55 protein-coding genes and 2 pseudogenes are annotated in these 55,904 nt (G+C 55.5%); 37 read left to right on the top strand and 20 right to left on the bottom strand.

Annotated elements, in window-relative coordinates:
* A partial coding sequence (gene tnpA, locus B5D39_RS14505; RefSeq protein WP_139366791.1) for an IS200/IS605 family transposase occupies positions 1-268 on the top strand: 268 nt, incomplete at its 5' end.
* 218 nt (positions 269-486) lie between these two features.
* Here the strand turns inward: tnpA and B5D39_RS14495 are convergent.
* Together B5D39_RS14495 and B5D39_RS14490 are read right to left on the bottom strand one after the other, a co-directional pair.
* The gene (locus tag B5D39_RS14495; protein ID WP_078791163.1) at positions 487-786 is read right to left on the bottom strand and encodes a carboxymuconolactone decarboxylase family protein; all 300 of its coding nucleotides are present in this window, start codon (positions 784-786) and stop codon (positions 487-489) included.
* A gap of 319 nt (positions 787-1,105) precedes the next feature.
* Positions 1,106-1,582, bottom strand: a complete 477-nt coding sequence (locus B5D39_RS14490; protein WP_078791162.1) for a helix-turn-helix domain-containing protein — start codon at positions 1,580-1,582, stop codon at positions 1,106-1,108.
* On the opposite strand from B5D39_RS14490, the gene B5D39_RS14485 reads away from it, so the two are divergent.
* From B5D39_RS14485 to B5D39_RS14430, 12 genes are all read left to right on the top strand, one after another.
* Complete coding sequence (locus B5D39_RS14485) at positions 1,534-2,070, top strand: magnesium chelatase subunit ChlI family protein (RefSeq protein WP_078791161.1); 537 nt, start codon at positions 1,534-1,536, stop codon at positions 2,068-2,070. The two genes, B5D39_RS14490 and B5D39_RS14485, sit on opposite strands and share 49 nt — an antisense overlap.
* Positions 2,071-2,074: 4 nt before the next feature.
* The gene (gene yaaA, locus B5D39_RS14480) at positions 2,075-2,281 is read left to right on the top strand and encodes a S4 domain-containing protein YaaA (RefSeq protein WP_078791170.1); all 207 of its coding nucleotides are present in this window, start codon (positions 2,075-2,077) and stop codon (positions 2,279-2,281) included.
* A 30-nt stretch (positions 2,282-2,311) separates the two neighbouring features.
* Entirely contained in the window at positions 2,312-2,755 is a 444-nt protein-coding gene (gene mscL / locus B5D39_RS14475; protein WP_078791160.1) for a large conductance mechanosensitive channel protein MscL, read from the top strand.
* 11 nt (positions 2,756-2,766) lie between these two features.
* Positions 2,767-3,570, top strand: coding sequence for a metal-dependent hydrolase (locus tag B5D39_RS14470; RefSeq protein WP_078791159.1), 804 nt, complete (start codon positions 2,767-2,769; stop codon positions 3,568-3,570).
* Between the two features lie 149 nt (positions 3,571-3,719).
* Complete coding sequence (locus B5D39_RS14465) at positions 3,720-4,313, top strand: TetR/AcrR family transcriptional regulator (RefSeq protein WP_078791158.1); 594 nt, start codon at positions 3,720-3,722, stop codon at positions 4,311-4,313.
* Positions 4,314-4,336: 23 nt separating this feature from the next.
* A complete protein-coding gene (locus tag B5D39_RS14460) occupies positions 4,337-5,446 on the top strand; it encodes an efflux RND transporter periplasmic adaptor subunit (protein ID WP_244161425.1) in 1,110 nt (369 codons plus the stop codon).
* Positions 5,443-8,559, top strand: a complete 3,117-nt coding sequence (locus tag B5D39_RS14455) for an efflux RND transporter permease subunit (RefSeq protein WP_078791156.1) — start codon at positions 5,443-5,445, stop codon at positions 8,557-8,559. Before B5D39_RS14460 ends, B5D39_RS14455 begins: the two co-directional genes overlap by 4 nt.
* Positions 8,560-8,717: 158 nt before the next feature.
* Positions 8,718-10,466, top strand: a complete 1,749-nt coding sequence (gene pabB / locus B5D39_RS14450) for an aminodeoxychorismate synthase component I (RefSeq protein ID WP_078791155.1) — start codon at positions 8,718-8,720, stop codon at positions 10,464-10,466.
* A gap of 233 nt (positions 10,467-10,699) precedes the next feature.
* Positions 10,700-11,998, top strand: coding sequence for a TolC family protein (locus tag B5D39_RS14445; RefSeq protein WP_139366789.1), 1,299 nt, complete (start codon positions 10,700-10,702; stop codon positions 11,996-11,998).
* A gap of 141 nt (positions 11,999-12,139) precedes the next feature.
* Positions 12,140-12,994: an Hsp33 family molecular chaperone HslO gene (gene hslO, locus B5D39_RS14440; RefSeq protein ID WP_078791153.1), complete on the top strand. Its 855-nt coding sequence runs from the start codon at positions 12,140-12,142 to the stop codon at positions 12,992-12,994.
* Positions 12,969-15,416, top strand: coding sequence for a U32 family peptidase (locus B5D39_RS14435; RefSeq protein ID WP_139366788.1), 2,448 nt, complete (start codon positions 12,969-12,971; stop codon positions 15,414-15,416). Before hslO ends, B5D39_RS14435 begins: the two co-directional genes overlap by 26 nt.
* A complete protein-coding gene (locus B5D39_RS14430; RefSeq protein WP_078791152.1) occupies positions 15,413-15,928 on the top strand; it encodes a thermonuclease family protein in 516 nt (171 codons plus the stop codon). Before B5D39_RS14435 ends, B5D39_RS14430 begins: the two co-directional genes overlap by 4 nt.
* On the opposite strand, the gene B5D39_RS14425 is transcribed toward B5D39_RS14430, so the two are convergent.
* The 14 genes from B5D39_RS14425 to B5D39_RS14360 all read right to left on the bottom strand — a co-directional run bounded on the left by B5D39_RS14425 (position 15,925) and on the right by B5D39_RS14360 (position 24,401).
* Complete coding sequence (locus B5D39_RS14425) at positions 15,925-16,947, bottom strand: cyclic di-GMP-binding domain-containing protein, MshE-related (protein WP_139366787.1); 1,023 nt, start codon at positions 16,945-16,947, stop codon at positions 15,925-15,927. The genes B5D39_RS14430 and B5D39_RS14425 overlap by 4 nt on opposite strands.
* Before the next feature lie 33 nt (positions 16,948-16,980).
* Positions 16,981-17,625, bottom strand: a complete 645-nt coding sequence (fsa, locus tag B5D39_RS14420) for a fructose-6-phosphate aldolase (RefSeq protein ID WP_078791151.1) — start codon at positions 17,623-17,625, stop codon at positions 16,981-16,983.
* A gap of 17 nt (positions 17,626-17,642) precedes the next feature.
* Positions 17,643-17,903: a YHS domain-containing protein gene (locus B5D39_RS14415; protein WP_078791150.1), complete on the bottom strand. Its 261-nt coding sequence runs from the start codon at positions 17,901-17,903 to the stop codon at positions 17,643-17,645.
* Positions 17,904-17,910: 7 nt separating this feature from the next.
* Positions 17,911-18,405, bottom strand: a complete 495-nt coding sequence (gene folK / locus B5D39_RS14410; protein WP_078791167.1) for a 2-amino-4-hydroxy-6-hydroxymethyldihydropteridine diphosphokinase — start codon at positions 18,403-18,405, stop codon at positions 17,911-17,913.
* Between the two features lie 179 nt (positions 18,406-18,584).
* Positions 18,585-19,250: an endonuclease III domain-containing protein gene (locus tag B5D39_RS14405; RefSeq protein WP_078791149.1), complete on the bottom strand. Its 666-nt coding sequence runs from the start codon at positions 19,248-19,250 to the stop codon at positions 18,585-18,587.
* Positions 19,240-19,827: a hypothetical protein gene (locus tag B5D39_RS14400; protein WP_078791148.1), complete on the bottom strand. Its 588-nt coding sequence runs from the start codon at positions 19,825-19,827 to the stop codon at positions 19,240-19,242. Before B5D39_RS14400 ends, B5D39_RS14405 begins: the two co-directional genes overlap by 11 nt.
* A gap of 81 nt (positions 19,828-19,908) precedes the next feature.
* Positions 19,909-20,808 (bottom strand): NAD-dependent epimerase/dehydratase family protein, encoded by a 900-nt coding sequence (locus B5D39_RS14395; protein WP_244161424.1) that lies wholly within the window; start codon positions 20,806-20,808, stop codon positions 19,909-19,911.
* The gene (locus B5D39_RS14390) at positions 20,780-21,250 is read right to left on the bottom strand and encodes a septal ring lytic transglycosylase RlpA family protein (RefSeq protein WP_078791147.1); all 471 of its coding nucleotides are present in this window, start codon (positions 21,248-21,250) and stop codon (positions 20,780-20,782) included. The genes B5D39_RS14395 and B5D39_RS14390 overlap by 29 nt, the downstream gene beginning before the upstream one ends.
* Positions 21,247-22,131 (bottom strand): complex I NDUFA9 subunit family protein, encoded by an 885-nt coding sequence (locus B5D39_RS14385; protein WP_078791146.1) that lies wholly within the window; start codon positions 22,129-22,131, stop codon positions 21,247-21,249. Before B5D39_RS14385 ends, B5D39_RS14390 begins: the two co-directional genes overlap by 4 nt.
* The gene (locus tag B5D39_RS14380) at positions 22,128-22,973 is read right to left on the bottom strand and encodes a BRO family protein (protein ID WP_078791145.1); all 846 of its coding nucleotides are present in this window, start codon (positions 22,971-22,973) and stop codon (positions 22,128-22,130) included. The genes B5D39_RS14385 and B5D39_RS14380 overlap by 4 nt, the downstream gene beginning before the upstream one ends.
* Before the next feature lie 45 nt (positions 22,974-23,018).
* Positions 23,019-23,261 carry a hypothetical protein gene (locus tag B5D39_RS14375; protein ID WP_208610599.1) on the bottom strand — a complete coding sequence of 81 codons (243 nt, stop codon included), beginning with the start codon at positions 23,259-23,261 and terminating at the stop codon, positions 23,019-23,021.
* Between the two features lie 19 nt (positions 23,262-23,280).
* On the bottom strand, positions 23,281-23,607 hold the full coding sequence (locus tag B5D39_RS14370; RefSeq protein WP_078791144.1) for a type II toxin-antitoxin system PemK/MazF family toxin: 327 nt from the start codon (positions 23,605-23,607) through the stop codon (positions 23,281-23,283).
* The gene (locus tag B5D39_RS14365; RefSeq protein ID WP_078791143.1) at positions 23,594-23,824 is read right to left on the bottom strand and encodes an addiction module antitoxin; all 231 of its coding nucleotides are present in this window, start codon (positions 23,822-23,824) and stop codon (positions 23,594-23,596) included. The genes B5D39_RS14370 and B5D39_RS14365 overlap by 14 nt, the downstream gene beginning before the upstream one ends.
* An 88-nt stretch (positions 23,825-23,912) precedes the next feature.
* On the bottom strand, positions 23,913-24,401 hold the full coding sequence (locus B5D39_RS14360) for a YqaA family protein (RefSeq protein WP_139366786.1): 489 nt from the start codon (positions 24,399-24,401) through the stop codon (positions 23,913-23,915).
* Between the two features lie 68 nt (positions 24,402-24,469).
* On the opposite strand from B5D39_RS14360, the gene B5D39_RS14355 reads away from it, so the two are divergent.
* The 7 genes from B5D39_RS14355 to B5D39_RS14325 all read left to right on the top strand — a co-directional run bounded on the left by B5D39_RS14355 (position 24,470) and on the right by B5D39_RS14325 (position 33,600).
* Positions 24,470-25,468 carry a helix-turn-helix transcriptional regulator gene (locus B5D39_RS14355; protein ID WP_078791142.1) on the top strand — a complete coding sequence of 333 codons (999 nt, stop codon included), beginning with the start codon at positions 24,470-24,472 and terminating at the stop codon, positions 25,466-25,468.
* 57 nt (positions 25,469-25,525) lie between these two features.
* Positions 25,526-26,662, top strand: coding sequence for a class I SAM-dependent methyltransferase (locus B5D39_RS14350; RefSeq protein ID WP_078791141.1), 1,137 nt, complete (start codon positions 25,526-25,528; stop codon positions 26,660-26,662).
* Positions 26,659-27,294, top strand: a complete 636-nt coding sequence (locus B5D39_RS14345; protein WP_161947517.1) for an HAD family hydrolase — start codon at positions 26,659-26,661, stop codon at positions 27,292-27,294. Before B5D39_RS14350 ends, B5D39_RS14345 begins: the two co-directional genes overlap by 4 nt.
* 120 nt (positions 27,295-27,414) lie before the next feature.
* Complete coding sequence (locus B5D39_RS14340; protein WP_078791139.1) at positions 27,415-29,511, top strand: methyl-accepting chemotaxis protein; 2,097 nt, start codon at positions 27,415-27,417, stop codon at positions 29,509-29,511.
* Between the two features lie 216 nt (positions 29,512-29,727).
* Positions 29,728-30,123: an Hpt domain-containing protein gene (locus B5D39_RS14335; protein ID WP_161947516.1), complete on the top strand. Its 396-nt coding sequence runs from the start codon at positions 29,728-29,730 to the stop codon at positions 30,121-30,123.
* A complete protein-coding gene (locus B5D39_RS14330; protein WP_078791137.1) occupies positions 30,120-31,643 on the top strand; it encodes a glycogen synthase in 1,524 nt (507 codons plus the stop codon). The genes B5D39_RS14335 and B5D39_RS14330 overlap by 4 nt, the downstream gene beginning before the upstream one ends.
* Complete coding sequence (locus B5D39_RS14325; protein ID WP_078791136.1) at positions 31,633-33,600, top strand: penicillin-binding protein 1A; 1,968 nt, start codon at positions 31,633-31,635, stop codon at positions 33,598-33,600. Before B5D39_RS14330 ends, B5D39_RS14325 begins: the two co-directional genes overlap by 11 nt.
* Before the next feature lie 70 nt (positions 33,601-33,670).
* Here B5D39_RS14325 and B5D39_RS14320 read toward each other — a convergent pair whose 3' ends face one another.
* Positions 33,671-34,429, bottom strand: a complete 759-nt coding sequence (locus tag B5D39_RS14320) for a substrate-binding domain-containing protein (RefSeq protein ID WP_078791135.1) — start codon at positions 34,427-34,429, stop codon at positions 33,671-33,673.
* 28 nt (positions 34,430-34,457) lie between these two features.
* Complete coding sequence (locus tag B5D39_RS14315) at positions 34,458-34,829, bottom strand: hypothetical protein (RefSeq protein ID WP_078791134.1); 372 nt, start codon at positions 34,827-34,829, stop codon at positions 34,458-34,460.
* Between the two features lie 411 nt (positions 34,830-35,240).
* On the opposite strand from B5D39_RS14315, the gene B5D39_RS14310 reads away from it, so the two are divergent.
* From B5D39_RS14310 to B5D39_RS14270, 9 genes are all read left to right on the top strand, one after another.
* On the top strand, positions 35,241-35,537 hold the full coding sequence (locus B5D39_RS14310; RefSeq protein ID WP_078791133.1) for a hypothetical protein: 297 nt from the start codon (positions 35,241-35,243) through the stop codon (positions 35,535-35,537).
* A 40-nt stretch (positions 35,538-35,577) separates the two neighbouring features.
* Positions 35,578-36,759 carry a macrolide transporter subunit MacA gene (macA, locus tag B5D39_RS14305; protein WP_078791132.1) on the top strand — a complete coding sequence of 394 codons (1,182 nt, stop codon included), beginning with the start codon at positions 35,578-35,580 and terminating at the stop codon, positions 36,757-36,759.
* 2 nt (positions 36,760-36,761) lie between these two features.
* Positions 36,762-38,720 carry a MacB family efflux pump subunit gene (locus B5D39_RS14300; RefSeq protein ID WP_078791131.1) on the top strand — a complete coding sequence of 653 codons (1,959 nt, stop codon included), beginning with the start codon at positions 36,762-36,764 and terminating at the stop codon, positions 38,718-38,720.
* Between the two features lie 5 nt (positions 38,721-38,725).
* Positions 38,726-40,141, top strand: a complete 1,416-nt coding sequence (locus tag B5D39_RS14295) for an efflux transporter outer membrane subunit (RefSeq protein ID WP_078791130.1) — start codon at positions 38,726-38,728, stop codon at positions 40,139-40,141.
* A 61-nt stretch (positions 40,142-40,202) separates the two neighbouring features.
* Positions 40,203-41,594: a UbiD family decarboxylase gene (locus B5D39_RS14290; protein WP_078791129.1), complete on the top strand. Its 1,392-nt coding sequence runs from the start codon at positions 40,203-40,205 to the stop codon at positions 41,592-41,594.
* Positions 41,591-42,457, top strand: coding sequence for a 4-hydroxybenzoate octaprenyltransferase (locus B5D39_RS14285; protein WP_078791128.1), 867 nt, complete (start codon positions 41,591-41,593; stop codon positions 42,455-42,457). Before B5D39_RS14290 ends, B5D39_RS14285 begins: the two co-directional genes overlap by 4 nt.
* A gap of 3 nt (positions 42,458-42,460) precedes the next feature.
* On the top strand, positions 42,461-43,048 hold the full coding sequence (locus B5D39_RS14280) for a UbiX family flavin prenyltransferase (protein ID WP_078791127.1): 588 nt from the start codon (positions 42,461-42,463) through the stop codon (positions 43,046-43,048).
* 188 nt (positions 43,049-43,236) lie between these two features.
* Positions 43,237-45,180 carry a tail fiber domain-containing protein gene (locus B5D39_RS14275; RefSeq protein WP_161947515.1) on the top strand — a complete coding sequence of 648 codons (1,944 nt, stop codon included), beginning with the start codon at positions 43,237-43,239 and terminating at the stop codon, positions 45,178-45,180.
* Between the two features lie 29 nt (positions 45,181-45,209).
* Entirely contained in the window at positions 45,210-46,310 is a 1,101-nt protein-coding gene (locus B5D39_RS14270) for a BACON domain-containing protein (RefSeq protein WP_078791125.1), read from the top strand.
* 82 nt (positions 46,311-46,392) lie between these two features.
* On the opposite strand, the gene B5D39_RS14265 is transcribed toward B5D39_RS14270, so the two are convergent.
* A complete protein-coding gene (locus tag B5D39_RS14265; protein ID WP_078791124.1) occupies positions 46,393-47,586 on the bottom strand; it encodes an FprA family A-type flavoprotein in 1,194 nt (397 codons plus the stop codon).
* A gap of 187 nt (positions 47,587-47,773) precedes the next feature.
* On the opposite strand from B5D39_RS14265, the gene radA reads away from it, so the two are divergent.
* From radA to B5D39_RS14250, 3 genes are all read left to right on the top strand, one after another.
* On the top strand, positions 47,774-49,126 hold the full coding sequence (gene radA, locus B5D39_RS14260) for a DNA repair protein RadA (protein WP_078791123.1): 1,353 nt from the start codon (positions 47,774-47,776) through the stop codon (positions 49,124-49,126).
* A gap of 75 nt (positions 49,127-49,201) precedes the next feature.
* Positions 49,202-49,558 (top strand): RNA polymerase-binding protein DksA, encoded by a 357-nt coding sequence (dksA, locus tag B5D39_RS14255; RefSeq protein ID WP_078791122.1) that lies wholly within the window; start codon positions 49,202-49,204, stop codon positions 49,556-49,558.
* A gap of 36 nt (positions 49,559-49,594) precedes the next feature.
* Positions 49,595-51,004: a sensor histidine kinase gene (locus B5D39_RS14250; protein ID WP_078791121.1), complete on the top strand. Its 1,410-nt coding sequence runs from the start codon at positions 49,595-49,597 to the stop codon at positions 51,002-51,004.
* Positions 51,005-51,011: 7 nt separating this feature from the next.
* Here the strand turns inward: B5D39_RS14250 and B5D39_RS14245 are convergent, their stop codons facing one another.
* A complete protein-coding gene (locus B5D39_RS14245; protein ID WP_078791120.1) occupies positions 51,012-51,716 on the bottom strand; it encodes a PilZ domain-containing protein in 705 nt (234 codons plus the stop codon).
* A 118-nt stretch (positions 51,717-51,834) separates the two neighbouring features.
* Between B5D39_RS14245 and cysS the strand changes: the two genes are divergently transcribed.
* The 5 genes and pseudogenes from cysS to B5D39_RS17240 all read left to right on the top strand — a co-directional run.
* Positions 51,835-53,298 (top strand): cysteine--tRNA ligase, encoded by a 1,464-nt coding sequence (gene cysS / locus B5D39_RS14240; RefSeq protein ID WP_078791119.1) that lies wholly within the window; start codon positions 51,835-51,837, stop codon positions 53,296-53,298.
* Between the two features lie 82 nt (positions 53,299-53,380).
* Positions 53,381-55,042: a sensor histidine kinase gene (locus tag B5D39_RS14235; RefSeq protein WP_078791118.1), complete on the top strand. Its 1,662-nt coding sequence runs from the start codon at positions 53,381-53,383 to the stop codon at positions 55,040-55,042.
* Positions 55,020-55,400 carry a response regulator gene (locus B5D39_RS14230; RefSeq protein ID WP_078791117.1) on the top strand — a complete coding sequence of 127 codons (381 nt, stop codon included), beginning with the start codon at positions 55,020-55,022 and terminating at the stop codon, positions 55,398-55,400. The genes B5D39_RS14235 and B5D39_RS14230 overlap by 23 nt, the downstream gene beginning before the upstream one ends.
* A 21-nt stretch (positions 55,401-55,421) precedes the next feature.
* Positions 55,422-55,559 (top strand): annotated as a pseudogene (locus B5D39_RS14225) (nucleotidyltransferase family protein); the annotation flags it as partial.
* A 138-nt stretch (positions 55,560-55,697) separates the two neighbouring features.
* Positions 55,698-55,904, top strand: a pseudogene (locus B5D39_RS17240) (ISL3 family transposase); the annotation flags it as partial.

The raw sequence follows: 55,904 nt of genomic DNA, 5'->3' as shown, positions 1-55,904 counted from the left end.
TGCCATGCCTGACCACATCCATCTGGTGTTGAGTATTCCACCGAAGTACAGTGTTTCGATGGTGATAGGGTATTTGAAAGGCAAGTCGGCAATTCATATTCACCGTAAGGCCGAAGGGGTCAAGAAAGGTTTTATCGGTCGGCACTTTTGGTCACGTGGTTACTGTGCCAGCACTATCGGCCTGGATGAAGAAATGATCCGGGCGTATGTAAGAGATCAAGAACATCTGGACAAACAAGAGGAGTTGGACTTCACCCAAAACCCTTAGCCCCTTTTAGGGGCTTTCCTCAAGCCACCGGCTCTGCCGGTGGTCATGACTTCAAGCAACCCATTCGACGTGATAGGGGCGTTATCAGCTGGGATGCGGGCAGCGTGGGTCAAGCGCTCACCAGAGGCGTTATTCGATCCATGGGGAATTGAGCCGACCTTGACCGTGAGCACTCTTCTGACCATAGGTGAACAGATTGACCAAGGATGCAGAATAACCTAAATCGTGCAGGCTCCACTGGTACATGCCAAGTTAAGCCCTTCTTTCTCAATACCTTGCAAAGCTATGGAAGTCGTTACTCCGGCATTCACCGCAGATGCGACATCAACTGCTTGAATAATCGTTTCCTGCGGGATGCCACTTTCAAGAGCACGACGGATACGCCCACCACTACAGGCTATGCAACCGCGAGTCACGGTTACTGCAAGACCGATCAGCTGCTTTTCCCGATCAGTCAAGTTATCTGGCCCATGGGTTGATTCAAGCATTTTCTTAGCAGCAAAATCTTCGAATTTCATAGCAGTTTCTCCTTGCCCATATTATACCCTATATCCTTTCCCACATCAGCAGACCATTTGCGAATCAGCAGAACTTCTTTTTCCGATATTCCCAAGGGTAAGAGAAATGAATGATGTGCTGCCGGTTCCTTTCGTTCAAATTCGGCATGCAGTGATCACATGGCACTTTGGTTGAAGTTATCCTGGAAGAAGAAAGGGCCGCCATAATAGCGGCCCTTTATCTATTGAATCAGCAGTAACAGCAATTACGAGCGGCACCAATCATCCACTAAAGTGAATTGTGATTATTTCCTTCTACGGAAGAAAATAATCATAAAATCTATCCTAACAAAAGGAAAGTTTCCTGCTTTTCCAGAAAACGTTCAATCTTATCTCGGTTCTTCCTGAAAGGATTATGCCGTCCACTCAGCCAATCTGATAGCTGTTCGGGATCTCTACCCATCGCCTCACCCAAATGATCCAGGTTCATCCCCATCGCTCTCTTGTACCATGCAAGCCGCCCCACGGTGTCATCCGGGCAAGCGAACGGAATATAACCTAGAAATTTGATAATTCTTGGATTATATTGCAGTTCCGGTTCGGTGCCATGTTCCCAGTTCCAGATAGAGGATTCGGTGACTCCGATGATCTCTGCGACTTCTCTCTGGAGGAGACCGAGATCCATTCGTTTCTTGCGGATGTGTTCACCAACTGTGATGGGAAATTCGGGATAACCGGGAAGCTGCTGTTTTTCGAGGGGAATTTGAATTGAGAACGAGTGCCGTTTTAAGTGGGTATAGTAGAGAAAGGTTAACACACCCCTGCCCCTGCGGCTATCTGGGCGACCCTACCCACGCCTGCACCTGCACCCCGGTTGCCATCAAACGCTATCGTTCCCGCATTTCCGGCCCGTTACTGGACCGGATTGATCTACATGTAGAAGTACCTGCCGTGGCCTACCGCGACCTGTCTGACACACGCGAAACAGAATCATCCGCAACCATTGCCAACCGGGTGATACAGGCACGGCTGGTGCAGCAGGAGCGGTTTAAGGGCACCAAGGTACACTGCAATGCCCAGATGAACGCCCGCCTGATCAAGAAACATTGCGAGCTTGATGCTGCCGGTCACCGGATGCTGGAGCTGGCCGGAGACAAACTGGGCTTCTCTGCCCGCAGCTATTCTCGCATCCTCAAGGTGGCCCGTACCATTGCTGATCTGGCCGGGGCTGAAGTGATTCATGAACCGCATCTGGCAGAGGCGATTCAGTACCGCAGTCTGGATAGAAAGGTCTCCCATGTCTGAAAAAATTTCAATCGATACCGACTACATTAAACTAGACAGCTTTCTGAAGCTGGCGAATCTGGTCATGAGCGGTGGCGAGGCTAAAATTGTTATACAAGAAGGTCAGGTTAAGGTGAACGGCGAGGCGGAAAACCGTCGGGGGCGTAAGTTGTACCCCGGCGACAGCATCGTGCTTACCGGCTGCTCAAGCTTTGTGATCGAGCGGGAATAGCAGGCTACAACAGGTACAGGGGAGGTTGCTATGTTGCAGGAATTTAAGACCTTTATTATGAAGGGCAATGTGCTGGATCTGGCTGTTGGTGTCATTATCGGCGCTGCATTTGGCAAGATAGTCAACTCTGCTGTCAATGACCTGATCATGCCGTTGATAGGTCTGGTGATGGGCAAGGTGGATTTCAGCAACCTGTTCATCAGCCTGAAAGGCGGAGAGTATGCCACCGTTGCTGCAGCCAAGGCTGCCGGTGTGCCTACCCTTAATTATGGCATATTCCTTAACACAACCCTTGATTTTCTGATCATGGCGCTGGTGATCTTTATGATCGTCAAGGCAGCCAACAAGGCCCGCAAGGCTGAAGAACCTGCCCCGGCGCCAGCGCCGCGTGAGTGTCCGTTCTGTAAGTCTGCGGTGCATGATGATGCAACCCGCTGCCCCCACTGCACCTCACAACTTGAAGCGACTGCCTGAAAGGAGTTTGTATGAAACGCCTGATGCTGTTCGTCGTGCTGCTTGCTTTTATGGTCCTGGCAGCCAATGCCGTCCAGGCTGCTCCGGCCCAGCTTACCTGGTACGGTCAGTCTGCCTTTAAGGTGGTCACCCCTTCCGGCAAGGTACTGCTGGTGGACCCCTGGATCAGCAATCCCAGCAACCCCAATGCAAAGAAGGATCTGGAAGAGCTGCAGAAGGTGGATCTGATCTTCCTGACCCACGGCCATGGCGATCATATCGGCGACACGGTGGAGATTGCGAAAAAGACCGGCGCCAAGCTGGTGGCAACCTTTGACCTGCAAAAGGCGATGGTGGCTTACAAGGGCTTCCCAGCCAATCAAGCCGGATTCACAGAGACAGGCAGCTTTGGTGGACAGATATCCCTGTTGTATGGCGAGGTGACGGTGCTGTTCGTACCGGCAATTCACGGTGGCAGCATGGATACCGCCAATGGTCCGGTCTATGCCGGTGAACCGGGTGGTTTCCTGATCAGCGTCAAGGGTGGCCCCCGGATTTATCACACCGGTGATACTGATCTGTTTAGCGATATGTCGTTGCTGAAAGGACAGGTCGATATCATGCTGCTCTGTATCGGCGACAAATTCACCATGGGACCGCTTCGGGCAGCCCAGGCCGTGGAGATGATCCGGCCCAAGAAGGCGATCCCGATGCACTTTGGCACCTTCCCGGCCTTAACCGGCACCCCGGAGGAGTTCAAGAAGGGGCTGCGCCGCTATGGCTTGGAGTTCCTGATGCAGCAGATGAAGGTGGGGGAGACCATTAACTGGAAATAGGCTCAACTGACATCCAGCTCTCAAGGCCCGCTGCTCCTGCTGCGGGCCTTTTTAGTATCGTCGATTTACCGATCGGTAGGTTTTGCTTGACGACACCTGCACTAACTACTATATACCGATCGGTAAGCACTATTTCCTGAAAGGTTGTCATGTCACTTCCTGATACATCTGCCAATGTCCGCCAACGCCTGCTGGATGCGGCGTTGCAGCTTTTTTCAACCAAAGGCTATGCCGCCACTTCAGTGCGGGAGCTGGTGGAGGCTGCCGGTGTCACCAAGCCGGTGCTCTACTATTACTTCAAGAACAAGGAAGGGCTCTATCTTGCCTTGATGGGAGATGCGCTGGGAGACTTTTTCCAGGTGGCAGAGCAGGCCAGAACTGCGCCGGGCAGTGTGACTGAACGGATCTGCGGTTACTGCACCGCGCTGCTGGATCTCTTTGTGGAACGGTTACCGGTGGCGCGACTGATTTACGCCATCTACTACGGCCCACCCCAAGGGGCGCCCCATATCGATTTTGAGGCCTCCTTCAGTACCATGCTGGCCCACATGGAACAGTTAGTCAGCGAAGGGATCAGCACCGGTGAATTCAGGCAGGTCTGCCCACAGGACACGGCTTGGGCCATTGTGGCACTACTCAATACCACCATGGAAGAACAGCTTACGCAGACCAGACAGGTACGGGTTGATCGCGCTGGCCTGCTACGGCTTTTAGCACTTTTGTTTGAAGGGATCAGAACATGAAACGATATTCGGCAACACTCATAATGATAGTAGCATGTGCCCTGCTGGCCGGTTGCAGCAAAAAGCAGGAAACCGTGATCAAACCGCCGGTGGCGGTGGAGCTGGCAACCGCTGCAACCGCAGAACTGACCGAAGGGATTGAGGTAACCGGCAACCTGGAGCCCAAGTTCAGCGCTGATGTCAAGACACAGATCCCCGGCTTGATCAAAGAGGTCTACGTGACCCAGTGGGTGCGGGTGCGTAAGGGACAGCCTTTGGCGCGGATTGATGTGGCTGAGGCGGAAGCGCTTACCAAGCGGGCTGAGGCTGCTGTAGTGGCTGCCAAGGCGCAACTGGCCCAATCCCAGGTCTCCCTTGCCCGGGCAGAGCGGGAAGAGGCCCGTTCGCTGAAGCTGAAAGAGGCCGGTCTGGCCACCCAGCAGGCAGTGGATGATAGCCGGACCGAAACCGCTGCAGCCAGGGCGCGGATTGATTCATCAAAGGCCCAGATCCGGGTGGCTGAAGAAGAGGTGCATCAGACCCGTGCCCGGTTTGCCAAGGGGCTGGTAACAGCACCGCTGGACGGTGTGGTGGCCCTACGGGATGTGAATGTGGGGGATCTGGCCAGTGATGCAGCAGCAGGCAAACCGATCTTCCGGGTGGTGGATAACCGGGTGCTGAACCTGACCGTGACCGTACCCTCGGTTGACTCTGCCAGAGTCAAGACCGGCCAACCGCTTGAATTCAGCGTTGATGCCCTGCCGGGCAAAACCTTTAACGGCAAGGTCATGTTTCTGAACCCAGAGCTGAACGCGACAGACCGCTCCCTGAAGGTGGTGGCTGAGGTGCAGAACCAGCCGGAACTGCTGAAAGGGGGCCTGTTTGCCAAAGGCAGGATCGTAACCGGCAAGCGGGGTGGTGTGGTTCAGATCCCCCGAGCAATGCTGGGCAGTTATGACACCGTCGCTCAGACCGCAACCCTGTTTGTGGCAGACGGACAGCTGGCCCGTCAGCGCAAAGTCAGAACCGGCGCGGTCAGCGGTGATCTGGTGGAGATCAGAGACGGGCTGAAGGCAGGCGAGAAGTACGTGGCCCGTGGCGGCTTTACCCTGCGGGATGGTGACCGTATTACCGTAGCCGGAGCAACCAAGTGATCCTTTCAGACCTGTCCATAAAACGTCCCATCTTTGCCACTGTGATGATGCTGGGGCTGGTGGCCCTGGGCTTCTTCTCCTACAAGCGGCTCTCGGTGGAGATGTTCCCCAATGTGGAGATGCCGGTCATCTCCATTGTCACCAAGTACCCTGGCGCCTCGCCGGATACGGTGGAACGTGAGGTATCCAAGCGGATTGAAGAGGCGGTCAACCAGATTGCCGGGATCAAGCATGTCACCTCCTTTTCCCGCGAATCGGTCTCCACCGTGGTGGCTGAATTCCGGCTTGAAGAGCGGACCAATGAGGTGGCACAGGAGGCGCGGGCCAAGATCAGTGCCATCCGGGGTCAGCTGCCCAAAGAGGTGGAGGAACCGATCATCCAGAAGCTGGACTTCAACGCCATGCCTGCGGCAGCGGTGGCAATCCAGTCAACCAGCCTGTCCCAGCGTGATCTGACCACCCTGGTGGATAAAAAGATCCGCAAACGGTTTGAAAGCGTCACCGGCGTAGGCAAGGTGGATCTGGTGGGGGGGGCCAAGCGCGAAGTGAATGTTGAGGTTGATCCGGTCCGCCTGGACTCCCTGGGGCTGGGGGTCAATGATCTGGTGGCAGGCCTGAAGGGGGAGAATATCAATACCCCGCTAGGCAGGATCACCAAAGGCGGGGCTGAATATCCGCTGCGGATTGAGGGAAAGCCGGATCGGGCTGACCAGTATGGGGCCATGGTGATCACCCGCAAAAACGGGCGGCCCGTAACCTTGGGGGAGGTAGCCCAGGTCACTGACGGGTCGGAAGAACATCGCAAACTGGCCCTGGTGAACGGCCAACCAGCCATTGGGCTGGATATCTACAAACAGTCCGGGGCCAACCAGGTGCAGGTGGTGGACAATGTCAAGAAGGTGATGACAAAGGTGAAGGCTGAACTGCCGCCAGGGGTGACCATTTCGCTGGTGAGGGATGGCTCGATCATGACCCGTCAATCCCTTGCTGATGTGGAGGAAACCCTGATCATCGGCGGCATCCTGACCGTGCTGATCGTATTCATGTTCATCAACTCCTGGCGCTCCACCGTGATCACCGGTGTGACCCTGCCGATCTCGGTGGTCTCTTCCTTTATTGTCATGAACGCCATGGGGATGACCCTGAACGTGATGACCCTGATGGCGTTGTCCCTGGCCATCGGGCTTTTGATCGACGATGCCATTGTGGTGCGGGAAAACATTGTGCGCCACCTGGAGCTGGGCAAGGACCATATGGAGGCTTCCCGTTTCGGTACTGCCGAGATCGGGCTGGCGGTCTTTGCCACCACCATGTCGATCCTGGCGGTCTTTGTGCCGGTGGCCTATATGCGGGGGATTGTGGGACGGTTCTTCTTCCCGTTCGGCATCACGGTCTCCTTTGCCGTGCTGGTCTCGCTGTTTGTCTCCTTTACCCTGGACCCGATGCTCTCCTCCCGCTGGCATGACCCCTCGATCCATATGCGGGGCAAGCGCAAAGGGATCGCCCGCTGGCTGGAGCTGTTCAATGACTGGTTTGACCGCACCGCTGACAAATACCGTGGCGTGATCGCCTGGGCACTGAACCATCGCGGCAAGGTGATGATCAGCGCAGCCATCGCCTTTGTGATCGGTCTGGCCGTGATGGCCACCCTTGAATCATCCTTCATGTCCAAGGAGGACAAGAGTGAATTCCAGGTCTCCTTCCAGACTGCGCCGGATGCCAGCATTAAAGAGACGGAAGACCGGCTGCATCAGATCCTGGCGCAGGTGAAGGGGATACCGGAGATCAGCCACACCTATGCCACCATCGGGGCCGGAGACAGCGGCACGGTGCGGGACGGCCTACTGTATGTCAAACTGAAGGAAAAGTCAGAGCGCAAACGGGGGCAGTTTGAGATCCAGAACCTGATCCGGGAACGGTTTCGCTCCATTGCCGGGATCAACTTTTCCATTGAAGAAGTAGGGGCGATCGGTTCGGCTGCCAAACCTCTGAACGTCAATATCAAGGGGGATGACACCGCCTTGCTGAAGAAATACGCGGCCCAGCTGAAGCAGGAGATGTACACGGTCCCCGGTATTGTGGATATCGCTGCCACCCTTGAATATGACACGCCGGACTACCGCCTGAAGGTGGATCGGGAAAAGGCCCAGTCAGCCGGGGTCTCCTCCAGTGCCATTGTGGACAGCCTTTCCCGTCTGGTAGGTGGCGAGGCGATCACTAGCTATGAAGATGAAGATGGCGATGCCGTTGATCTACGGGTGCGGCTGCCCAAGCAGCTGCGGGAACATCCGGCTCAGATCCGTGACCTGAAGGTCTCGGCAACCGATGCCAACGGTGTTGTCCGTCTCATCCCGCTGGCCAGCATCACCAGTGAAAGCGTGGCTGCCTCTCCCACCGAGATCAACCGCCGCGACCTGTCCCGTCTGGTAACGGTCTCGGCCAACCTGGACGACCTGCCGATCGGCACCGCAGTCAAGCAGGTGGAAGCGGTGGCCAAACGGGTCAAGATGGAACCGGGCTACAGCATCGGCTTTTCCGGTGAGGCAGAGGATATGGCGGAATCATTCGCCTTTATGGGTGAATCCCTGGTCCTGGCGGTGCTGTTTGTCTACCTGATCCTGGCCGCCCAGTTTGAATCATTCTTTGAACCGCTGGCAATCATGTTTTCCCTGCCGCTCTCCATTGTGGGGATGGCAGGCATGCTGCGGATCACCAATGACACCATCAACATCATGTCCCTGATCGGCCTGATCATGCTGATGGGTCTGGTGACCAAGAACGCAATCCTGCTGGTGGATTACGCCAAGGTCCTGCGCACACGGGATGGGCTGGAGCGAGCCCAGGCCGTGATCGAGGCGGGCCGTACCCGGCTGCGGCCGATCGTCATGACCACCCTGGCCATGATCTTCGGCATGCTGCCGCTGTTCTTCGGTATCGGCGCCGGTGGTGAAGGCCGCGCCCCCATGGCCCGCGCCGTGGTGGGGGGGCTGATCACCTCATCCCTGTTGACCCTGATCGTGGTGCCGGTGATGTATACCTATCTGGATGATTTTAGTGTCTGGCTGAAGCGCAAGTGGAAGGGTGAGCAGAAACAGGATGCAAAAAAGCTTTAACGCAGAGAAAAACAGAGAGTCGCAAAGACGCAGAGAATTTCTTTTATAACGTAAAAACCATATTTGAGTTTCTCTGCAACTCTGCTTCTCTGCCTCTCTGCGTTAAGGTATTGACGTTTTTATTTTACGATCAGTTGACAGGGAGTTCTTATTACCTGATGCATAATGCCCCCCCCACCATACTACTGGACTCCTGCAGTACTAATCAGTTCAGCGCATCCTGGCGCTTTGATAGCCATGTCAGCACCCTGATTGCTGAAACTCCTGATCAGGTTGTCGCTGTACTGCAGCAGGCTGAGGCTGCCACGCAGCAGGGGCTGTACGCCGTCGGTTTCGTGGCCTATGAGGCAGCCCAGGCCATGAACCCGCACCTGCCAGCACTGCCTCCCCGAGACGGTCTGCCGCTGGTCTGGTTCAGCCTGTTCAGAAATCGCCATTGCGTCACGGTTGGCGATGGCCTGCCAACGGGCACCACCGCAGCCCCGGAACTTGCGCCTGCTGGAAGCAAATCTGAGTATGAAATCGCCATCAGCCGGATTCATACTGCCATTGAACAGGGCGAGACCTACCAGATTAACTACACCTTTCCCTTGCAGGGACACTGGCAAGGTAATCCGCTGCAGCTGTACCGCAGCTTGCTGAATGCCCAGCAACCAGCCTTTGGTGCTTTTCTGGATATTGGCAGCCACACAATCATCTCCACTTCACCAGAGTTGTTCTTCAGTAGCAAAGATGGTCTGATCACCACCAGACCAATGAAAGGCACTGCACCCCGCGGTCGGTTTCCTGCTGAAGACCAGACCCTGCAGGAACAGCTGCAGCAGAGCAGCAAAGAACAGGCCGAGAACCTGATGATTGTTGATCTGCTACGTAACGACCTGGGTCAGATAGCAGAGACCGGCACGGTCAAGACCGAGGCACTGTTTGAGGTGGAATCGTACCCGACCGTGCATCAGATGACCTCCAGCATAACGGCCAGGCTACGGCCCGAAGCCGGTTTGCTGGACATATTCAAAGCCCTGTTCCCCTGCGGGTCAGTCACCGGCGCACCCAAGCGCCGCAGCATGGAGATCATCAGCGGGCTTGAACAACAGCCCCGCGGTGTCTACTGCGGAGCCATCGGCTATCTGGCGCCAGAAGGTGAGGCCTGCTTTTCCGTGGCCATCCGCACCCTGCTGCTGGAACAGCAGACCAGCCAGATCAGCATGGGAGTGGGTAGTGGTATTACCTGGGGTTCTGATCCCTGCGCTGAATACGCTGAATGCCTGAACAAGGCTGCCTTTCTGAAGCCCAGACCGCAGCCCAGGCTACTGGAATCGTTGCTGTTGGAAGAGGGCAACTATCCCCGCCTGGCGCGCCACCTTGACCGGCTGGGCTGGTCAGCTAACCGGTTGGGCTATGGCTGTGATCGGGAACAGATCAGGCAGGCGTTGCTTGTTCATGCCGCAGGCACAACCGGACAGCACAAGACCCGGCTGCTGCTGGCACAGGATGGCAGCTGTCAGATTGAATCGACCCCGTTACAACAGCTACACCAGCCGCTGAAGGTTGCCCTGGCCACAACGCCGGTAGACCCGACTGATCTGCTGCTGTACCTCAAGACCGAACAACGTGATCGGTACAATCAAGCCAGACAGGAACATCCGGCTGCTGACGAAGTCCTGCTTTGCAATGATCGTGGGGAATTGACTGAAGGCAGCTTCACCAATCTGGTGCTGAAGCTGGATAACCGGCTGGTAACGCCACCGCTGGCCAGTGGTCTGCTGCCGGGCATTATGCGGCAGGAACTGCTGGAGCAGGGAATAATTACGGAACGGGTGCTGTACCCGCAGGATCTGCAGCGGGCCGAGGAGATCTGGTTGATCAACAGTGTGCGAGGCTGGCTGCGGGCAACGCTTGAGCAATAGCACGCAGATGACGCGGATTGAACGGATTTTCGCAGATTACCCCCTGCATGTCTAATTGCCGCGAAAGAACGCAAGGAACACAAAAACTGAAACTGTCTTTGAACTAACTCAAATGCCTTACGGACTTTAACCAACAGATTTTCTTTTAATTCTTTGCGCTCTTTTGCGGCTGGCCTGCTTTAAGGTTCTATCCGCCTGCCATTATTAGTGTTTTATTCATGAAAGGACGTTTCATGACTGCTCGAATCTTGATTGTTTTCACCACTATTCTGCTGTTATCACAACAGGCCCTGGCAGCTCCCCAGTTATTGACTCTGGAAGACTGCCTCAAAATCGCTGCCGACAAAAATCTGGATATCCAGAAGGCCAAAGAATATGCCAACTATGTCCAGGGCCGTTATGTTGAAGAACGGGCTGCGGCCCTGCCGCAACTGGGACTGCAGGCCGGTTTCGGTTACAGCAAGGATGACAGCACAAAGGCGCTTTATGGAGCTGCCCAGATGCAGGCCAACCGCACCGTGGACCTCTCCCTGTCACAGCCGCTCTACACCTGGGGCAAGATCGGCGCCGCCCTCAGGGCTGCCGAGGTGGGACTCAAGACCGCTGACCAGCAGTTACGGCTGTTTCGTCAGGCTGCCTTCAGGGATGTTTCCATCGCCTTTTATGACGTGCTGCTGGCCAAGGAGTTGCACCGCCTGGCCCAGGAAAACCTGGCCCAGAAAGAACGTCACCACACCGAAGCCAAGCGTAAGTTTGAGGCCGGGGTTGCCACTGACTATGACCTGCTGGCAGCCGAGGTAGAGCTACAGAACGCCCGGCCGGAACTGATCCGCACTGAGAACAGCATCCGCACCAGCCGAGAACGGTTACGCTTTCTGCTGGGGGCAGATCAGGCAGAACTGGATGTGACCGGCATGATTGAGGCAAAACCGGAGCAGGTTTCTGGCTTTGATGAATCGCTGAAGATCGCCCTGGATAAACGTCCGGAACTGGCTAATCAGAAACTGCAAATCGGCATCAACCAGGAGCTGATCACCATTGCCAATGCCGATGACAAGCCAAGGCTGGATCTGAAAGGCACGGCCGGCTGGCACCAGCTTGAGGTCTCCAACCCTGGCCCTGTTCGCCAGTCAGATGGACCGGCCTGGAATGCCGGTGTCTACCTGACCTTCCCGTTCTTTGACGGCATGCGCAGCCGGGGCAAGACCCAGCAGGCCCGCAGTGACCTGCGCACCAGCCAGTTGCAGGAGCAGAAACTGCGGGACAGCATCACCCTGGAACTGCGCACTGCCCGCTACAACCTGGCCGAATCAGCCGAAACCATCAACGCCCTGTCCGGTACGGTCAAGCAGGCGGAACGGCTGCTGCAGATGGCGGAAAAAGGGTTTGAATACGGGGTCAAGACCCGGCTTGAGGTGGATGATGCCCAGACCAACCTGCTGCGTGCCCAGAGCAACCTGGCCCGGGCCAACCGGGATTATCTGGCTGCCTCAGTCAACCTGCGCTGGGCCATGGGGGTGGCAGGAGAGTAGGTTGTTGTCATCGGATCTTTTTTCGTTGTCCGCTCTGAAGAACATCGGCTAGAAGCAGTAGTCTCGCGTAGCAAGTAGTGTTACTATTAGTCCCTGCAAAAGTATCCGCGGGGCTTTTTAAACTCGTAAGGGAGTTCTATTGTGCATGATCATATCGCCCGAGCCATGGCGGTTAAAGGCAAGATCCGCGCTGTGGCCTGTGTCACCACCAAGCTGGCCAATGATATCTGTTTTCTACAAGGCACCTCACCGATTGCATCCATAGCACTGGGGCGGGCCCTGTCCGGTGCAGCCCTGGTGGGGAGCACGCTCAAGCAGGGGCAGCGGACTGCGATCAAGTTTGAGGGTGGTGGGCCGCTTAAGAAGCTGATTGCCGAGGTGGAGTGGGATGGTGCCATCAGAGGGACCGTAGCGGTGCCGGATGCGGTTGCCGAGAGCGTGCCTGCTGCACTGGGCAGGGCCGGGTTCCTGACGGTCACCCGAGATCTGGGGATGAAAGATCCCTACACCGGCATGGTGCAGCTCTACACCAGTGAGATTGCCGAGGATCTGGCCTACTATCTGACCGACTCCGAGCAGATTCCGTCTGCCATGGGGTTGGGGGTGAGCCTGGCTGACGATGGCCAGATCGCAGTTAGCGGCGGCTTTCTGATTCAGTCGCTGCCCCCTTCCGATGAGGCGGCAGTGGATCAGATTATGACAACCATCAGCAAGCTGCCACCATTGACCACACTGCTGAAGGATGGTACCACGCCCCAGCAGTTGCTGGATATCCTGCTGGAAGGGGTGGAACATCACCCGCTGGAGTCAACAGACCTGTTTTTCCGCTGTGGTTGCTCACGCGACAAGGTTGAGCGGGCCATGCTGTCGCTGGGCAAGGCGGAGCTGGAGCGGATGGTTGAGGAACAGGGTGAGGCATCAGTCACCTGCGAATTCTGCAAACAGCAGTACCGCTTTGAAAGGAGCGAGCTTGAAGCGCTCAGCAGATCATACTAAGCCAGTAAAGGCTTCAGCGGCTAAACCAGCTACCAGCGAACCTATCCGGGCAAAGATGGTTGCACCAGAGGTCCTAGCCCCCTGCGGCTCACTTGAAGCGTTCTTTGCTGCCATGGAATCCGGTGCAGATGCAGTCTATGCCGGCTTGCGGGAGTTTTCGGCGCGTGCCCGTGCCAAGAACTTTACCCTGGGACAGATGGCCCGGATGCTGGCCTATGCCCATCAGCGGGGACGGAAGATCTACATCACCCTGAATACGCTGGTGAAGGAGCAGGAGCTGCCCCAGCTGGTGGAGACCCTGGCTGAGCTGGCCAAGCTGCGGGTGGATGGGGTGATTGTGCAGGATATGGCGGTGGCCCGGCTGGTTAAGAACCATTTTCCTTCCATCCCGCTGCATGCCTCCACCCAGATGACCATCCATAACCTGCCCGGTGTCAAACTGCTGGAGGAGTACGGCTTTGAGCGGGTCGTGCTGGCCCGTGAGCTGCAGGTGACAGACATCACCTCTATCGCGGCACAGACCAGCGCCGAGTTGGAGATCTTTGTGCATGGCGCGCTCTGCTTCTGTGTCTCCGGGCAGTGCCACTTTTCCTCCCTGCTGGGAGGCCACAGCGGCAACCGTGGGCGCTGCGCCCAGCCCTGTCGTCGCCTCTACAGCCATCGTGGCAAGGAAGGGTACTTCTTTTCTCCCAACGACCTTTCTGCGCTGGAATTGATCCCGGAACTGGCTGCTGCCGGGGTGACCTCCTTAAAGATCGAAGGCAGGATGAAATCAGCCGATTATGTGGCCAAGGTGGTCAAGGCCTACCGGCTGATGGTTGATGGTGATGCAGCAACGCGCAAAGAGACCCTGAAGGCTGCCAAGGAGCTGTTAAAGGACTCCTTTGGCCGTACCCCCACCAAAGGTTTTCTGGCCTCCAGTAATCCGGTTGATATTGCCAACCCCTGGTTGCGGGGTGGTACCGGCCGGTTCAGCGGTGAGGTCAAGCAGGCCCGCCAGGGACAGATCAGCTTCGAGACCCGTGACGGTCTGCAGGTGGGGGATCGCTTGCGGCTACAGCCCAAGAGCGATCAGGCTGGCCAAGCCTGGACCCTGCGGGAGCTGTACGTGAATCGTAGGAAGGTACATGAGTGCAAGGCTGGTACCCTGGTGGAGGTGGCCTGCCCCTTTGAGGCCCGTCCCGGTGATGCCCTGTTTAAGGTGGGGGCAGCTGATGCCTTTGGCATGAGCGATGAGGCTGCCAACCGCAAGCTGCAGGCAGCCGGTACGGATCGGGTGGCAGTGCGGCTGGAGTTGACTTGCAGACAGGAAGATGACGGTTGGACGCTCTGTATCACTGCCCGGATCGGTGCGGCAGCTTTTTCCTACGAATTTCCGTTGGGTGATCTGGAGCCTGCCCGCAGCAGCCATATGGCCGGGGTGCTGCAGGCCCGCTTCAGCGAGACCGGCGAAACTCCGTTCCACCTGGAGAACCTGCAGGCCCCTGACTTCCCGGCGCTCTTTATTCCGCCAGCTCGTTTAAAAGAGATCCGGCGTGAACTGTATCAGCGGCTGGAGCAGGAGGGGACGGCAGAGGAGCGCAAGCGGATTGCAACCGCTAAAGCAGAGGCGCTGCTTGAACTGCAGGGACAAGGGACAAGGGGCAAGGGACAGCCAAGCAAAGAAGAGCTGATCCTGCAGGTGGATAGTCCGTCTGAGGTCCGTTGGGCCCTGTCCCAGGGAGCGCATCAGGTGGTGGTTCCGTTGCACCGGGCCGCCATCCATGAGCTGCCCCGGTATCTGAGCAGGCTGAAAGGCGATGCTAACCAGCTGGTCTGGCAACTGCCGTTCATGCTGTTTGATCAGGAACTGCCCTTTATGGTTGAAGCGGTTGATGCGCTCTATCAGGCCGGCTTTCGTAACTTTGAAATCACCAATCCAGGTCAGCTCAAGCTGCTGCAACGCTATACAGGACTGCAGCTGTCATCGGGCTATCGTCTGTTTACCCTCAACAGTCAGGCCCTGGCGTTTTGGCAGGAGCAGGGGGTGCAGCGGGCAACCCTCTATATTGAGGATGATCGGGAAAACCTGGCGAATCTGCTAAGGCTTTCACAGCAGCTGACCATGCTGGTGTACAGCCCGGTGGAGGTGATGGCCACCAGGGTCAAGATCAAAGAGATCAGCAGCGGTGCACCGCTCCAGTCTGATCGTGGCGAAGGCTACCGGATTCGCGGCCGGGACGGTTTTACCCATATCAGCGCCACCACGCCGTTCTCTCTGCTGGGGCGGCTGGCAGAACTGCGTCAGATGGGCTGCCGTTCTTTCATGCTTGATCTGTCTGAGACCCCGGCGGATCGGCGTGGAGAGATTCTGGAGACGTTTCGTTCGGATCGTACCTGTGCAGGTACCACCATCTTTAACTATGAGCGAGGGCTGACATGATAAGGATTTTCTTTGGTCTGATCGTTCTGCTGGGATTGTTTGCAACAGGAACAGCTGCACAGGCTGAGACTCTGCGGGGGATGGTCAAGGCGGTACATGACGGCGATACCGTGGTGCTGGTGGGACGCGGCACGGGACGGGTCACCGTACGGTTGTACGGTGTTGATGCGCCGGAGACCCGTAAACCTGATTCGCCGGGACAGCCCTTTGGCAGTCAGGCCAAGCGGGTGTTGATGTTCAAGGTCTTGGGTAAGGAAGTAACTGCCGAGGTGCAGGACCGCGACCAGTATGGCCGTACGGTTGCCGTGTTGCAGCTGGCAGGCAGGGATATTAATGCTGAGATGGTGTCAGAAGGGATGGCCTGGGCCTATCGTCAGTTTTTGAACGGCCCCTATGCATCACGTTATATCCAGCTTGAAGAACAGGCCCGGCGGCAACATCGTGGACTCTGGAGGGACACCAATCCCCAGCCCCCCTGGGAGTTCAGGCGGGGCCAGAAACGGCGACGTTAATATTTCATCTTTTTGGACATCTCCAGGGCCCGCTTGACCCGTGATACTACCCGCAGCGGTTGGACCGGCTTGGGAATGAAGTCAAAGAAACCGGCAGCAAGCGCCTTCTGCTCTTCATCGGTGGTGGCGCGTCCGGTCAGCATGATCACCGGAATTGATGCGGTGATAGGGTTGGCCTTGATTGCCCGCAGCAGACCATGGCCATCCAACTTGGGCATCTGGGCATCGGTAATCACCAGCTGAGGACGGTGGGTCAGGGTGGTCTTAAGCGCCTCTATGCCGTCTTTACAGATAATAACGTTGTACCCTTCCTTGACCAGGGCTGCCTGTACCAGCGTGGCCACGGTGGGAGAGTCTTCCACCACCAGAATCGTGTTGCCGGCATCCGGGTTGATCGGGGCATTCAGGTAGTGCCGGGCGATCGCCTCCAGAATCTCCTTGCGGGTGGCAATGACCGGTACCACCTGCAGACCGGTGATGCGGGCGATCATGTCAGTGGTCTCACCATCAAAGGGGTCGGTGATGGCAACGGCCAGCATCATATCCTTTTGTTTTAACGGAAATATGATCCGCTTCATCACAAACTCGGTGGGAAGCATATTGAGCATTGTTGGCGAGTACTCACGGTTGCTGAAACCTGACACCGTATTGAAGCCAAACTGGCGCCCCAGGGCATCAACCAGCTCATGCTCGGTAATGACCCCCATCTCTTCCAGCACCTGTCCCAGACGTTTTCCCTCAGCCCGTTGTCGCTCCAGAGCCCGCTCCAACGTTTTTTCGCTGATCAGTTTGGCCTGGACCAGAATATCACCCAACTGTTTTTTCTGAGCGATATCAGCAAAGGGGCTGTGCTGGCGTAACAGGGCCTCCATCAGTTCAGGTTCGGTGATGACCCCCATCTCTTCCAACACCTGTCCCAGACGCTTGTCTGTTCCGCTCTGGCGCTCCAAAGCCTTCTCAAGCGTTTTTTTGCTGATCAGCTCGTTTTCTACCAGTATGTCACCTAACTGTGTGGCCATGGCGCCTCCGATACGGCATCAGGAAGAAACAAACTACTTGGGTACTTTTTCCCAGTCTTCCAGAAACTTCTTGATACCGGCATCGGTCAGGGGATGCTTGGACAGCTGCAGCATAACGGAATAGGGGATGGTGCAGATATCGGCACCGATCAGGGCTGAATTAAGCACATGGATCGGATTGCGGATGCTGGCTACGATGATCTCGCTGGTGTAGCCATAGTTATCAAAGATGGTGCGGATCTCTTCAATGATCCCCATGCCATCCTGGGAGATATCATCCAGGCGGCCCACAAAGGGAGAAACATAGGTTGCGCCGGCCTTGGCAGCCAGCAGCGCCTGCATAGGTGTGAAGATCAGGGTCACGTTGGTCTTGATCCCTTTTGCCGTCAGGGCCTTACACGCCTTGAGTCCTTCCGGCGTCATCGGCAGTTTGATCACGATATTTTTGTGAATCTTGACCAGCTCCTTGGCTTCCTTCACCATACCGTCAGCCTCCAGAGAGATGACCTCGGCAGAGATCGGGCCATCAACAATGGCGGTGATCTCCTTGATCACATCCTTGAATTTACGGCCTGATTTGGCGATCAGGGAGGGGTTGGTGGTAACGCCGTCAACCAGTCCCAGGGTATGGGCTTCACGGATCTCTTGTACGTCAGCGGTGTCGATAAAAAATTTCATCTCTGAACCTCCAGTTTTTAAGATTGGTGTGTATGGTCAAGCTGTTCGCGAAATTTTTCCAGGCAGTCCATGGAGCAGAAATAGTGCCGCGTACCGTTTAAGGTGCCGACAATGGCATCCTCTTTTGCCAGATACATCTTGCAGATTGGATCCTGCACGGTCTCTTCTCCGGTATGATGGGTACTTGAGGACGACAACGGCTTTTTAGGTGCCGTCAGTGTCTTGATAATCCGAAACCCGATATAGCCTAAAAGTAACCAGATCAAAAGGCGAAACATAGGTTCGTTACTCCAGAAGGCTAACCTGCTCGTCGGTGGACAGGCCGGCCAGCAGATCTGCTATGGTTTGCTTGCTGACAGGCTCACGCAGCGTGGGAGCAATATCGGCTAAGGGTAGCAGCACAAAACGACGTGCTGTCATGCGTGGGTGGGGCAGGGTCAGCTCCGGTGTTGCCAACTGTTCCGTGCCGTACAACAGTAAATCAAGGTCCAGCCGCCGGGACTGCGGTTCGGCAGCAGGAGTCCTGCCAAAGATATCACGCTCTATCCGTTGTAGCTCAGCCAGCAGATCATGGGGCGTCCGGGTGGTGGTAAGCCGTGCAACCCCGTTGTAGAAGGTGGGAGTACCGGCAGGCATGCCCACTGGTGATGTCTCATAAAAACGGGACAGCCCGGTGACGCGGCTGCCGGGGATCTTGCCCAGTTCTGCCACTGCCCGTAACAGGTTCAGTTCCCGGTCTCCCAGATTGGAGCCAAGGGCGATGTAAGCATCGGTTTCCACAGGCGGGATTAAACCATACTTGTGCTGGGGCGTCAACCGCAGGACAAAAAAAGCCCCCGTCACCAGGAGGGGCGGCAACGGAGGCGATGAGACCCCCAGGGGGTCTCGCAAACATATTCCTGCTGCTGACGGTGCTGAGCGTTGTTGCTCTGCACCGTCGTAAACGTGTTTCTGAACCTCTAACCGCTGTTACGGGCGCCGTTCTGGCAGCGTGCTAACAGACAACAGTCCCTGCACTGAGGCTTTGGACGACAGGCCTGCTTCCCCAGTTCAACGATCAGGGCGTGGTACTCGTTAAACAGGGCCGTATCCAGAGGAAGCCGATCCATGAAGAAGTCACGTAACCGATCATAGCTGATCAGTTCATCCACCAACCCCAGCCTGCTGAAGATCCGTCTGGTGTAGGCATCCACCACAAAGCTGGGTTTCTGTCCGGCATAGAGCAGGATAGAATCAGCTGTTTCAGGGCCGATCCCTTTGACCGCCAGCAGCTCTTGTCTGGTTGTCTGCCACGGTCCTGTAAAGAGCCGGTCAAGGCTGCCACCATACTCCTGCAGTACAAAGGCGGTAAAGGCCTGTAGCCGTGTGGCTTTGACATTAAAGTAGCCTGCTGGCCTGATCAGTGCTGCCAGTTCATTCGGCAACAGACTGTCAATTCCGGTCATGGATAACCGGTCAGCTGCCTTCAGGTTGGCAATCGCTTTTTCCACATTGCCCCAGTTGGTATTCTGGGTCAGGATAGCGCCAACACAGACCTCAAAGGGGGTTTCACCCGGCCACCAGTGGCGGGGGCCGTACTGTGCCAGCAGGGTATCAAAGAGTTCCTGTAGCTGGTTATCTGCCAACCAGCACCCGCAGGTTTTTCGGGTTAACCTTGTAGCCGCCAGAGACCGTGACATAGCCTTTGTACAGGTCGCTGACATCGGTGATCTTGGCCATAAACCAGCTGCTCTGACGAGCGCTTGACTTGTCTTGCGGGGCCTGGTAGGCATCGTGCAAGCTGTTGCCTTCAAACATGATCATCAGAGCCCCCAGACGAATCTCATCCGGTCTGGCAAGTCTGGTGCGCCAGAAATACTTGGTCCACTGGCTGGCACCATTGGCAATCCTGAAAAACTCGGCTTCACCCTTGGTCTGGGCATTGGGGGGCTGGGTCATCTTGGACAGGGTGACATAGATCCAAGCCTGGTCTCCCATTGGTTGCTCGCTGATAAAAAAGTCATCAGACTGGATGAAATGCCGGTCTTCCCCAACTGCCGGTGCTTCGTTGCGCGGTTGTGGTGCAGCCTCTTCCTGGGCAGGAGGAACCTGTTCCCGAATCTGCTGGCCGTCAGTTACCAGCTTATCAACCTCATCCATAAAACCTGCCTGTGCTGTTCCGCAGCTAACCAAAACCAGTGCCAGTACCACTATCTTTTTCATACTGAACCTCCATTGTTTCCAATCTGTTGGGTTGTGTACAGCCCCTATACCAGAGATTTATAATCTGTAAAGGGCAATCAATTAGATAGAGGCAGCTATCCCCTGCTGCAGATCAGGATAGCGCAGGGCAATGCCCAGATCCTGCAGCATCCGTTGGTTATCCACCACCCGTGATTCCATGAAATAGGTGAACAGCAGCGGCGGCATCACCCTGCGGGCCTCGTCAAGATTGATCTGAGGCTGACGGGGTTTCTGCAGGGCATCGGCACAGGCGTTAAAGTAGGCGGTCATGCTGGCTGGGTGGCCGTCGCTGACATTGTAGATGCCGGTCCCCCGATCAAGGGCTGCCAAGCAAACCTGGGTCAGGTCATCAACATGAATCCGATTGGATGGCTTGGCCAACTCTTCCAGCAATAGCGGCTGGCCTTGATTGATCTGCATCAGCGGCAGGCGTCCCTTACCGTAGATGGCAGAGACCCGCAGGATTACCACCGGAATGGCATGTTTCAGCCCAAAGGCCTGAAAAAGCTGTTCTGCATCCAGACGACGTTTACCCATGGCGCTGGTCGGCTCTGTGGGACTCTGCTCCGTCACCACAGTGCCGCCGGTATCGCCGTAGACGCTGGTGGCACTCAGGTAGACGATCTTTGTTGGCAGGGTCTGATCACGCTCCAGGGCAGCACAAAAATTACGGGCCCGCAGATCAATACTGCCGCCCCCCTGAGGAGGTACGCTGTATAACAGCATCCGTCTAGCTAGCGGGAGGGGTGGTATCTCTTCCAGATCATCCATACTGCAAAGACAGGTCTCTGCCCCGGCCCTGGCCAAAGCTGCAGCCTTTTCTTCATCCCGCAGGTGAACAGCCACAGACCAGCCCTGGGCAAGGGCCTGATGGGCCACCAGTGTGCCAGTGTAACCGCAGCCGGCAATAAACAGCTTCTGCATGGTTATATTATCCTTTTCCTTCATCAAGTAGTTCATCCAGCGGATGTTTCTTTTCAAACGGCACAATCCTGACCTTGACCGCTCCTTTGCCCCAGAGCCCGATCTGCTGGGCTGCTGCGCGGGAAAGGTCGATCAGATTCCGTACTGCGTGGCGGGGGTGGCAACGATCATTGATGACCACCGACACCTTCTGCCCGCTCTTGATGTTTTCGACGGTCACCATGGTGCCCAGCGGCAGCAGGGCATGGGCTGCAGTCATCTTGTCCGGGTGATAACGCTGGCCGGAGGTGGTGCGACGCCCGATGAAACGGGAGGCATAGTAGGTGGCCACGCCGATCTGGGGATCTTTCAGGCTACTCCCGTCCTTCGCCAGTATTTCCAATAGCTGGGCATCGGTCAGGTCATCCCGTTCAATCGGATGAGCGGCATGGACAGAGCCGGGTATGAGCAGAGACAGTATAAGCAGACGCTTAATCATCGTTGAAGGTACTCCTGGATACCATCCCTGAAGCGGATTGGATCAAAATTAAACGTGTTACGCCAGCAGCCATCACAGATATTCTCTTCCAGCAGCATCTGCAACTGATCCAGGGTGATCGGAAAGGCACTGATCCTCTGCAACGCCTTAATGACCGGTTTCATCAGTGATAACGGCAGTGCCGGTTTCCAGGGATGTCCCTTACCCATCGCCTCGGCAATGGCATCCAGCAGCTCACGATAGGTCAGGCGATCTTCGCCACACAGTTCAAAGGTCTGACCAGCCGTTTCCGGCTTCTCCAGGGCCTCCGCATAACAGCGGGCCACATCAGCGCCATGGATCGGCTGCAGACGGTAGTTGCCATCACCCATGGTGGGCATGACCGGTGCCAGCCGCAGGTTGGCCGCCAGCATATTCACAAAGGCATCTTTGGGGCCAAAGATCAGCGAGGGCCGGAAGATGGTCCAGGCCAGACCACTGCCCCGCACGATCTCCTCTCCCCGCCACTTGGTGCGATGATAGCCGGAGACCGCATCAAGCCTGGTTCCCAGGGCAGACATCTGCAGATAGCGCAGTACCCCCGCATGCTGTGTTGCCTGCACCATGCTGGCCGTGGCCTCCACATGCAACCGCTCAAAGGTGATCCCTTTGGCAGGAAACTCACGGATGATCCCCACCAGGTTGATGACAGCATCACAGCCTTTCATCGACTGCTGATAACTTGACGGATCAGTGACATCTCCTTTGATAAAACTGATTCCTGAGTTGCCAGAACCTGCATTGCCATGGGCAAGTAGTACCAGTTCATGCCCACGTTGCAACAGTTCAGCTGTCAGATGGCCGCCAACAAACCCGGTGCCGCCTGCGATAAAGATCTTCATGGCGTTTCCTCCGTATCCTCAGCAATCCCTTTGTGGAGAAAATTCTGCTTGCTAACCACGCTCCGGCCCAGCTCTTTTTCAGTCTCAACGCGGGCGGTACCAGCCACCCTGCCGCCACGCCTGGCTACTTTTTTATTCTTTTCAAAGGTATCGGGCTTTTCTGTCTGTGATATCTCGGTGGTCACCTTTTCGCCCAGCATGGTGAAGATCAGTTCAAGGTCGGTCATGTGGTCACGCAGGTTATCATTCTTGCGGGTCAGGCCTTTCAGTTCTTTATGCTCAGACGGCGTCACGCCAAAGGTAGCCTTGGCAATCTCGGCGGTCAGAATACTAAAATCACGCTCAGAGGAAACTCCCCGTTCCTGCCACTCATCGGTCAGGTTCTGACGGATGGCGATGCCACGCAGTCGCTTGTCAATCCAGTCTTTGGGGTAGCCCTTCTGCTCGTACAGCTCTTTCATCCGCTGCTGGGCCAACTCCGGGTTTTCAATCTCCTGAATCCGCTCATACCCCACCTGGGCCAGCCAACGCTTAAACGGCTCTGCCTTGGGAGAGGGGATAGACTGGATGATGCGGAACATCCCTTCGGTGTTGGCGCAGTCGGTGGCATATTCTTTCCCGTCGGCCGCAGGCAGTTTCAGTTGTCGACAAATTGTCGATAACTCAACACCCGATAACTTTTCACGTTTTTTGATGCGGTACCAATAGTCTTTCGGATCAGCGCTGCCCGTTAGAACAGTCACCACATCCACCACTGAAAACCACCATTCATCATTGTGGATGGTTTTACGAATCTGCTTGCCTTCAAAGACAGCCAGCTTAACCAGTACTTGTGCGGTCATGGTTTTTCTCCAATCAACGGTTGAGCAGATCCCCCTTGCAACCGATCAAGCGACTTGTTTTTTATCTATGGTTGCTTCGATCCAGCGTTGCTGTGAGAGTACAAAATAGTTACTACCTGCTTCATTTTTAAACCTCTCGAATTCGAGAGGTTTAAAATCAGGGTTGCTCAGTTGTTCCCAGAGTCCCAGAAGCTCAATAGTACTGCGGCTTCGCATCCAGTTGTTGATGATCGCAAACGGTTCAGAGCTATTCCGGTATTTTGCAGGAGTAGAGAGTACCAGTTTCATAATGCTCCAGACTGTTTGACTAGAGTGGCAGGCCGAGCTGAATCTTTAACGCCTTCTCCACCTGTTTCATCTCCCTGGTGCTGATGCTGCCCGCACAGTTTTGAAGGCGCTGTTTGTCAACGGTAGCAAGCTGGTCGGCCATTGCCTTGTTTTCAACACCATTCAATAGGACCACTGCTTCACTTGGATAGCATTTACCGGTATTGCTGGTCAGGGGAATAACCTGAACACGGTTGAGGTGGGTATTGGCAGAGTTGTTGCTGACGATGATGGCAGGCCTGATCTTTCTGGTTTCGGAACCGATTGAGGGCTCATAGTTAACCCACCAGACATTACCTCTTTTCATTAGCGCCATCTCCCACAAGTGCATTTGACCATTCCAATGCGTCCTTTTCTCTAACGCTGTCTGCCGCCATTTCACTGTAGGCCGCATCAAGATAACTGGCCTTAAGCTGCGGTTTGATCAGGTTCTCTATAAACTTGCTGATGTTGCCGCGACCTACAACACGGCAAAGTTCGTCGTACACCAACTCATTCAAGGATATTGTTAATTTTTTTTGCATGTCGTCCTCCAAAAGTATACCACCTACTACTTACGTCATACTACCATTTGTCTGTCAGTAAATCCAGAACAACAGGGTCATAAACCAATTATCCCGCCATCCTTGCCGTCAACCAGGCCACCGCCGCATACCTTGCCAACTTACCAACCCCAACCAGCAGGAGAAAGATGGTAAAGCGGATCTTCAACAGTCCCCCCACCAGGCAGAGCGGATCACCCACCACCGGCAGCCAGGAAAAAAGCAGCGAAAGGATGCCATAGCGCTGATACCATGCCTCGGCCTGCTGGCGTTGCTGTTCGTTGATCCTGAACAGGCGGCCCATCAACCAGTCTCCGCCGTAACGTCCCGCCAGCCAGGTGGTGCAGGCTCCCAGGCTGTTGCCGACCGTTGCGGTCAGCACGCTGGTGGCAGGGTCATAGCCCTTGACCAGCATCAGCACCAGCAACCATTCCGACCCCAGCGGCAGAAGGGTTGACGCCAGAAAACTGAGCAGGAACAGGGCCGGATAACCGGGCTGCTTGAGCCAATCCACCAGTGGGACCAGATATGTCAGAAAGCCGTTGTCAAACAGATCCACATCACGTACCTTTTGTCATCAGATTGGACAGTATAGCCGAAAAATTGCAGTAGCAACAGGGGGGTAGCATGAAAACCCGTGGTAAGCCAACCGGTCACTATACCCAGGCAGCACGTTTGCACAATGTCATCCGCCTGATTGAGACCCGTAATGGTATCACGCTGGATGATCTGGTAGAGGAAACCGGAGTTGATCGCCGCACCGTACACCGGGATCTGGTGGCGATTCAGCAGGCCGGTTACCCCCTGACCGCCAAGAGGCAGGATGGGCGCAAGGTGTACCGCTTCCTGACCAACACCCGTCAGGTGGCGCCGATCACCTTTACTCTGGATGAGCTGGTGTCGCTGCACCTGTTGAAGGCCTGTGCCGGCCTGCTGCCGCCCGAGCCGTTCGGGGCCGAGATTGATGCCATCTTTGCCAAGATCCATGCCTCATTACCGCCCCGTTCTGTGGCCCACCTGGAACGGATCGCTCGGGTGTCGCTGCCCCGTTTCCAGGGGGGCAGGACCTATGCCGGATCAGCTGAACTGCTGTCCGAGCTGCGTCGGGCGTTGCTGTATCAGTATCGAGTTAAACTGTCCTATAGCCGCAGTGGCAAAGAGGCTGCGTTGTATGAGATTGATCCCTATACGCTGGTGTTGGCTAAAGGGGGGCTGTACCTGCTGGCCCATGCCCATAACCGCAGTGCTGTGCGGCTGTTTGCCGTGGAACGGATTGCCGGCATAACCGTCACTCGCCAGCGTTTTGAAATGCCGGATGAGTTTAACCCTGAACAGCATTTTAGCGATGCCTTTGGTCTGGTGACAGACCAACCGATGCAGCTCAAGATCTGCTTTGACGCCGAGGTGGCCCATATGGTGCGTGATCGGGTCTGGCGCCCGGACCAGACAGTCGTAACCGAGCCTGATGGTTCGGTGCTGCTTTCCTTTGAGGCAGCGGGTTCGCTGGAGATTCTGGCCTGGGTGCTGTCCTACGGCCGCCATGCAGAACTGCTGGAACCGCCTGAACTGCGTAAAGAGCTGAAACGGCAGATCAAGGGGTTGCGAGAGATCTATCGTAAGAAATAAGGCTGCCTGAAACTTGATCCTTGACCCAAATTCCGTGCCCCTGCATAATTCGAGACCATGAACGATATGACCTTAGATACCATTATTGCTGACCGTATCCGCGCCACCGGCCGGATGACCTTTGCCGATTACATGGCTGCCTGCCTCTACGAACCTGGTCTGGGCTACTACACCTCGCCGGGCCGCAAGGTGGGTACCGAGGGTGATTTCTACACCAGTATCACGGTGCATGCCACCTTTGGCCGGGTCATTGCCCGTGAAATTGCTGCCATGTGGCGGTCCATGGATTGCCCGACAGACTTTACCCTGGTTGAGGTGGGGGCTGGCCATGGCCGTCTTGCCTGCGACATCATGGATTTTCTGGCAGAGCAGCAGCCGGACTGTTATGCCGCTACAAAGCTGGTGCTGGTGGAACAGGAGCCATCTCTGGCTGAGGCCCAGGCAAACCTGTTGGCCAAGCATGCTGCTAAGCTGTCCTGGCTTTCACCGGCAGAGCTGCCCGGCTTTCGCTTCAGCGGTGTGCTCTACTCCAATGAGCTGCTGGATGCCATGCCGGTACACCGGGTTTTGATGGGTGAACAGGATTTGAAGGAGATCTACGTTACGCTGGATGGCGACCAGCTGCAGGATCTGGCTGATGCACCATCCACCCCGGCGCTGGCGGAGTATCTTGAACGCTTTGGTATTCCGCTGCACCCCGGGCAGGAGGCCGAGGTCTCTCTGGCCGGTCTGGCCTGGTTTGAAAACGTGGCTGAATGTCTCCAACATGGCTTTATCCTGACGGTTGACTATGGCTGGGCCAAGGCGGAGCTGTACTCGCCCCAGCGTAATCTGGGTACCCTGCTCTGCTATTACAAGCATACGGTAGAGGACAACCCCTATCAGCGACTGGGCCAGCAGGATATCACCACCCATATTAACTTCAGCGCCCTGATTGAACGGGGTGAAGAACTGGGGCTCAAGCCGATCTGGTTTGGTGAACAGTCCCGTTTTCTGCTTGGTGCAGGGGTGATTGAAGAGCTGGAACAGATTGAGGCATCAGACCTGCCGGAAAAAGATAAACTGCGCCTGCGGTTGATCATCAAGCGTCTGATCATGCCTGAAGGGGGGATGGGTGATACCTTCCGGGTGCTGGTGCAGTCCAAAGGGGTGGCAGAACCCAAATTGGGCTGTCTGCGTGGTATCAGCCTGTGAACCGGGACCTGATCAAGGCGATTGTGTTTGACCTGGACGGCACCCTGTATGTTTCAGAGACATTTGAACAGATAATCTGGGAATCTGCTTCACGCTATGTCGGTGAACTGTTGGGGGTTCCACCAGCAGCCGGTGGTACACGCCTGAAGGAGTTGCGTCAACGCCTGACTGATGAGCGGGGCACCGTCCAAACCATTGCCGTTGCGATAGAAACCATTGGTGGCACCGTACCGGAGCTGCACCGCCGCTTTGCAGAAGAGCTGGACCCCCACGACTACATTGAGCCTGATCCCCGCGTTCTGCCGCTGATTTCCGCGTTGGAGCAACGGTATACCTGCTGGCTGCTGACCAATAACAATCGGACTCTAACCACTAAAATCCTTGCCACGCTTGGGCTTGAAGAAAGCTTTCAACGGGTGATCACCATCAATGATACCTGGCGGCCTAAGCCTGATCAGGAGGTGCTTGACCAGGTGTTGGGAGAGCTTGGTCTGCCCCCTGAAGCGGTACTGTTCGTGGGTGACCGCTATGACATTGACCTGCGGCTGCCAGAACAGCGTGGGTGCCCGGTGCTGCTGACCAAAACTATTGATGAGCTGATGCAGCTGGGCTCTCTGGTTCCTTCCGTATAAATTTAAAACGCCGTTATCGTTTTACTTGATTTTTTCAATCTCGCGGCCTATGGTAAAACCGCGTATAGTTCCGCACCCGGTTAACACTGCGAACTTCCTTTTACCGTGGAGGTGTTACCAATGTTTAAAGTCCGCCTTACTGCCAAGGTGCTGATTGCCATCGCCGTGACTCTGTCAATCGGCTTTGCCTGTCTTGGTGTCTTAAGCCTCTACCTCTCCTACACCTCCATGCTTGATCTACAGCGAACAGCAGCCCGCCAGGCAGCAACCGGTATTGTGCACGACCTGATTGAGCTGAAGATGAAGGGCGATTTCCAGGCCTTTAATCAGTACGTTGATGGGGTGGTCAAGCGGGGCGGTGCCCTGAAAATCCAGCTCTTTCATCCCGATGGCAAGCAGTATAACGGCCAGGAGAACAGCGAACTGCTGAAGCAGGCGGTTGAATCAGGGAGCCAGAAAGAACAGAATAGTACTATTGATGGTAAATCTGTTCTGGTACTGGCCACACCACTTGCCAATGAGGCTCGCTGTAATGCCTGCCATGCTGCCGGCCCCAAATTTTTAGGGGGATTGCAGCTGGTTACCTCGCTTGAAGAGGGAGTTGCCAAGGCCAAAAAATTGGCCCTGGTGCTGACCGGGGTGGGGGTCTTCTTCTTCTTCCTGATTATCGGGGTACTCTATCTGCTGATCTCACGTCTGGTGGTACGACCGATCCGTGAGCTGTCTGCACAGGTGGAAGATATTGCCAAGGGTGAGGGAGACCTGACCAAGGTGTTGCCGATACGTTCAGATGATGAAATCGGGCATCTGGCCGGTGAAGTCAATCACCTGACCCAGACCGTACGTGAGATCATTGCTTCACTGTACCAGCAGGCCTGTCAGCTGGGCGGCCATACCTGTGAACTATCCAATGCCACCGAGCGGATTGCCAAAGAAGTGCAGGATCAGATGGAGCATGCCGATACGGTTGCCACTGCTGCAGAGGAGATGAGTAGTACCATCCAGAATGTATCTGAAAACACCCATCAGGCGGTTGAGCTTTCATCAACGGTGGATAGTGCCGCAAGTGCCGGTCTGTCAGTGGTGCAGGAAACCTGGCACTGTATGAACAGCGTTGCTGAAAGTGTTGAATCAACTCTGGCCGGTATTGCGGAGCTGGAACGTTCTTCAGCAAGTATCGGTGACATGCTTTCCCTGATTGAGGATATTGCAGATCAAACCAACCTGCTGGCGTTGAATGCAGCCATTGAGGCGGCCCGGGCAGGCGAGGCTGGTCGTGGTTTTGCCGTGGTTGCCGATGAGGTCCGCTCACTGGCAGAAAAAACTACTAAATCCACCAAGGATATTGAGCGGGTGGTTGCCAAGATACAACAGGAAAGCGGACGTGCAGCGGCCAGTATCCGCAAGGAAAGTACCCTGGTGCAAACCGGGCTGCAGCAGGCTGAAGAGGCTCGCCGTCAGTTGGAAGAGATCAAGAACTGTGCCTCAAGCTCACGTACCATGAGTGAGTCGATAGCCGTTGCTGCTGCAGAACAAACGACTGTAACAGCAGAAATATCTTCTAAAATCCACCATGTTTCTGATGCGGCCCACGGCACCAACCAGATGATGAAGGCCAATATGGAGACCTTCGGTCGTTTTGCTGATACGGTTGAAAGCATCTATGGCACGGTGGGCCGTTTCTCGGTGGGTAACTACCATGACCAGGTCAAGGCCTATGCCGCTGAACTGTCCAATGGTGTACAGACAGCCATTGCCGATGCGATCAAAAACGGCACCTTATCCGAGGCTGACCTGTTTGATCGTAACTACCAGCCCTTTGGCAAGAAAACTGATCCCCCCAAATTCACCACCCGTTTTGACGGATTCTTTGACCGGGTCATTTCGCCAATGCAGGAATCCATTGTTAATCGTGACAGTCAGATAGCCTATGCCATCTGCTTTGACAACAACGCCTACGTGCCATGCCATAACCTGCGCTTCAGCAAGCCGCTGACCGGCGATACGGAAGTGGACAAAGTCAACAACCGCACCAAGCGGATCTTTGGTGACAACACCGGCATGCGCTGCGCGAAAAATACGAACGGGATTCTGCTGCAGACCTACCGTCGTGACACCGGTGAGATCTTGAATGATCTTTCCGTGCCGATCTTCATCAACGGTAAGCATTGGGGCGGCATCCGTTTTGGCTACAAGGCTCCCTGCAGTCTGAAGTAAAGTACGCTCTCCTTGTCGTGGTGGCTATTGCTGGCCACCACGACAAACCTGCTTGTTACACTTCATCCACCTGAATTTCTTCATTTCTCGTTTGATTGGACTAAACTTCTACAGTATGTCATTATGACAAACCTTTGCCCTGTCTACTTGGTGCAGAGGGGTGAGATCGGCAGTCGTTATGCTGCTGCTCCACGACATGCAGGAGAGGAAGGTTCTATGACCATGAACAGTACAGAGGTGGAAAACAATCCGCAGGCAGCTATGCTGGATGATCCTCTTGACCGCGAATATCACCAAAAAAACTATCTTTTACTGGGCTGTAGCGATGTGTTGCGGGATGTATTTCAGATCTATCTTGAAAGCGCACCGCTGAAGGCTGAACAGTTGCGCTCTTGCCTGGAGGCAGGAGATCTTGATAAGGGCATCAGCCTTTCCCATGGTTTAAAAGGTGAATCCGGGTCTGTTGGCGGACGGTTTATCATGGCAACGGCAGCAGAGATGGAAAAGGCAACCCGTGCCGGAGATCTGCAAGCGGCACGAGCGCTTCTGCCTGAACTGGAGCATCAGCTGCAGCGGGTTATTGCAGCAATCAAGCAGGAGCTTAAGGCGTGAAAAAGAAACCGCAGGAGCAGCTAACCCCCAGCAAGAGTCAGGAAAAACCACTTAAGATTCTGTTTGCCGCTTCGGAGGCCGCCCCCTATGCCAAGACCGGTGGTCTGGGTGAGGTGGTGGGTGATCTGCCCCGCTACCTGCACAACATGGGGCATGATGTCCGGGTGGTGCTGCCCCGTTATTACAGCATCGATCCTGAGCGATATGGTTTAACGATGTTGCCCGGCACCCTGGTGGTGCCGATGGGGATCATCGGCGAGATGTACTGCGGGGTCTGGGAAGGACGCCTGCCCAAAAGCGAAGTACCGGTCTACTTTCTGGAACATCAGGGACTCTATGGCCGCGACGGCATCTATGGTGTTGATAACGTCGGGTTCATGGACAATGACAACCGCTATGTCTTCCTGTCCCGCGCTGCCCTGGAACTGCCCAAATTCCTCAGCTGGCAGCCGGATATCCTCCACGCCCATGATTGGCACACTGCAGCGGTGCCGGTCTTCCTGAATACCAGCTATCGCAACGACCCACTGGTGGGTAATGCCGCCTCAATCCTCACCATCCATAACATGCAGCATCAGGGAGATTTCTACCCAGGCCTGATGGAGGTGCTGGATATCGACTGGGAATATTTTACCTTTTTAGGGTTGGAAAAGGATGATCAGGTCAACCTGCTGAAAGGCGGTATCTACCACGCCACCCTGCTGAACACCGTCAGTCAGGGCTATGCCCGTGAGATCCAGACGACGCTCTACGGATGGGGACTGGAAGGGGTGTTGCAGGAGCGGGCCGCTGATCTGTACGGCATTCTGAATGGTGTTGATTATAACGAGTGGAACCCGGCCTCTGACAAATACCTGCCTGCCAACTACACGGCAGATGACCTGTCCGGCAAGTTGACCTGCAAACGTGCCCTGCAGCGTCGTTTCGGTCTGCCTGAGATTGATGTGCCGCTGTTCGGGATTGTCTCACGGATGGTGCCGCAGAAAGGGACTGACCTGCTGGCTGAAGCGATCCACAGCATGATCAAGCTGGACCTGCAGGTGGTGGTGGTGGGTAACGGCGAACCCTGGGCCCACTTCTTCTTTGGCGGCATGGCCCATCGTCACCCTGACAAGGTCGGCTGCTACATCGGCTACGACAACGCATTGGCCCATCTGGTGGAGGCCGGTTCCGACTTCTTCCTGATGCCCTCTGCCTTTGAACCCTGTGGCCTGAACCAGATGTACTCGCTGGCCTACGGCACCCCGCCGGTTGTGCGTGCCACCGGTGGTCTGGATGACAGCGTTGAAAACTTTGATGAAGCAGCCCTGAGCGGTGATGGCTTCAAGTTTTGGACCCAGACCGCTGCTGCCCTGTACGATACGGTCGGCTGGGCTACCTGGACCTACTACAACAACCCCCAGGGATTGGCTGCCCTGCGTCAAAACGGCATGGCGAAGCGGTTTACCTGGGAAGAGTCAGCCCGGAAGTACGACACCCTGTACCGGGAGGCATTACGGAGGAAACGCGGTGCAGCCTAGATCGCTTTGGCAGTACGTTGGTACTGTTTGTCTGATTGTTGTATTTGCCTCGGTTGCGCAGGCCTACGAGTCGATTGCTGCCTATCCGATCCTGCCAGCCGGCTACCACTCCATCAAGGTTTTTGACAACCAGAGTCGTTTTGTCGGGCGGTTATTACCTGAAAAACGCTACTGGGTCACCATTGACCGAATTCCCCTCTTTCTACAAAAAGCGATTGTTGCGGTTGAAGATGCCCGTTTTTATGAACATGGCGGCGTTGACCTGCGTGGTATCGCCCGGGCTGCTGTTAAAAACGTGGCAAAAGGCCGACTGGCTGAAGGTGGCTCCACCATCACCCAACAGCTGATCAAAAACAAGTATCTCAGCAGTGAAAAGAGCCTTGATCGCAAGGTCAACGAAGGCTTGATGGCGCTAGAGCTTGAAAAGAAATACACCAAAAAACAGATCCTGGAGATGTACCTGAATGAGATTTACTACGGCAATGGTGCCTGGGGGATTGCCCAGGCGGCCCGGATCTACTTTGATAAGGCACCGGAAGAACTGACCGATATTGAGAGTTCCTTCCTGGCAGGCATTCCCAAGAACCCCGGTCGTTACAATCCTCTGGGCAAACCGGTTGATGTGGCCAAGCGCCGCTCCATTGTGCTGCAGCGGATGGTTGATGTGGGTGTGCTCTCCAGTAGCCAGTTACACCAGCAGACCAGCCATACCGTCGCGCCGGTTCCTCCTAACCAGGCCCCCTGGTACCTGGCACTGGTACATGCAAAACTGGTTGAACGGTACGGCCCGGCAGTCTTTGAACAGGGTGGGCTTGAAGTTACCTCAGCCATGGACCTGGGCTTGCAGCTCAAGGCAGAGCAGATCCTCCATGACAGTGTGGTCAAGCTGTCACCCCAGCTGCAGGGGGCGCTGGTGGCGGTTGATCCGGTCAGCGGAAACCTGCTGGCAGCAGTTGGTGGCACCAGCTATGTGAAGGGTGGTTTTAACCGCGCTCTGCAGGCCAAACGCCAGCCCGGCTCATCCATCAAACCGCTGATCTACGCGGCTGCCCTGGAGCAGGGGGTGACTGCAGCCAGCCTTTGGAATGATGCTGCAGTCAGCTATCCGCAAGGTGCTGGTGAAAGCTGGACCCCCCACAACTATGATGGCAAGGCCCATGGCAACCTGACCCTGCGGCAGGCCCTGGCAAGCTCAAACAACGTAATTGCGGTCAAGCTGCTGGAGACCATCGGTATCCCTGCCTTTACTGAACTGGCTGCTAAAAACGGGCTGGCCCTGCATGGCAATAATCTCTCGCTGGCACTGGGTACTGAAGAGGTCACCCTCCATGATCTGGTACTAGCCTACGCGCCGTTTGCAACAGGTGGGGTGCGTACTGAACCGCGTTCAATCCTGCGGATCTATGAAACCTACCGTAAGGTCTGGTTTGAAAACACAACCAGCAGCAGTCAGGCCATCTCGCCAGCCACCGCCTTTATTACCACCAGTATGCTCAAGGATGTCTTGACCAGCGGTACGGCCAGGGGGCTGAAGAAGTTTAGCCAGAAATACCCGGCAGCCGGTAAGACCGGCACCACCAACGACTACCGCGATGCCTGGTTTATCGGCTACACCCCGCAGCTGGTAACGGGCGTCTGGGTTGGCCATGATCAACCCCGTCCCGGTGGCAAAGGCTTCACCGGCGGGGCTGTTGCTGCGCCGATCTGGGAGCGGTTTATGCGTCAGGCCCTGGCTGGCAAACCGGCTACTGATTTTGTCCGGCCTGATTCTGTTGTATCAGTTACCATAGATCCGACCAATACGTTGCTGGCAACAGCAGCCTGCCCTGTTAAGCGGGAAGAATTTTTTGTTGCCGGAACTGAACCGGATGACTACTGCCCCATACATGGCGGTGAACCTGTCGCTGCTCCGGCAGCCACACCAGCTGCGCCTCCAGCACCTGCCCCCAAACCATAACCTACAAATGAAAACAGCCCCGGTATCCATCAGGATATCCGGGGCTGTGTACCATCACTGGCTGTGCGGCCTATTCATCCATAAAGCCAAATTCTTCCTTATAAAATGTCAGTACCTTTTTAACCTTGGCAGACGGTTCGCCCTTGGTCACAACTTCCATGGGCAGATGCATTGCTGGAATGGCAGGAACTTTTGTCGAAGGCGTTACCAGCCCACTGGAACTTAAAACGATTGCCGCTGGGTCCTTGAGTACAATCTCCCTTAGATTGAAATGGTCTTCGGCAGATTTTGCCTGACTTGTAACCTTCTCTCCATCCAGCACCCAGTCGCTAAAAGGCCCATTCAGATAAGGCGTTTCCTTGCCCCAATAGACGTTTATGGCGAGATCCGGGCCACCAACATCGCGCCAGTTAGTAATGGTACCGGTAAAAATTGCTTTAAGTTGTTGTTTTGATAAATTACCAACCTTATTGCTTTTATTTACGAGAACCAGCAGGCTTGTTTGAGCAACGATGGTGCGCTTCAGGGTGGCCGGGTTGATGGTGACTCCTGCGGTATGTGCTCTGGCAATCAGATCATTAAATGACAGTCCATTGATAGAGGCCATATCAACCTCGCCCTTTTCCAGTGAGATCAGGGTTTCCGGTGCGTTGCTTTTTGTGATTAACGTTAGTTTGTCGCCGGTAGTTGATTCGTAGGCAGATTGAATAGGTGAAAACAGCTTGGTAATAGAGCTGTTCGTACCGGATACTTTGATTTCTTCTGCCTGTGCAGAAGCAAGTGTCAGAAAAAACAGTGCTACCGAGAAGATAAATTTTTTCTTGATCATAGAGCGTATCGCCCCCCTTTCGCAGGTATTAGCGTGAGGATTCCATCATCAGATGTTTCATGTAGGCGCTGATATTTTTCATGTGCGCTCTAGGTATCATAAGAGCTCCATTTCCCGATGTTTTACGATACATGGAAAAAATCACCCGCTGCAGAGAATCCATATCAAACGGTTGTCTTGAATATGAAAGGGTGCCAGTTAGATAGGCCATGACAACCCGTTGTTCGGAATGGCACTTGGTGCAATGCAACCTGAATACTTCATTGTTTCTTTTCATGTCGGCTGGATACGATGACGGGTCAAAACGTAAATGCTCTCCCCGGCCTATGGTGTGTATCTCTGCATACGCCGCAGAGGTGAAAAAACAGCTTACAGCAAAAGCAAGTACTAGTTTCTTCATAGGGTAAAGCTCCTTTCGTACGGTGTTAAATCTTTGCAAACAATTTTTAGGAGGTTGACGTTTTGTCAGGGTGAACGTAACTAGATACCATTATTTCCCGTAATTTCAAGTGTAGAATTTAAAAAACACCAGTTTTTCTAAGTGGATATATATGATCAGGTATGTCTGTTGTTGATTTTATGCCTGATATTTGCGTGTAAGACGAGCAGTGCCGTCACGGGTGAATCGAAAACCGTCTGCAGTACAGCTATGCATACTCCCAGACAGGCTGCCAGCAGACGCACTATCCCATGCTGCTTTACATAACTTTACCTATCCCACCTGCCTTTTAACCCAGATATCCCCTCACAAAGAGTAGAGTTTCTCCTAATCAAGAGATGCATAACTATGCATTTTACAAAGGAGACACCTATGACTATCAGCTACAGAAAGCGAATTGCCAGCCTCTGCCTGTTTACCGCCATGATCCCTGTGCTCTGCTGGGCAGAAAGTGACACCAACAGGCCGCCCCGTGGAGAACGCAGAAGGCCACCCCAGGAGGCTTTTGATGCCTGCAAAGGTAAAACAGAAGGGGCAAGCGTCACCATTTCAACCGCCCATGGCAGCTTCAAGGCAACCTGCAGGAATTTTGAGGGTTCATTGGCTGCTATTCCTGAATGTGGTCCACCGCCACCGCGAGACGCCAACGGACCGCCGCCTGAACGCTAGGGAGCGGTATCAAGGCGTTCCGTAACAAAGGAAACAAGTCATGAATGTTCCCCCAAAGAGGCGGCTCATCATCGGTATCATTATCATTTTACTGCTATCGGCCGGGGTGGTGCTTGCCAGAAAGTTCCTGTCACCGGCAAAGATCACCTACATAACGGCTCCAGCTGTCCGTATGGATCTGGAAGATAGCGTTCTTGCCACCGGCATCCTGAAGGCATTCAAGACAGTGGCAGTGGGCGCACAGGTAAATGGGCAGTTAAAGGCACTCCACGTTGCGTTGGGTGCCAAGGTAAAAAAGGGGCAGTTGCTGGCTGAGATCGATCCGGTGCTGCCGCAAAACACCCTTAAAGATGCTGAGGCCCAGGTGGAAAACCTGCAAGCGCAGAAGCGATCAAAGCAGGCAGTGCTGAATCAGTATGAATTGGCCCATCGGCGCCAGAGCCAGATGCATGCCAAGGATGCCGGTTCCTGGGCTGATCTTGAGTCTGCGCAAGCCCAATTGGAAAGCACCAGGCATGATATCTCCTCCCTTGAAGCCCAGATCAAGAAGGCAATCATTGCGGTTGATACGGCCAGGGCCAATCTTGGGTATACCCGTATCCATGCGCCAATCGACGGGACGGTTATCTCAATTGATACCGAAGAGGGGCAGACCGTGGTGTCGAATCAAAGCGCCACAACGATCCTGACCCTGGCCACCCTGGACAGCATGACCGTCAAGGCCAAGATTTCTGAGGCGGATGTGACGAGGGTAAAAGCAGGGTTACCGACGTACTTCACCCTGTTGGGAGACAGCGATACCCGTTATCACGGCACATTGCGGGCCATCGAGCCAGGTCCGGTTTCAGCCAGTACCACAACCAGCAGCACCAGTAGTTCCAGTTCGGCGATTTACTACTACGGACTCTTCGAGGTGCCAAACCCTGATAACAAACTCAAAGTATCGATGACTGCGCAAGTTGCCATTGTGCTGAATCAGGCCAGACAGGCGCTCTGTATCCCGGTGTCAGCCCTTGGCGAAAAACAGAAAGACGGCAGGATGAAGGTTAAGGTGTTGGCGGGTGAGCAGACAGAAGTCCGAACGATCCGTACCGGCATCTCCAATAGTGTGCAGATTCAGGTCATAGACGGGTTACGGGATGGCGAAAAGGTCATCATCGGTGACAGTTCCAACCTGCCGAAGACCGACACAAACAACAGGCCACCTCCGGGAAGACGATAGGTATGGGGAAAGCACTCCTTGAAATACACGCCTTAGTGCGTCGTTTCTCTACCGGGGATCAGCAGGTCGAAGTTCTCAAGGGGATTGATCTGACCATCAACGCCGGAGAGATGGTCGCTATTGTTGGCGCATCAGGATCAGGGAAATCCACGTTAATGAATATCCTTGGTTGCCTGGACCGCCCCAGCGAGGGAAGCTACCTGATTGACGGGCGTGAGACCAGCAGTCTGTCAGATGATGAATTGGCGAGCCTTCGGCGCGATTACTTCGGGTTTATCTTCCAGCGCTACCACTTGCTGCCCCACCTGACAGCCACCCAGAATGCCGAGATCCCTGCGATCTATGCCGGCGTTAACAAGCAGACCCGGCAGGAACGTGCCAGACAACTCCTTGAACGTCTTGGCCTTGGTGACCGGGCTGATCATCGCCCCAACCAGCTTTCCGGCGGCCAGCAGCAGCGGGTCAGTATTGCCCGAGCATTGATGAATGGCGGTGACGTCATTCTGGCTGATGAACCAACCGGCGCACTGGACAGTAAAAGTGGCGAAGAAATGATGGCGGTGCTGCATGAACTGCATGGCAACGGGCATACCATAATCCTGGTCACCCACGACCAGCAGGTGGCCGCCAATGCCGAACGGATCATTGAGATCAGCGATGGTGTGATTATCCGCGACCAGGCCAATCCAGAACGGCAGACGACAGCACCAGCTCAATTGCCAACAAAGGTTCCAGCCGCACAGTCGGCTAATCTTCTCCAGGCCAACTGGGGACGATTTGCCGAAGCCTTCAAAATGGCGCTGATCGCCATGCTGTCGCACCGTATGCGGACCCTGTTGACCATGCTGGGAATCATCATCGGCATTACCTCGGTTGTTTCGGTGGTGGCGCTGGGGCAGGGGGCACAACAGAAGGTTATAAAAGACATCAGTGCCATGGGAACGAATGTTATTGATGTGAACCCCGGCAAGGATTGGGGAGACGAGGATGCTGCCAGTATCCAGACCCTGATGCAACCTGATCTGGAAGCGTTAAAGGCACAGGTATATGTTGACAGCGCATCACCGGCAACCGGCGGCAGTCAACTGCTGCGCTATCGCAATCTTACCGCCACGGCATCGGTAAATGGTGTGAGCGAGCAGTACTTCCGGGTCAAGGGGTATGAGATTGCAGATGGCATTTCCTTTACTGGCGATGACGTGAAGCAGCAGGCGCAGGTAGTGGTGATTGACCAGAACAGTCGTAAAAAGTTCTTCAGCAACGAAGACGCCATCGGCAAGGTTCTCTTTGTGGGCTCACTGCCCTGCCGGGTCATTGGCGTAAGCAAGGAAAAGGACGGCCCTATGGGGAACAGCTCGAATCTTGAGGTCTGGATACCCTACACAGCCGCCATGAATCGACTTTTGGGGCAGCAGTATTTCAGCTCCATTACGGTCCGGGTCAAGGACGGCATCTCCAATCAGGTGGCAGAACAGAGTATCACGAAGTTGATCACCCAGCGCCATGGCCGCAAGGATTTCTACACCAACAGCAGTGACAGCATCATGAAGACCATCAACAAAACCACCACCACTTTGAAGCTGATGATTTCAGCCATTGCCGTCATATCGCTTGTTGTTGGTGGCATCGGCGTTATGAACATCATGCTGGTCTCGGTTACCGAGCGTACCCACGAGATCGGCATCAGGATGGCGGTTGGAGCGCGTCAGGAGGATATCATGCAGCAGTTCCTGATTGAGTCGGTTCTGGTTTGCCTGTTGGGAGGGATGATCGGCATTATCTGCTCCTGGGGAGTCGGCAAGGTGTTCTCCCTGTTCGTGACCAGCTTCGCCATGCAGTTTTCTCTTATGTCGATTGTTTTTGCATTCTTCTGTTCAACCATGATCGGTGTCATCTTCGGCTTCCTGCCGGCCCGCAATGCTGCCCGACTGGACCCGATCGAAGCGCTTGCCAGGGAGTAACTGCCATGCCCCGTCTGTTTTTTCATCTGATCAGGTTAGCCCTGGCGTTCTGCATGATGCTGCTGCTCAGCAGCTGCAGTCTGTTGCCCCGTTCCGAGTTTGCCCAGCCGCAGATGACACTGCCTGCAGGGTGGCAGCAGCACCAGACAGTGGATGGCGCCAGCATTGTTGCTGGAGATGGCTGGTGGAAGAGTTTTAATGATCCGCTGCTTGATCAGCTGATTGAGCGGGCCCTGCGCAGTAACAACAATCTGGTGGTGGCAGCCATCAAGGTCAGGCGGGCACAGCTACAAGCCGGTCTGGCCAACACCAACCTGACCCCATCCCTGAATGCAGGGGCCACCAGCAGCCTCAGCCAGGACCTGACCAGCAAAACTACAACACAGAGTCACGCCGTTACCGGTCAGCTTAGCTATGAGCTTGATCTGTGGGGCAGGCTGGCCAGTATCCGTGATGCAGCCCGCTGGGAGGCAGAGGCAACTGAGCAGGATCGTCGCAGCACAGCCCTGAGCCTGATCGGCACCGTTGCAACCGCCTACTGGCAGATTGCCTGGCTGAACCAGCGGATCAGTCTGGCTGAAGCAAGTATTGCTGCTGCTGAAAAGACGGTGCAACTGGTACAGATCAAGTATCAGTCCGGTGCTGTATCCGGTATTGATCTGGTTCAGGCAGAACAGACCGTTGCCTCCCAGCAGGCCACCCTGGTTCAGTTGCAGCAACAACGGATTGAGGCACGCAATACCCTGGCACTTCTGTTTGATCAGGCCCCGCAGCAGCATCTGGCAGAACAACAACGCCTGCCGGATGCGGCTCTACCCGCCATCAAAGCCGGGTTGCCAGTTGAACTGCTGGCCAGACGGCCTGACCTGCGGGCAGCAGAGCTGCGGCTGCGGGAATACCTTGCCAATGTGGATGCCAGCCGGGCCAGCTTCTATCCCACCTTTACCCTGACCGGCAACCTGGGCAGCAGCAGTATCAGTCTGGAACAGGTCCTGAAGAATCCCATTGCCACCCTGGGTGCCGGACTGACCTTGCCGTTTCTGCAGTGGAACACAGCCAAACTGACGGTTGCTGTTTCACAGACCAGCTACGAAGAGGCGGTGGTCAATTTCAGACAGACCCTCTACACGGCGCTTGGTGATGTGGAAAACAGTCTCGCTGCGGTGCGCAGCTATCAGGAACAGGGGAAGCATCTGGAGCGGGCACTGCAACTGGCGCAACAGGCAGAACAGCGGGCTGCGGTCCGCTATCAGGCCGGGGCAACCGGGGTGCAGGCCTGGCTGGATGAACAGGAACGCAGCAGAACCGCCGAGATACAACTTCTGGAAAACCGTTTGAACCGCCTCAAGGCCCGCATGACACTCCATCAGGCCCTTGGGGGAGGTATGACGGAAAGGAGTAACCCTGCGAAACATGGTTGACAATCCCCTCAAAGCTCCTATCCTCTTCTGACCCTGACAGCCATCTGAGGAGCGGCACCCCATGCTCTCATCCCTGCATGATTTTATAGAACGCCTCGAACACCAGCATGATCTGCACCAGGTCAGCGCACCGGTGGCAACCCGTCTGGAGATTGCTGCCATTACCCGCAGGGTCAGCAGCTATCCTAAAGGGGGGCCGGCCTTGCTGTTTCAGCAGCCGGACCAGTATCCTTTTCCGGTGGCCACCAACCTGTTCGGCTCACAAGGCAGGATGCGGCTGGCACTGGGGCTGGACAGTCTGGAAGACCTGACCGCCTCCTTTGATACGATACTGCAAGCCCTTCCTGTACAGGGATTGACTGATCTTGGCGCTCTACTGGCCGGGCATCCTGATCTGGCCTGCTGCAAGCCGGTAGCAGTAGCTGATGGCCCTTGCCGTGAAGAGCTGGTACCAGGGGCAGACCTGCTCCAGTTCCCGTTTCTGCACAACTGGCCTGATGACGGCTCAGCTGCCGGAACCGGACGTTACCTGACCCTGGGGCAGGTGATCACCACAGCGCCGGATGGCCGTGACCTCAACTGCGGCATCTACCGTTGCCAGATCCATGACCCCCATACCCTGGCGATCCGCTGGCGTCATGGCAGCGGCGCGGCGAAGCATCATCAGCAGTTTATCCAGCAGGGTAACCGGATGCCGGTGGCGATTGTGCTGGGCGGGCCGCCGAGCCTGACTCTAGCCTCTGCCTGGCCCCTGCCACAGGGGCTGGATGAACTGGCTTTTGGCGGCTGGTTGCGAGGGACGTCGATTCCGGTTGTTGATTGCCCCCACGGTCCGCTGCAGGTTCCGGCTGAGGCAGAGCTGGTTATTGAAGGCTTTGCTGAACCAGATCTCCCGTTGGTGGAGGGCCCCTTTGGCAATCATACCGGCCAGTATGATCCGGCCGGTCCGGCAGCCCGTGTGACCATTACCCGGATCACCCGGCGCCATAACCCGATTATTCCAGCCACGGTGGTTGGTCCGCCGCCCCAGGAAGATTGCTGGATGATGCTGGGCTGGGAGCGGCTGCTGGCAGCGCTGTTGCCCAGACTGGTGCCGGGTGTGCGGGATATCAGGATGCCGCTGCCCTGGGTCTTCCGCAGCAGTGCGGTCATTTCCCTTGAAAACCCGTTGCCCCACATGGTACGAAAAACTGTTCAGGCCCTCTGGCAACTGCCCTGGTTCCGCAAGGCCCACCTGCTGATCATGGTGGATAGCGCCATTGCCCCCCATGATTTACTACAAGTGGCCTGGCGAACCGTTAATGAAACCGATTGGCTGGATGACCTGATACACGATGAGGCTGGCGGTCGTCTGGCAGTTGATGCCACCCGGCGCTCGGTTGAGGCGCTGCTGCCTGATCCAGCAACCAGCCAGCTGATGACACAACGTTGGAAGGAGTATGGTCTGCCATGACCGCTGTTCTGCAAAAAATCACCATCTTCATGGAGATGATCAAATTTTCCCACACCATCTTTGCCCTGCCCTTTGCCCTGTCCGGTGCCCTGCTGGCGATCCGCGGCCTGCCCAGCGGCAGGCAACTGCTGTTCATCATACTGGCCATGGTGGGTGCCCGCACCGCAGCCATGGCCATGAACCGGCTGATTGATGCTGATATTGATGCCAAAAATCCCCGCACTGCCAGCCGTGCCATTCCTGCCGGGCTACTTTCCAAAGGGGCGGTGTTCGGTGCCATCGTCCTGTCCGTGGGGCTGCTGCTCTGGTCCGCTGCCATGCTGAACCCGTTGTGTCTCAAGCTCTCCCCCATCGCCCTGGGGTTTCTGGTGCTCTACTCCTACTGCAAACGGTTTACTGCTCTGGCCCATATTGTACTGGGGATCTGCCTGGCAGCTGCGCCGATCGGGGCCTGGGTGGCACTCACCGGCAAAATCGAGCTGCCTGCCATTGTGCTGGGCCTGATCGTACTGTTCTGGGTATCGGCCTTTGACATGCTCTATGCCCTGCAGGATCTGGAGTATGACCGCTCTGTCGGCCTGCACTCTATCCCGGTGGCGTTGGGGGTCAATGGTTCTCTCTGGCTTTCACGGCTGTTCCATCTGATCACGGTTGGGCTGCTGGTCTGGCTGATTGTTCTGTTGGGGCTTGGGGTCTGGTTCTGGGTGGGCAGCGGGGCAATGGCTGCCATGCTGCTGTACGAACATTGGCTGCTGCGGGGAGGTGACCTGACCAAACTGGATGCCGCCTTCTTCACCATGAACGGCTACATCAGTCTGACCTTTCTGGCTGCCACGGCAGCGGATGTCTTTCTGGGGAGATGACAGATGAAGATTCTGCTTGCCATAACCGGTGCATCAGGCAGCATCTATGGCCTACGGCTGCTGGAAGAGCTGTTGCGGGCTGGGCATCAGTTAACTCTGGTGGCCAGCGAGAGTGGGCTGGAGGTCTGTCGTTATGAGACCGGCATTGAGTTGACTGACGCGGAGACGCTGAAGCAACGCTGGGGGCTGCCGGAGGCCAACTTGACCATCCGGGCTGCCACCGACCTCTGGGCTCCAGAGGCCAGCGGTTCAGCTGCGCCGGAGGCCATGGTGATCGCCCCTTGCAGCATGGGCACCGTAGGGCGGATTAGCGCCGGTATCTCCGGCAATCTGATCGAACGGGCAGCGGATGTGATGCTGAAGGAACATCGGCCCTTATTGCTGCTGCCACGGGAGACGCCGTTTTCAACCATCCATCTGGAAAACCTGCTGAAGCTATCCCGCTGCGGGGCGCGGATTATTCCGGCCATGCCCGGTTTTTATCAAAAGCCGGAAACGATTGATCAGCTAGTGGATTTTGTTGTGGGGAAGATGTTGGATCAGCTGGGTGTGGAGCATCAGCTGTTTAAACGCTGGGGAACAGCGGACTGAGGTCGTCGTTGCACCCCACGAAAGGTGGTGGCATGCGTGGATGGTCTGAAATCCGCCACTGCTGCCCTCTACTTAATAATCCCGCCAGGTTCCGTGCCTTCAAATAATGTTTACATCCCTTGTAAATGTCTGAATTGGTGATACAGCTTGTGTATGTGTCACCAATGAGCGTTCAGAAGGGAATCGACATGAAATCGTCTCTGCGGATGGTTCTGCCAACACTATTTGCTGCGCTGATTTTTTCAACCTTTGCCAGCGCCACGGTACCTGCCACCCTTAGCTACCAGGGTTATCTGAAAAACGGTGACGGCACACCGGTTTCCACGCCGGTCTCCATTACCTTTCGTCTGTACAGCGTGGCAAGCGGCGGCAGCGCACTGTGGACCGAGACCCAGCCGTCCGTCACGCCCAGCAACGGCATCTACCAGGTAATCCTGGGGAGCGTGACCCCGCTGACACTGGCCTTTGACAGCCAGTACTACCTGGGAGTCACCGTGGGGGCTGACCCGGAGATGACCCCCCGCCAGCCACTGACCAGTGTGCCCTATGCCCGTAAGGCGGCCAGTGTCGATGCCGGTACCCAGACCCTGCTGACCGGCGCCACCACCAATGTCGGGCTGATCGTCAAGGGGGTTGATAGCCAGACCGCCGATCTGCAGCAGTGGCAGAACAGTACCGGTACCGCCGTAGCGAAGCTCAGCCCGGTTGGCGAACTGACCATCGGTGGTGCCCTGAACCTGCCTGAACTGGGGCTGATCAAGGCCGGCGCATACACGCTGCTGCATACCACCGGAGACTATAATTTTTTTGCAGGGGAGCGGGCCGGAAATCTGACCACCACCGGTAGTAGTAGTACCGGTGTGGGATTCGATGCGCTGCATGCCAACACTACCGGCCTGAACAACAGTGCCTTCGGGCGGTATGCGCTGTATAGTAACACCACCGGAAACTACAACAGCGCCTTTGGGGCCAGTGCACTCTATAGAACAACCTCCGGTTCTGACAACACGGCCCAAGGGTTAAGTGCACTGTATGAAAACACTACCGGTGAGCGCAACACCGCTACCGGATCAGTAGCACTTTTTACTAACACAACGGGTTTTTATAACACGGCCAGTGGCTATGCTGCACTTTATGGCAACCAGACCGGCTCTAGAAACTCTGCCTTTGGTTATCATGCCTTGACGAGTCAAACCTCGGGATCTGGAAACACGGCGGTTGGTAATGAATCCTTGTTTTCAAATCAGCCAACCTCTGTCGGTGAAGGCAATTACAATACCGCGCTCGGTTCCCAGGCCGGTTACGCCAACATCACCGGCTGGAACAACACCTTCATTGGTGCCGAATCAGATATTGGCACGGCAACTCAGCTTCATAACGCCACTGCCATCGGCTACAACGCCAAGGTCAGTCAGAGCAACAGCCTGGTGCTGGGCGGCACCGGCCTGCTTGCTGTCAAGGTCGGCATCGGCACGGAGACACCGACCGCCACCCTGGATGTCAGGGGCACGGCCCGGATCAACGATAACGACCTGTACCTGCGGGGCGACATCAACCACGGCCTGGGCTGGTACGGAACCGACAAGGCGTTCGCAACCGTCAATATTGATGGTCCGGTGCTCTACGGCTGGTCAGGCGGGGCCCTCGGTATCACCAACGGGGGCCAGAAGGTCATGATGCAGTGGGGCAGCAGTGGCGTTGACTTCTCTGATTACACCCGTTTTAAAAAATTGTCCTCAGGGGCGACGTCCGCCTGTCTCGATTTCAACAACAGCATTTCAACCTGCAGTTCCGATGCCCGCCTGAAGAAGGATGTGGTGAACCTTGCGGATACGCTGGATCTGCAGCAAGCACTTGCCAGGCTGCGGGGGGTTGCCTTCACCTGGGACAGTTCAAACCCCAGGGGCGCCAGTGCCGGAGGAGGGCGGGACATCGGCATGATCGCCCAGGAGGTTGAAGCGGTCTTCCCGGAGATTGTGCATACCGACCAAGAGGGCTACAAATCGCTGGACTATCCCAAGCTGGTTGCCTTCCTGATCGAGGTGAACAAGGCCCAGGCCGTCCGGCTACAGGATCTTGACCGTAAATTTGACGCGCTACAGCAACGGTTGTCAGCTCTGGAAGCGAAATAACGCTGGTATAGCGTTATCCGGGAGGGGTTATGCGCATACAAGCCTTCGTAGCGCTGCTGCGCGTTATACTGTTGACGCTGGCGCTGCCCTGCCTGGCAGAGGCGGTCTACAGTCAACCTGCTGCCACCTTCTCAGCCGGCGGCGGTCTAACCACGTCGACACAGTACAGCAATCAGGGGATCATCGGCCAAGTGGGGGTGGTCGGCAGCTCAGGCAGCTCCCTGTACTCGGCCGAGCATGGCTTTCTGCCGGTGCTGGGGGGCTGGAAGCTGCTCTACCCGGTGATTGCTGCCACGCCGGGAACCCTGACCTTTACCCTCGCTGCCAATGCCAGTGCTGATCAGTCGCTCGGCATTAGCAACAGTGGAGGCAGTACCCTGGCCTGGACGGTGGTTAAAAATACGCCTGACACGATCTTCACCCTTACGCCAGCCAGCGGCAGCAATAGCGGCACGGTGACGGTGACGGCCAATGCCACCGGCCTGTCACTCGGTACCTACCAAAACAGTCTGACCATCAGCGGAGCGGGGATCAGCCAGACCATGCTGGTGCAGCTGGATCTGGCCGTCAGCACACCCGGACTCTACACCCTGCGGATTACACTCAAGCTGGCCACCTCGAAAAAGGGCGGCGGTACGGTGACCAGCACGGTGCCGGACAGTCGTCTAAGTTGCGCTCGCAACGGTGGGATCGACGATGTGATCTGTAGCGCCGAGTTTACGCCGGGGAGTTCGGTCACCCTCACGCAAACCCCTGACAGCAATACGCAGTGGGGTAGCTGGAGTGCCGCCGGTTGCGCCAGCAATCAGAACTGTGCGGTAGGGGTAAACAGCCCACTGGTCGATACGGCTATCACCTTCCCCTATGCGGCGATGGCAACCATCAACCTCGGTAGCGGCTTTGAATCCCTGATGCTGGCCTACGGCGCCGCTGCTGCAACGGACACCATCAAGGCCCGGGCGGTGGTTTTCCCTGCTGAGAATCTGCTATTGAATGCAGGCAAGAAGATTACTCTGCTGGGGGGGCTGGATGCCTACTACCTTCCTTTGGTGGGACAGTTTTCAACGTTGAGCGGTACGTTAACCGTTGGGACGGGAAGTCTGACAATTGACCGGCTGATTATCAAATGAGCGGGAGCTGCCCGGCAAAATGAAAACGAGGCGGACATCGTGCCCGCCTCGTCGTCTTCAGTTTGTAGCCGTTGCTAATCGACTAGTTCTTCTGGGCCACCGCCTCAGATACCGCGGCACCTAAGGCCTTGCATTGCTCAAGCAGATCAGCCGTTGGCGTAAAGACGGCCCGCAGCGGGTCAGCCACCAGTTTGAACCCCATCCCTTTCAGGCGTTCCTCCACCATCTTGCAGGCCTCGCCGCTCCAGCCGTAGCTGCCAAAGACCGCTGCCAGGTTGGTCTTGAGTTTGATGGTGCTCAGGTAGGCCAGTACGTCCCACATCGGTTTGGGCACATCGCGGTTGATGGTGGGCACGCCGAAGACCAGGGCATCAGCCTCTTCCATCAGATCACGCAGTTCATTATCGCTCAGGCCGACAATATGATGGCTGTCCACCTCGATCCCGTCCCGCGTAGCCCCAGCAACCAGGGCCTGGGCCATCTTTTCGGTGCTGCCATGGGGGGAGATGTAGAACACCAGCACCTTTTTACCAAATGATTTGGGCTTGCTCCAGTTCTCATACTGCTCAATTACCCGCCAGGGGTCTTTGCGGATAATCGGGCCATGGCTGGGGCAGATCATGTCGATCACATCATGGCGGATCTTTTCAACCGCAGCCAGCACCTTGTCCTTGAAGGGGCGCATCAGGCAGTCAAAATAGAATTCACGGGCCGAGGTAAAGTCTTCGATCTCGTCGTTAAAGATGCTGCGGGTGTTGCAGTAGTGGGCCCCAAAGCCATCACAGGTAAAAAGTATGTTTTCTTCTTCCAGCCGGGTGAACATGGTATCGGGCCAGTGCAGGAAGGGCGCCATGATAAAGCGCAGGGTGCGGCCGCCCAGATCAATGGTCTCGCCGTCCTTAACGGTCTTTGATTGGAACGGCTTGTGGATCATGTTGCCCACAAAGTTTTTGGCAGCCTGGGTTGAGACCACGGTTGCATTGGGGCAGTGTTCCAGTAGAAAGGAGAGTGAGCCGGAGTGGTCCGGCTCGGCATGGTTGACGATGATGTAATCCACCTTGGCCGGGTCAACCAGAGATTTAAGCTTGTCCATGAACTGGTCAACAAACTTGATCTTGACCGTGTCAATAATGGCGATTTTTTCAGTGCCCTGCACCAGATAGCTGTTGTAGGTGGTGCCATGTTCAGTGGGGAAAAGGTCGTCAAAGACCCGCAGTTCAGGATGTTGTGCTCCCAGCCAGTGAATGCCGGTTTTTATTTCAATAGTGCCGATCATGATCTGATTCTCCTTTTAATCCATATGTCTACTAATTAGTCATCTGTCTCTTTTAAGGCCGCAAAGTATACCAAACCGGATTTGTGTATACAAGCTGCAATTCAGCGGTTGTAGGGGCTGAACGGCTCTGTTAGAGTGCCGATGCTGCTGTTGAATATGCAGTGATCGTGCCGCCGGAGGTAATGACGTGCGTCAAAAAACCGTTTTCAGTTGCAGCCAATGTGGTTCCCAGTCACCCAAATGGCTGGGTAAATGCCCAGACTGCGGGGCATGGAACAGTATGGTGGAAGAGCAGCAGCCCACAGCTGCCGCTGCCCGCAGTGGACGTCCTACGCTGACCAAGAGCGTTGCCATACCAATCGGTGAAGTACCCCCTCAGGCGGAAGTGCGACTGGGCTGCGGCATTGGCGAGCTTGATCGGGTGCTGGGGGGCGGGTTGGTGCCCGGTTCACTGGTGCTGATCGGCGGTGACCCCGGCATCGGCAAATCAACCCTGCTGCTGCAGGCCATGCACCATCTGGCAGCCGATGGTGCGGTGTTGTATGTGTCCGGTGAGGAATCGGCCGCCCAGACCAGACTGCGGGGAGAACGGCTGGGGGTAAGTGGTCGCCAACTGCTGGTGTTGGCAGAGAATGGGCTGGAAGAGATCGTGGCCCAGGTGGAGAAGCTCAAGCCACGGGCGGTGGTGGTGGACTCGATCCAGACTGTCTGGACCCAGGCCTTGGAGTCTGCACCCGGTTCGGTCAGTCAGGTACGGGAGTCGGCTGGTCGGTTGATGCTATTGGCCAAGGGCAGCGGCATCCCGATCTTTATTGTGGGTCATGTCACCAAGGATGGCGCCATTGCCGGACCGCGGGTGCTGGAACATATGGTGGATACCGTGCTCTATTTTGAGGGTGACCGCGGCCACCCCTACCGGATTCTACGGGCAGTCAAGAACCGCTTTGGCTCCACCAACGAGATCGGTGTCTTTGAGATGAAATCCGGTGGTCTGGCCGAGGTGGCCAATCCATCAGAACTGTTCCTGTCTGAGCGGCCCCTTGACGCACCCGGCTCAGTGGTAACCGCCTCATTGGAAGGGAGCCGCACCCTGCTGGTGGAGATCCAGGCCCTGGTGACCCCCAGCGCCTACGGCACCCCCCGACGGACCACCATCGGGGTTGACAGCAACCGCCTGGCACTGCTGGTGGCGGTGTTGGAGAAAAAGGCCGGGCTGCATCTGGGGGGGCAGGATATCTTCCTGAATGTGGCTGGTGGTGCCCGTCTGAATGAACCTGCTGCGGATCTGGCCATGCTGCTGGCAGTGGCCTCAAGTCACCTTGATCGCCCGGTTGCCGCCGATGCCGTGGTGTTTGGCGAAGTCGGCCTGGCCGGTGAGGTGCGGGCCGTTAATCAGCCGGAACCGAGGCTGGGTGAGGCCACAAAACTCGGTTTCAAGCAGTGCATCCTGCCTGCCGGGAACCTTCGGCGACTCTCTGATGCTGGTCTGGAGCTGAACGGTGTCGCTTCTGTTCAGGACGTGTTACAGTTCCTGCTGTAACATACTTTTTACTGGACTTGGGCATCCAATGCTCTTAATATTGATCAATTATAGCCGTTGTATGTGAGGAGACTCATGGACGCCGAGAAACTTGAACAATTTCGTCAGCTGCTCCAGGAAGAGATGAAGGCGCTGCTGTCAGAAGCAGATAGAACAGTACATGAGATGGGGGATGAAGCCTCCCATTTTCCTGATCCCACCGACCGTGCCACCCAGGAATCTGACCGCACCTTTGAGCTGCGGATTCGTGACCGTGAACGGAAGCTGGCCAACAAAGTAAGGGAAGCCTTGGAGCGGATTGATGATGGGACCTACGGCATTTGTGAAGACTGTGGTGCCGACATTAGTGAGGCCCGCCTGAAGGCCCGACCGGTAACTACCCAGTGCATTGATTGTAAGATTGAGGCAGAAGAAAAGGAAAAACGTCACTAGGTCAGTCCTAACAGGGTCTGTTTTTACACCGCACTTATGCGCAGGATTCGCATGCCAGACACCACTACGAAAGAATCCCCAGCAACAGTTTCTAAAGGCCTTCAAGCACAGAAGGATCTTCAGCTTTTCTATTTATTCAGCACCACCCTGCTTTCCACCATGCAGCTTAACAAGCTGCTCCATCTTATCCTTTCCACCCTGGTCTGCGAAGAAAACAGCCTGTTCTGTCGAGCCATGTTGTTTCTCTATAACCAGAAAACCAACACTCTGCAGGGGATGCTGGGCATCTGTCGCAAAAGCACCGATGGATTACAGCTGGTGGACGCTGATCCCTCCAATCCACTGAGCGGTTACTGGGATCTTGATGAAGAGGCCATGGCCAGCCAACGCCAGTCTGATTTTTGCACAACGGTCAGGGAAACCCGGATTGACCTGGCGGAAGGGTGTCAGATTGTCTCCCATGTTGTTGATGAACGTCGCCTCTACCGGGTTGAGGATGCCCAATGCGTAAAATGCCAGAAATGTGATTTTATCTCCCGCTTTGGTATCAACTCCTTTGCTGCAGTCCCCTTGGTCACCCGTAACAATCTGGTTGGCATCATAATCGTTGATAACCCGTTCAAGAACCAACCGATTACCGACCAGCAGCTCCAGATACTGCAGCTGTTTGCCAATCAGGCCGGCATGGCCATTGAAAACACCCGGCTCTATCGCGATATTGAAGAAGCCCATGCCGAGCTGCGTGATGCCCGGCAACGCCTGATCCACGGTGCGCACCTGGCCGCCATCGGCGAGATGGCGGCATCCATCTCACACGAGCTGAAGACCCCCTTAATCACCATTGGTGGCTTTGCAGCCCGCCTGGGTCGTATGCTGCCGGAAAACACATCTCAACGTCACTGCCTGGACACCATTATCAGTGAATCACATCGACTTGAACGGCTTCTGGGTGACATCCTGACTTTTTCACGCAAGCCCACCATCTGTTATCAGGAGTGCGATCTGGCAGAGATCGTCAGGAGCTGCCTGGCTGATTATGCCCTTGCACTGGAAGAACGTAATATCAGGCTGAAGTCTGTTATACCTTCAGGCCCCTGTATTGTTCTGGGAGATAGCAGTCAACTGAAGCAGGTCTGTATCAACCTGATTGTGAATGCTCAGGAAGCGGTAGGCAAGGATGGTTCGCTGGACGTCGTGCTTTCGACTGCAGAAGAGAGAGGGAAAACCTGCGCTATTGTATCGTTTTCTGATAGCGGCGGTGGCATCCCGGAGGATGTCATCACTAAAATTTTCACCCCGTTTTTCACCACCAAACGTCATGGCACCGGACTTGGACTGGCCATTGTCAACCGGATCATCCAGAACCACGATGGTGTTCTAAAGGTCAACAATGTTGCCGCAGGAGCCGAGTTCCGGGTGATTCTTCCGCTGGCCTCCCGCGTGTAGCTTCCGCTTAATCCTTCAGTTCCCGAATGATCTCAGCCTGACGCTGGGCAATATACCTGCCGATCAGATCTTCGCTGCGACGATCATGCTCAAAGAGCATGATGCAACGGCAGGGTTGAGCGTCGCTTTCAAAACGGAGCAGGCGGGCCATAACCCGCAGCTTTTGGGGTGTTGACTGCCCCTGTAAAGTAAATGAAAGATTAAGATGGAAGTAGGTAAAATTTCCCAGCAGCGCTTTTTCTGGGACCTCCAGGGCGCAGCCGCCCAGGGAAAGATCTTTCAGCTTGGCGGTAAAGGTGGTGGTGCCTGCCTCAACCGGCACCTGAAACAGCCCGCCAATTTTTACCCGCAGGGTATTACGACGATCAGGTAGTAATTCAACATAGGAAAATTCAGACAGGATAATTTCGTCGGTCGCTGCGTCATAGGTTGCACTGGCATACACATCGTGTTCAAGCTTTGGAGAACGTATAATCGTGTAGCGGCTGGCCTTCAAGGCGCGGGTCTGGGTTGGATTGGAGCGGCAGATCAGGGTGTCGCCAAAGAGATAGAGCACCTCGGCCGCCGATGAAATGGGCACTTCTTTGTAATAATTAAAGAATAGCAGATCATGGGGACGCTTCTGGGAGAGCTTTAACAGGAGATCGAGAATTTCTCCCGGTTCACCCCGCTCAAGCAGTCGTAGCTGATCTTCATACTGCATTTTCTCCATGCCATCCCCCTGGCCGCTACTGTAGCACTCAGCAGTAGTAGCCTGCAAGAGCTGACCTCTTGCCTTCGGCCTGAAATCGTGACAAAGTATCAAAAAAATCAGCCTGTCTGGAGCTTTTATGGCGTTACGTCTTTACAACACCCTTACCGGTGAGAAAGAACCCTTTATCCCCCGTGTTGCAGGCAAGGTTGGCATGTATGTCTGCGGTGTGACGGTCTATGATTTTTGCCATATCGGCCATGCCCGGGCCGGCATTGTCTTTGACATGATTTACCGCTATCTGCGCTTTAGTGGCTATGACGTGACCTATGTCCGTAACTACACCGATATAGATGATAAAATTATCAACCGCGCCAATCAGGAAGGTACTGATTACCGCACCATTGCTGATCGCTATATCGCCACCTTTGATGAGGATATGGATCGTCTGGGCATGTTGCGGCCCACCATTGAGCCCAAGGCAACCGACCATATTGAAGATATCATCAGCATTATTCAGCGGCTGATTGACAATGGCCACGCCTATGCCGTTGATGGTGATGTCTATTTTGCCGTGGAAACCTTTCCTACCTACCTGAAGCTTTCCGGTCGCAACCTTGATGATATGCTGGCCGGAGCCAGGGTTGATGTGGATGAGCGCAAGCGTAACCCGATGGATTTTGCCCTCTGGAAGGGATCCAAGCCGGGAGAGCCGTTCTGGCAATCCCCCTGGGGGATCGGGCGTCCTGGCTGGCATATTGAATGTTCTGCCATGAGCATGCGTTTTCTCGGGCCTTCCTTTGATATCCATGGCGGCGGTAAGGACCTGGTCTTCCCCCACCATGAAAACGAGATCGCCCAGTCTGAAGGGGCCAATGGCTGCCGCTTTGTCAACTACTGGCTGCACAACGGCTTTGTGAACATCAACAGCGAGAAGATGAGCAAGTCGCTGGGCAACTTCTTTACCATCCGTGAGGTACTGGAACTGTTTGACCCTGAGACCTTGCGTTTCTTCATCCTGCAGGCCCACTACCGTTCTCCCCTGGATTATTCTGACCAGAACCTGCGGGAGGCCCAGACCGGTCTTTCCCGGATTTATGAGGCCTTGGCCGCGTTGGATCTGGCATTGGAAAAGCCGGCTGTTGAAACAGCGGTGGCGCCTTCTACTGCAGAATTTACTGAAAAGGTTACTGGCCTGCTGCCCCGTTTTAACGAGGCCATGGATGATGACTTCAATACCGCCCAGGCCTTGGGAACTCTGTTTGATGTTATCCGCACCCTGAACCGTCTGTTGGCTGAAGGTGGCGGCACCAGCAGCGCGTCCCGCGCTGATCTTGAACTGCTTAGGGATACTGTTGCCAGGATCGGTACCGTGTTGGGCCTGTTTTTAATCAAGCCGGCTGATTGGCTGGCCGCCCGTGAGGCAGAAAAAGCACAACACCTGGAGATCAGCCCGGAAGAGATTGAAGGATTGATTGTTGAGCGGGCTGAAGCCAGAAAAAACAAAAACTTTAAACGCAGTGATGAAATCAGGGACTACCTGCTGTCACGGGATATCCAACTGTTGGATACGCCACAGGGGACAACCTGGAAAGTAAAATAATGCTACGGGGGCGTAAACACTGCGTCCCTGTCGCTTGACCCTGAACATTCCCGTGGTATGCTTGGTGCCGGAGCCAGCTTAAATGGAGATTGCCGCGATAACAGACTGGGAGTGCTGCTGGGACCGTGACAGCATTGCCATGGGGGACTGCCCCAATATTGGCGAAGGAGATGAAGATCTCCTCTCGTCCCGTAGTCGTCGTATCCTTGAAAAGTGCTGTGAATGCGAGAATTTCAAGCGAGACATGGTCCGGTTCCGTGACAGCGGACATCCGTTGGCCCCTGTTTTTTCCATCCTGCATGCTGATTACCGCCGCCAGAAAACCCAGATTCAGTCCCTGGCCAACTTCCTTGATACCAAGACCCTTGAAGTCCGCTTCCTGCATGAACTGGGCTCAGTTTTACAAAGTTCGGTTGATCTGGATGAGGTGCTGTCGGTTGCCTTAACCGCCATCACCGCTGGCAAGGGGGTCGGCATGAACCGGGCCTTCCTGCTGCTGGCGGACAAGGAACGCCATATTCTGAAAGGGCACCTTGCCATTGGCCCCCGTTCTGCAGAAGAGGCGGGCCGGACCTGGCAGGAGATTGAATCAGGTGATCAGGACCTGCAGGGGCTGTCCCAGCTGTTTTTAAAAGATAAACTGACCGCTGAACGGAACAAATTCCATGACATCCTTGAACGCCTGATTGTTCCACTGGATGACGAACAGCATATCATTTCCCGAGCCCTGGAAGAGCGAAAGCCGATCCTGGTCACTGACGCCTTCCATCGTCAGGATCTGGATATCGATTTTGCGCGCCTGTTGGGGGTGGACACCTTCCTGGTTCTGCCGTTAATCACCCGTAACCGCCGTGTCGGGGCAATCATTGCCGACAATTTCATCACTCATCGAACCATCACAGAACAGGATATGCGGTCAATTGAGACCTTTACCTTTCCGGTGGCCTTTGCCATTGAACGTGCCTCCCTGTATGAACGGGTCCAGGAAGAGGTGGATAAGCTGCGGCAGGCCAACCTGCGGCTGCAGGAACAGCAGGAACAGCTGGTTCGGATGGAAAAGATGGCCCTGGTGGGGCGGATTACCTCCAGTATTGCCCACTCCATCCGCAATCCTCTGATGGTGATTGGCGGTTTTGCCCGCAGCATCCTTAAAAACACCCCGGATAATGATCCCAAGCGTACCTTTATTGAATCCATTGTAACTGAGGCCCGCCAACTGGAAGAGGTGCTGGGAGAGATCCTGACCTATTCCGATGCCCTCTTCCCCACCTGTGATTTCTGGGACCCCAACCAACTGGTGGAGTCGTCCCTGCGTGATGTGCAGGAACGTGCCGTTGCCCAGGACTACACCTGCCGCTTCCATGCTGGCGAGCAGTTGCCAGCGGTCTATATTGATTTCAAACAGACCACCTACTGCATCCGTAACATCCTGCTTAGCACCATTGACGGCCTGCATAACGGCTTCATTGATATCAGCACCAGGGCAGAGAGAGACCACGTGGATGTGCGGATTGTGGATCGTAACCGAACCCTGTCAGAAGATGAGCTTGAGGCACTGTTGACCCCCTTTACGGAGACCTGTGAGATGGGATCAGGCCTGAACATGGCCTTAAGCCGCAGCATGCTGGATAAACAGAATATCCCCCTGGTGGTGGTGGCACCGCCAGAGGGGGGGGTCACCTACACCATTAAACTTCCCACCCGCAAGGAGGAGCAACCCCATGAGCAGATTGCTGGTAGTTGACGACGAAGCCAATATCCGGCTGCTGTACAGCGAGGAACTGGCTGACGAAGGCTATACCGTTGAGACTGCGGCAAACATTGCCGAGGCAGTTGAGAAGCTGGGACAACAGAGCTTTGATCTGGCCGTGCTGGATATCAAGCTGAAGAACGAAAGCGGCATTGAACTGCTGCAGAAGATCGTCAAGGAACGCCATGATATGCCGGTCATCCTCTGCTCGGCCTTTTCCTGTTACAAGGATGATTTTTCTGCCTGGCTGGCAGACAGTTATGTGGTCAAATCCGGTGATCTGACGGAGCTGAAGGAAGAGATCAAGCGGGTGCTGGCCAAGAAGTCACAGCGTCGCGCTGCTGGGATGTAATCACAACAAGGAGATTTTAACATGAAAGCAGTCATCATGGCCGGCGGCTTCGGCACCCGCATCCAACCCCTCACCAGCAGTATGCCAAAACCGATGATTCCGCTCTTTAACCGGCCGATCATGCTGCATATCGTTGAACTGCTCAAAAAACATGAGGTTCTTCCGCAGAATTTATGGGTAACTGACCTGCCGAAGATGGTCTGAGCAGCTACCTGGTGAACGAAATAGAGCATCCCGCCTACAAATCTGTCATTGTGTGTTTCGACCAAGAAACCCAATACAGACAAGGAGAGCGGGATGCAGCTCAAGTCTATACTGAATTTCGTTCAACCGCATCAAGGTTTTGTGTATGGCGCTGTCCACCAGCGAAACAAGGGACAGCGCACGGTCCTTGACATTGAGATCCGCCCCCGCAAGAACAGGCAGCCTGTCTGTTCCAGATGCGGCAAACCTGGTCCCGGCTATGACACCTTGCCTGTGCGCCGGTTTGAGTTCGTGCCGCTA

The sequence above is a fragment of the Trichlorobacter thiogenes genome, assembly GCF_900167465.1.
GTDB classification, from domain to species: Bacteria; Desulfobacterota; Desulfuromonadia; order Geobacterales; family Pseudopelobacteraceae; genus Trichlorobacter; species Trichlorobacter thiogenes.
Note: the sequence above shows the minus strand (reverse complement) of the source record. Positions and strands in the feature narration are given on the sequence as shown.

Coding starts and splice junctions, on each gene's coding strand:
- B5D39_RS14495 (WP_078791163.1), bottom strand. CDS start 786: ATGAAATTCGAAGATTTTGCTGCTAAGAAAATGCTTGAATCAACCCAT.
- mscL (WP_078791160.1), top strand. CDS start 2,312: ATGTTGCAGGAATTTAAGACCTTTATTATGAAGGGCAATGTGCTGGAT.
- B5D39_RS14470 (WP_078791159.1), top strand. CDS start 2,767: ATGAAACGCCTGATGCTGTTCGTCGTGCTGCTTGCTTTTATGGTCCTG.
- B5D39_RS14465 (WP_078791158.1), top strand. CDS start 3,720: ATGTCACTTCCTGATACATCTGCCAATGTCCGCCAACGCCTGCTGGAT.
- B5D39_RS14460 (WP_244161425.1), top strand. CDS start 4,337: ATGATAGTAGCATGTGCCCTGCTGGCCGGTTGCAGCAAAAAGCAGGAA.
- pabB (WP_078791155.1), top strand. CDS start 8,718: ATGCATAATGCCCCCCCCACCATACTACTGGACTCCTGCAGTACTAAT.
- B5D39_RS14445 (WP_139366789.1), top strand. CDS start 10,700: ATGACTGCTCGAATCTTGATTGTTTTCACCACTATTCTGCTGTTATCA.
- B5D39_RS14430 (WP_078791152.1), top strand. CDS start 15,413: ATGATAAGGATTTTCTTTGGTCTGATCGTTCTGCTGGGATTGTTTGCA.
- B5D39_RS14425 (WP_139366787.1), bottom strand. CDS start 16,947: ATGGCCACACAGTTAGGTGACATACTGGTAGAAAACGAGCTGATCAGC.
- fsa (WP_078791151.1), bottom strand. CDS start 17,625: ATGAAATTTTTTATCGACACCGCTGACGTACAAGAGATCCGTGAAGCC.
- B5D39_RS14415 (WP_078791150.1), bottom strand. CDS start 17,903: ATGTTTCGCCTTTTGATCTGGTTACTTTTAGGCTATATCGGGTTTCGG.
- B5D39_RS14400 (WP_078791148.1), bottom strand. CDS start 19,827: ATGAAAAAGATAGTGGTACTGGCACTGGTTTTGGTTAGCTGCGGAACA.
- B5D39_RS14395 (WP_244161424.1), bottom strand. CDS start 20,808: ATGAACTACTTGATGAAGGAAAAGGATAATATAACCATGCAGAAGCTG.
- B5D39_RS14390 (WP_078791147.1), bottom strand. CDS start 21,250: ATGATTAAGCGTCTGCTTATACTGTCTCTGCTCATACCCGGCTCTGTC.
- B5D39_RS14385 (WP_078791146.1), bottom strand. CDS start 22,131: ATGAAGATCTTTATCGCAGGCGGCACCGGGTTTGTTGGCGGCCATCTG.
- B5D39_RS14380 (WP_078791145.1), bottom strand. CDS start 22,973: ATGACCGCACAAGTACTGGTTAAGCTGGCTGTCTTTGAAGGCAAGCAG.
- B5D39_RS14375 (WP_208610599.1), bottom strand. CDS start 23,261: ATGAAACTGGTACTCTCTACTCCTGCAAAATACCGGAATAGCTCTGAA.
- B5D39_RS14370 (WP_078791144.1), bottom strand. CDS start 23,607: ATGAAAAGAGGTAATGTCTGGTGGGTTAACTATGAGCCCTCAATCGGT.
- B5D39_RS14365 (WP_078791143.1), bottom strand. CDS start 23,824: ATGCAAAAAAAATTAACAATATCCTTGAATGAGTTGGTGTACGACGAA.
- B5D39_RS14355 (WP_078791142.1), top strand. CDS start 24,470: ATGAAAACCCGTGGTAAGCCAACCGGTCACTATACCCAGGCAGCACGT.
- B5D39_RS14350 (WP_078791141.1), top strand. CDS start 25,526: ATGAACGATATGACCTTAGATACCATTATTGCTGACCGTATCCGCGCC.
- B5D39_RS14340 (WP_078791139.1), top strand. CDS start 27,415: ATGTTTAAAGTCCGCCTTACTGCCAAGGTGCTGATTGCCATCGCCGTG.
- B5D39_RS14335 (WP_161947516.1), top strand. CDS start 29,728: ATGACCATGAACAGTACAGAGGTGGAAAACAATCCGCAGGCAGCTATG.
- B5D39_RS14320 (WP_078791135.1), bottom strand. CDS start 34,429: ATGATCAAGAAAAAATTTATCTTCTCGGTAGCACTGTTTTTTCTGACA.
- B5D39_RS14315 (WP_078791134.1), bottom strand. CDS start 34,829: ATGAAGAAACTAGTACTTGCTTTTGCTGTAAGCTGTTTTTTCACCTCT.
- B5D39_RS14310 (WP_078791133.1), top strand. CDS start 35,241: ATGACTATCAGCTACAGAAAGCGAATTGCCAGCCTCTGCCTGTTTACC.
- macA (WP_078791132.1), top strand. CDS start 35,578: ATGAATGTTCCCCCAAAGAGGCGGCTCATCATCGGTATCATTATCATT.
- B5D39_RS14300 (WP_078791131.1), top strand. CDS start 36,762: ATGGGGAAAGCACTCCTTGAAATACACGCCTTAGTGCGTCGTTTCTCT.
- B5D39_RS14295 (WP_078791130.1), top strand. CDS start 38,726: ATGCCCCGTCTGTTTTTTCATCTGATCAGGTTAGCCCTGGCGTTCTGC.
- B5D39_RS14290 (WP_078791129.1), top strand. CDS start 40,203: ATGCTCTCATCCCTGCATGATTTTATAGAACGCCTCGAACACCAGCAT.
- B5D39_RS14285 (WP_078791128.1), top strand. CDS start 41,591: ATGACCGCTGTTCTGCAAAAAATCACCATCTTCATGGAGATGATCAAA.
- B5D39_RS14280 (WP_078791127.1), top strand. CDS start 42,461: ATGAAGATTCTGCTTGCCATAACCGGTGCATCAGGCAGCATCTATGGC.
- B5D39_RS14275 (WP_161947515.1), top strand. CDS start 43,237: ATGAAATCGTCTCTGCGGATGGTTCTGCCAACACTATTTGCTGCGCTG.
- B5D39_RS14270 (WP_078791125.1), top strand. CDS start 45,210: ATGCGCATACAAGCCTTCGTAGCGCTGCTGCGCGTTATACTGTTGACG.
- B5D39_RS14265 (WP_078791124.1), bottom strand. CDS start 47,586: ATGATCGGCACTATTGAAATAAAAACCGGCATTCACTGGCTGGGAGCA.
- dksA (WP_078791122.1), top strand. CDS start 49,202: ATGGACGCCGAGAAACTTGAACAATTTCGTCAGCTGCTCCAGGAAGAG.
- B5D39_RS14250 (WP_078791121.1), top strand. CDS start 49,595: ATGCGCAGGATTCGCATGCCAGACACCACTACGAAAGAATCCCCAGCA.
- B5D39_RS14245 (WP_078791120.1), bottom strand. CDS start 51,716: ATGGAGAAAATGCAGTATGAAGATCAGCTACGACTGCTTGAGCGGGGT.
- cysS (WP_078791119.1), top strand. CDS start 51,835: ATGGCGTTACGTCTTTACAACACCCTTACCGGTGAGAAAGAACCCTTT.
- B5D39_RS14235 (WP_078791118.1), top strand. CDS start 53,381: ATGGAGATTGCCGCGATAACAGACTGGGAGTGCTGCTGGGACCGTGAC.
- B5D39_RS14230 (WP_078791117.1), top strand. CDS start 55,020: ATGAGCAGATTGCTGGTAGTTGACGACGAAGCCAATATCCGGCTGCTG.